Below are 55243 nucleotides of genomic sequence, written 5' to 3' on the forward strand. Positions count from 1 at the left end.
GGACCACGTGCCGGAGACGGGCTGGAAACACGTTCTCGAGGGACGAGATGAGAACGGACGGATGGTCGCCCTCGTTCACGAAGACTCGCCAGCGCTCAGACGCATGGCGGTGTTCGACGTGGTCGTCAACAACGCCGACCGCAAAGGCGACCACATTCTTGCCACGCCGGACGGACACCGGCACGGCGTGGACCATGGGCTCACCTTTCACCGTGACCACAAGCTGCGCACGGTGCTGTGGGGATGGCTGGGAGACGCTCTGACCACAGAGGAACGCGACAGCATCGATCGTGTCAGCGAAGGACTGCACGGTGGGCTGGGCCGAAACCTGGCGGACTTGCTCAGCGCCGAAGAAATCGCATCGCTCGCCGAGCGCTGCGCCCGGTTGCGCTTGGCAGGGCGATTTCCGGCTCCGAGCGGTGAGATGTCGGCGGTGCCCTGGCCGCTGTTCTAAGGGAATTACGGCTACGGGCTTCGCAGGCTGTGTCACGTTGATGGCATGGATCTTAGGTAGCGACGGAGCTAATCAGAGCGCGAGCTCGGCTGGCGATTTTCCTAGGAGCCAGGCCCCGGCGGGCAACCCTCTGTTCCGAAGGTTTGGGCGATGGGAGAGACATCAACTGTCACCGGGAATTCGCTGCCCAAACGCCGATAACAGCGCATACGTAAGCACGCCAGCGGATTGCATTTTCTGAACATATTCAGAATAATGGACTCATGAGTACCGTCATGATCAGCCGCACCGCCAGCTCCTCGGACCTGTCCAGGAATCCCGCACAGGTCTTCCGCGCTGCAGACGAGGGTCCTGTAACCATCACCCGTCGTGACGGTGAGCCCCTTATGCTCCTTCGGTCCAAGACAGTTGAGCGGGAACACGAGGCACTCCAGCTGGCCGCGAGCCTGGTCGCCGCATCGCTCGCCCCGGGAGAATCGAGCTTCGCCGACAGGCTCCTGATCCCATTCCCCTGGCTTGGCTTTCTGCCGGCACAGCAGCGCGAGCAGTTCGCATCCGAAATAGTCGACGTCTCCCGGGCCTGTGCGTCCATTTCAAGTTTCGACAGGTTGTTCGTCGTTCTATCCGAGTGGAAGGCAACCGCGGAGGCCGTCGCCTCCGGCTACACCCCGGACACCGAGCTCGACTGGCTGGACGAGTCCGAGGCCGTTGACGACCCCCGAGCAGAGAAGTGAGCCCTAAGAAGGAGACGGTTCCCCGGCCTCTGCGCCGCAGCGAGTACGAAATCGTTTTTGGAACGTCCAATGCCCGCAAAGGGTGGATCGATGTCCTCGCCGTACAGCGCAACACGGTGGTCGCGGCATGGGAACGCCTCACCACCAGCCCTCTCGCGGACGACACCACCTGCCATGGCATGAAGGGTGACCTCGAATTCGTCACCCACAAAGGAATGATCCACCGCCGGCGACAGTACGAGCTCACCAACGGCGCCAGGATCTGGTTTTACGTCGAAGAGCAATCGGTGATCCTGATCGACGTACATACCCACCATCCGAACGCCACCAAGTAAAACCGCTTGAACCTGCCGCCATATGTGCCCACCGAGATCTCCGCCGGCGTTCACGGTCGCATCCCAGCGGAAGATGGCAGCATGAGGACATGACTCCTGCCCACGGCTTTGCCGGTTTCCTCCGGCGACCCCAGCCCATCAAACCCCAGGCCGGTCAAGAATCGGTATGGGACTACCCGCGGCCGCCAAAGGTCGAGCCTCGATCCGAACGGGTCATCGTGCGGCTGGGCGGGCAGGTGATTGCCGACACCACCGATGCAGTGCGCGTCCAGGAGACGAGTCATCCGCCCGTCTACTACCTGCCCTTGGACGCATTCCCTGCCGGTATACTCGTCCCGGTCGAGGGCACCAGCTTCTGCGAGTTCAAGGGAGAAGCGCACTACTTCGACGTCGTTGCCGGCCGAGCCGTCGTTCCCCGCGCCGGGTGGACCTACCCGGAACCCACCCGGGGTTTCGAGGCGCTCAGTACCCGGGTGGCCCTCTACCCGGATCACATGGACTCCTGCGAGGTCAACGGCGAACAGGTGACCTTCCAGGATGGTGACTTCTACGGCGGGTGGATCACCACGCAGATCGTTGGTCCCTTCAAGGGTGGCCCGGGCACGGCCCGGTGGTGAGCACACCGCTCTTGCGCGCCGGCAAGACTTGCCCCTGACTTTGCGTCCGGCGGCTCCGTAAATGGTTCCCCTTCAGGGGCGGCGGCCGCCGGCCAGTCTGCGGGCTCTCTGCCGAGGAGCAAAGTTCACGAGCTCGTAGTGTCCGACTGTGAATCGCGGAGGTATTTGGCGTTGTTCTGCCAGCGCTATGTGGCGCGTCCAGCTCAGTGCTCAGTGCTTTTCCATGGCGGTGGCCACCGCCATCGCGGGTGTCCGGCAAGAGTGCCCCACAGAAACGTGCATCGCGGGCCAGCCGCCCATTCCAGCAGTCCCTGGCGTCGCCTTCGGTCCATTCAGACCGGTTCGCTGCTTGCCATGCTCAGGTAGCGATACACGGTGGCGCGGCTAGCCCCGATGATCTTCCCAATGTCGGTCGGCGTGAGCCTCTGTGCCTTCAGGTCGCGGGCTCGCTTGACCTTCGCATGGCCAGCGGTGACTTCCCGCCGTCCGGCCTTCCGCCCGTGTTCGGCAGCCGCGGCCATGCCGGCCTTGGTCCGCTCGGCCAGCTGGTCACGCTCGAGCTGGGCGAACGCGGACATGACGGTGAGCATGGCCCGGCCCATCGACCCTGCTGTGCTGATGCCTTCCGTGACACTGCGGAAGTGCACGCCCCGGTGTTCCAGGTCATCGATGAGAGCCAGCAGATTGCGGGTGTTGCGCCCCAGCCGGTCCAGCTTCCAGACCACTACCTCATCACCGTCCCGCAGGTGATCAAGCATCTTCTCCAGCTCGGGCCGACTGGCCCGCGTTCCACTCACACCGTGGTCGGTGAAGATCCGGTTGCAGCCCGCGGCACTCAACGCCGCATGCTGCAGGTCCGCGTTCTGGTCCACGGTGCTGACCCTGGCATATCCGATACTCCCCACGCCGACTCCCCCTAGGCTCATCAAAGGCTGAGCTCCCTTTTGTTGAGAATAGCCCATGTGCGACACATTGGTGAGACAAGGCAGGTTCCCGGAGTGGCCGCGAAAGCCGGGCTCTGAGCAACCTCCGACGAACCGGCCCTCCGGTCCCAGCAAGGGATCCTTTACCAAGACAAGACGGCCGGCCCGTCGGTCGGTGGCTGGATCCCAGCAATTGTCATTTTCAGCGGTCCAGGGGCGCTGCCGCGCCGTGGGGGCCGAAATACGGGGCGGCCGGCTTACCGGCTGTAGCTTGACGGCGGGGGCCGGCTGCATGATGTTAACGTCTGCTGCGGTGAACACCCTGACTTCTTGGTGCCATAGTTGAGCCCGTTTTTCAGCGTGGTGTGGAGGGCTTCCACGGGAACCGTGGATTGTTGCTTCGAGGCAGGGCGAATCGGCCCATTGGTACCGAAGCTTCGTCTCTGGCGCGTTCTTCTTCGTTCGCGAACTCGGCCACAAGCATAGGAGTATCTGTCGTGCCCGGCGATAGCGCATTGACCCGGACGCCGGCAGGTGCAAGTTCGGCGGCCAAGGACCGCATCATGGACAGAACGCCGCCCTTGGTCGCAGTGTATGCGGTGTGGCCCGCCTGGCCGACGAGTGATAGCTCGATGGCAGTGCAGACGAGCGATCCACCGCCGTTGGATGAGAGTGTTCGCGCCGCTGCCCGGGCGAAGTGGAAAGTGCCGGACAAGTTCACCCGGATCAGTTTCTGCCACAGCTCGTCGGACGTTTCGGCGATGGGCGCAACACTGGAGATTCCTGCGGCGTTGAAAGCTCCACTCAGGGGCCCGAGTTCTGCTTCCGCCTGGGCGAAGGCGCTATCGACCATCACGGACTTAGATACGTCGGCTTCGAGGAAGGTCGGAGCGCCCGACAGTTGGCTTTTTGCGTCATCGAGCAACCGGTCCGGGAGCCCGACCGCTGCAACCGTTGCCCCTTGCGCCAGAAGGGCTCGAGTGGTCGCGAGACCGATGCCGGAGCTGGCTCCCGTGACAAGGTAGGCCTTGTCCTGAAAATGGGTCATGTCTTCTCCTCCCGCATCGAATTGGTAGTTTGAGGTGGACTACTTCGGGTGCTGCAAGGTGTGCTTGGCTGCGTGGTACGCGGGGCCCGCGCCTCGTGCGGCCCAGGGCAGCTGGGGCCAGAAGTCGGAGGGCGGAAAGTATGCCCCCGAGCCCGGCCCGGGGGCATACGCCGTGATTGCTGCTTTAGCCTAAGAGGGCACGAGTGTGGTCGTTGAGGAATATTCCGCGGGGGTCGAATTCGCGGCGGACCTGGATGAAGGTGTCGAGCTCCGGGTAGAGACGCTCCAGGCGGTTCCTCGTCATGAAATGGATCTTGCCCCAGTGTGCACGTGGCTCGAATTCCTGCAGCACCGCATCTGCATCCCGGAAGAAGGGCCAGTAGTCGGTTCCAGGTTCGGTGGTCAGGGTAATGACGGTGGTGTCGCGCCCTTGGAACTGGGACATGTACCCTTCGTCGGCTTTCACCCAGCGGACCTCAACGGGGTACTTCTGGTCGGAATGCTTGGTACGGATCAGGTCTTGGACAGCCTCGACGGCCTCCAGGCCGTGCTCGCTGGGAACGAAGTACTCGAGTTCATGGAACGGTGTGGTGAATCCGCCCGGGTAGATGCGGTATGACCGGTCCAGCCGGGCACCCTCTGTGCCGGAAATTTCACGCTCGTCCTGGACCTGGGCGATGTTGTACCGCTTGGTGTAGCTGCGGTTTGCCATCCTCTGGCCGGGCGCTCCGGGCAGATCCAGGAGTTCGCAGGAACCGTCGTCCGGGCACCAGAGGAACGAGTAGTGCCTGTTCGCGTCGATGTCGGTCTGCCAGGTTGCCGCGGTCCCTGACCAGGTGGGATACGTGATCTCCTCCCGCAGGTAATAGCGGTCCTCGACGGCCAGTTCAACCTCCAGGAAAATTCCGAGCGTCCCCAAAGCGACCTGGGCGGCCTTGAGTTCGCGGAGCTGCCCCTCCCCGATTTCGACGATTTCGCCGTAGCCGTTGATCAGCTTGACCCAGCGAAGGCTTGACGAAAAGCTGCCCAGGTTCTTTCCGGAGCCGTGGGTGCTGGTTGAGAGCGCTCCGGCGATCTGCTGCTTGTCGATGTCGCCTTGGTTGGCCAGTGCCAGCCCCTGCTCCCACAACGGATCGCCGAAGGCGCTGATGGTGGTGCCGGCCAACGCCCTTGCGCGACACCGCGCAGGGTCGGTTCCCGTGATGGCCGAGAGTGCGGACATGTCCATCAGGACACCGCCCGTCTGAACAAGCGGGGAGGACGAATGCCCTGAGCCGACTGCGCGTACCGGCAGGCCTTCGCGGATGGCGAACCGGACGGCGTCGAGCGCTTCCTGTTCAGTCCGCGGCCGGACGGTGAAAGCTGGCGTGGCGCTCTGGTTTCCGCCCCAGTTGGTCCACGTTACGTCTGTCCCGAAGGGAGCGGACGGGGTTGCGCCGCGTGCCGACGGTGCGGTGTGGGGATGATTCGTGGTGGTCATTGCTGAGCTCCGATGCTGGTCTTGACGCTCATGCGCTGTGGTTGATCATGACGTGCTTGGTCCGGGAGTAATCGTCCAAGGCATAGAGCGAGAGGTCGCGGCCGTAGCCGGATCCCTTGAATCCGCCCCACGGAACCTCGCAAGCCAACACCAGGTGTGAATTGACCCAGACGGTGCCGAAGTCGAGTTGCTTGGGAACCCTGAGCGAGAGGCTTGAGTCCCGGGTCCATACCGAGGCGGAAAGGCCGTAGGGGCTCTCGTTTGCCCGGGTGACGGCCTCTTCAGTGGAACTGAAGGTCTCGACGGTGACCACGGGACCAAAGATTTCGTGGGTGGCAATGTGTGCCCCGGCCGGTACGTTGCTGATCACTGTGGGTTCGATGAAGTAGCCGGGGCCTTCCATGGCCGAGCCACCGATGGCCACTTTCAGGCCCGCAGCCTTGGCCTCGGCAAGCGATTCCTTCACGCGTTCGAAGTGCGGGCTCGAAATCATGGGACCGATTTCCACGTCGTCCCCTGCGCTTGGAGCGCCGACGACGAGCGTGCTGACTTCGCGGACCAGGTGTTCGGTAAACTCCTCAGCCACGGACTCGTGGACGAGAACCCGGCAGGCAGCGCCACAATCCTGGCCGGCATTCCAGAAGCCGGCGTTTCGCACGCCGGCCGCGGCTGCGCGGAGGTCGGCGTCGGGGAAGACAACAACAGGGGCCTTGCCGCCGAGTTCCAGGTGAACGCGCTTGACGGATCTGCCCGCGGTTTCCGCCACGGCCTGTCCGCTGACGACGCTCCCTGTCAATGCAATGAGGGCGACATCAGGGTGTTCGGCGAGACGTTGCCCAACGGTTCGGCCTTGTCCCGTCACGACGTTGAGGATGCCATCGGGGATGCGTCCGGCTACCAGTTCTGCGAGCTTCAGCGTTGACAGCGGAGTCTGTTCCGAGGGCTTGAGGACGATGCTGTTTCCGGCGGCCAGGATGGGTGCGATCTTCCATGCGGCCATCAGCAGCGGGTAGTTCCACGGGGTGATGACGCCGACGACGCCGACGGGTTCCCTGAGGATGACCGAGGTGTGTCCAGTGGCGTAGTCGCCACCGGCCATGGACGTCAGTGTGCGGGAAGCTCCGGCCATGAATCGGAACGTGTCGATGGTGCTGGAGACGTCGTCTTCCGCGACGGTTCGCGGTTTACCGGTGTTGGCGGATTCGATGACTTCGAAGGCGGCCCGGTTGGCCTCGATGATGTTGGCGATCAGGGAGAGTACTTCGGACCGCTCCTTAGGCGTGGTGGCGCCCCAGGTCTTCTGGGCTGCCATGGCGGCTTTAACAGCAACATCTACATCTGCGGCGGTGCCGGCCTGTACGGACGCGATGACCTGCTCAGTGGTGGGGTCAACGACGTCGATGAGCTGGGCGGAGGAACCGGGAACGAACGATCCTCCAATGAAGTGTCCGGTAGGTGGCAGGACGCTGACGGGGGTGCTATCCGCAGGGGAGCGCCGGACGGTGAACTGTTCGGTGTCAGTAAGTGTCATGATGTTCGCTTTCAGATGAGGTCAGTCGCGAGGACAGGGGTTTGAAAGGGGGCGTCATCCGGCTTCTTCCGGAACACGCGTGCCGCGAAGTAGTACAGCGGAGCAACAACCAGCAGCCCGACGATCCAGGAGAGGTCCACTCCGCCCATTGCGGCGGCCAGCGGGCCCGTGTAGATCGCGGTTGCCGAGAAGGGAACCTGGATCAGGGCGCCGGCCACGTAGCAACCGATCGCTATCCAGTTGAAGCGTCCGTACACGCCTCCGTCGCGCTTGAAGAAGTCTTCAACCCGGTAGTCGCCGTGCCGGAGAAGGTAGTAGTCGACCAGGTTGATGGCCGTCCAGGGGACCAGGACGTACATCAGGAAGGAGAGGAAGTTCGTGTAGAAGAGAATGAAATTGTCGCGGGCGAACAGCGCGATCAGGAGGGCGACGGTGAAGAGGAGAACCGCCGCAATGCTCCGGGTCTTGGCGTGGGGCAACCAGGTCGGCCTGAACGTCTGCCCAATGGTGAGGGTGCACAGAACCCCGCAGTAGAGGTTCATGGCGTTCGACGCTGCAACGCCAAGGCAGAAGATTCCGATGACTGCCATGGTCCATGGCTGGAGCAGGGCTCCCAGGCTCCCGACTATTTCGACGTTGCTGCCATCGTTGGTCAGTGTCAGGGCGAGCGTGCCCACCAAGGCACCCAAGATCATCGGGAAGAGCGTTCCCAGCACGCAGCCTGAGTAGGACGCCCAGAACGCCGGGGTCGAGCCGGTGCCCTGGGGCATGTAGCGGGAGTAGTCCGAGACGTAGGGAGCGTAGGCGAGTTGCCAGAGGGCGGAGACGGAGATGGTGGCCATGAAGCCCACCCAGTTGAAGTTTCCCTGGTCCAGGAAGCTGGCCGGCAGTCCTTGGACGAACAGGATCCAGACGAAGGCCAGAACCAACGCCAGACCCGCCACGATGCTCAAGACTCGTGCATAGGCGTGGATGAGGCGGTAGCCGAAGATGGTGGCAATGACGCTCACGACGCCAATGACGATGATGCCTGCGTCAACACTGATGCCCGGGTTGACTGCGGCCATTGCTTCCCCGCCGAAGACGAGGTTTGCCGCAAAAAACCCGACGTACATGATCACCACGATGACAACGATCAGCAGCGCCCCGTACGACCCGAATTGGCCGCGGGTCTGAATCATCTGCGCCACGCCCAGCTGCGGGCCTTGGGCCGAATGCAGGGCCATGAATATGCCACCGACCACGTTCCCAATGATGATTCCGACGATGGCGGGCACAAAGCTGAGCCCGAACACAGTGGTCGCGAGTCCCCCGGTCACGATGGTCATGATCATGATGTTGGAACCGAACCAGATGGTGAAAAGGTCCCGCGCTTTGCCGTGGCGTTCGTCGGCGGGGATGGGTTGAATGGTCTTGTCCTCGAGCCGGGGCACCTCGGCCGCGGCGACGGGAGTGGGTTGAGCGCTCATGATGCGTTCCGGGAGTTCATGGGAACCTCTTTGTTCTGTCCCGGCGCTTCGTCGAGCACGGGATCTGATGGACCAATCATTCGTGACTTTCGTCGCAGAGGAAATCCGGCGATTGAATGGTCGCCGTAAACCTGTTCATACATATGTATAACTCAGGCGCGATTGCACAGCAGTTATGGCTCAAACGGTGGCCGATTGCAGTTCCTGGGCGAGGTTGGCGGTGGCCTTTCTGCGGTTCACCATCAGGGCGAGGAGGTCGAAGACGAGAGTCGCCGCGGCAACGGTGGTGATGTCTGCATGGTCGTAGGCCGGAGCGACCTCGACGACGTCGGCGCCCACGATGTTGATGCCGTTGAGTCCGCGGAGCAGGGCCAGCAGTTCGCGGGAGTGCAGGCCGCCCATTTCGGGCGTACCGGTGCCCGGAGCGTAGGACGGGTCCAGGACATCGATATCGATGGAGACATAGACGGGGCTGTCGCCCAGACGGTCCTTGACCCTCTGGATTGCGGCCGGGACGCCGATGACGTCCAGATCCGAGCACCGGATGATCTGGAACCCGAACTCGTGGTCGCGCAGGAAGTCGTCACGGTCATAGACCGGCCCGCGGATACCCACGTGCATGGACTTGTCCTCAACCAGCAGGCCCTCTTCGAAGGCCCGGCGGAAGATGGTTCCGTGGGTGATCGGCTGATCGAAGTAGCTGTCCCAGGTATCCAAGTGCGCGTCGAAGTGGAGCAGGGCAACAGGGCCGTGGACCTTGTTCAGTGCCCGCAGCATCGGCAGGGCGATGGTGTGGTCGCCACCGATGGAGATGAGGCGCTTGCCTTCACCATCGCCATCCGCAGGGCCTTGGAGCAGCGGAAGTGCCTGCTCTTCGATTTCGCGGACTGCCCGGGTGATGTCGTAGGGGGTGCAGACGATATCGCCGGCATCCACCACCTGGGCTTCGTACACGGGCTCAACGTCCAATTCGGGGTGGTAGCCGGGACGCAGCAGGCGGGAGGCTTCACGGACGGCGGCAGGACCGAAACGGGCGCCCGGGCGGTAGGAGGTTCCGCCGTCGAACGGGACACCCACAATGGCAATGTCGTAGTCCGGGACCCGGTCGATCTGGGGAAGCCGGGCGAAAGTGCCCAGGCCCGCGAAGCGGGGGACTTTTGTTGCATCGACGGGGCCGATTGGCTTGTGCGTGGTCATGAGAAGGATCCTTCAGTTGTTTTGCTGTTAGCCGGCGATGCCGGCGTCGTTTCTGTGGTGAGTTCAGAGAGGGACAAGGTCAGCTTCTCGTGGGACTTGGTCAGCGGGGCGCCATCAATGAGATAGCTCGTTGTGCTCATCGCAAACTCTCGTGAAGCTCATCATTGAGCGGGGAAGTTTCAGTGACCTAATTCTTCGTGAGCGGCGTCACGGCGTAAATCCACAGATTGACTACAAATAACGGGAGAGCTTATACATGTGTATAAGCGGCTTGGGGGGCGGCGTCCGGACTCATGAACAGGAAGTGCTCCGCATGGCGATCACCGTGGCCGAATTGCTGGCCGAACCGCAGCTCGGGCTGACTCTTTTGGCGGGTGCGGACGGCACGGCCAACCGGATCACGTGGGCCCATACCTCCGATTTGCCGAGGCTGTGGGAATGGGTCACTGGTGGCGAGCTGATGATGACCAACGGCCTGTCCATTCCTGCCGACGCCCAGGGCCAGGTGGAGCTCGCCGAGGCGCTCGTCAAGGCGGGTGCCAGCGCGCTGGCCATCGGCGAGAAGATGCACGCCCCCGCGCTTCTGCCGGCGTTTCTGGCGGCCTGCGACCGGCTGCCGCTGCCTGTGATCAATGTCCCTTATCCGCTGCCATTCATTGCGATTGCCCGCTCTGTCGCTGAGGCGTCGCTGCTCGAGGAGTCCCGCCGGTTACGCCAGACGGCCCGGATCTACGATTTGCTTCGCACTGCGGGCACGTCGGAAGACCATTGGCAGAGCCTCCTTCAGGGACTTGCAAGCGAGCTTGACTCCCAACTCTTCGTCATGGACCGGCGGTGCCTCCATCCGTGGTATCCAGGGGGCCAACTGTTGCCCGAATCCCTTGACAAGGACCTGGTACAGCTGACCGGCCAGACGCCCACCATGAGCAGAAAGTTCCAATGGCATTACCTGCGGGACAGGCATGTCCTGTTGATGGACGTTCCGACACACCCCAACGCCCTGTTGGTCGTACTGCCGAACTCCGTACCCCACCCGGACTCCGTTGTCCTGCTGCATACGGCCACGGTCCTGGGACTGGAACTGTCCCGCACCGTTCTGTCATTGGAAAACCAGCGGCGGCTGGGGGCAGAGTTCCTCCTGCAGGCGATCGACGGACGCCTCGGAATCGCGGACATCGAAAGCCGCCTCGCCGATTTTGAGGTTCCATTCCGTGAATTTCTTCTTGTTTCTATTTCGGCTGACGACGGCGAAAGGCTGGCAAATATCCATGTCGAACTGTGGCGTCACGGCTCTCCCACCGCGTGCTTCCGCCGTTTCAACACCCTTCATCTGGCTGTCTCTGCCGACCTGACCGATGATCTGTTGATGCACTGCGTAGGGTCGGATGTCAGAATCGGGATCAGCACACCGTCAAATGCCGCCGGAATCCAGCGTGCACTGCAGGAATCACTGTGGGCCCTCGGGACAGCAGCCAGCACCGGCGAAGGACTGGTCCGTTATGCCGACGGCCCCTCGTGGATGGGGCTCACCAGCTTCGAGGAAGGCAACGCGCTCGTCCAGAGGCTCCTGGGCCCGATTTTCGAGTACGAACAGGGACAGCACGGGGACCTAATCGTCACCCTGAAGACCTTCCTAGACACCCAGCGGTCGTGGCAGAAGACCGCCGCGGCCCTCTTCGCCCACCGGCAGACGATCATCTACAGGATGCGGAAGATCAGCGAGCTGACCGGCCTGGACATGACCGAAACATCCACGTTGGCTCAGCTGTGGTTCGCCCTGCAAATCCACGAGGCAATGCAAACGCAAGCCCCTTCGCCGGCCGGACACGGACGGTCGTCGGGCTAGGCTGCGGGAAGAGCGGCTACTCAGCCCATGTCTCCAGCCGAAGTCGGATCTGCCGCTGCCGGGCGGCACGTTTGTTGCGCAGCGCTGCGACTGTTAGCCGAGAATGGCGGTTTTCTGGCATCTTGGTTTGGCGGTTTAGGATCGCTGGCGGTGGTTGCGGCTGTTGACCGGCGCAGCACAGCTCATGGGGCGCCGCCCTTCTGCAGAACGACGTACGTGTACTGGAAATCGTGGCCGATAGCTGAGTGCTCCGCGGGTGCGGGGCCGGCCCTTCTCATCAGAATCTTCCGCTTGGACACAATGACTTCCGTAGGCTTGTTCCTGTTGCCGGCTGGGCCCAGTTGTCGACTCGCGTTCGAGACGACTATGCAAACCTGGCGGTGATTTCCACTTCTACGGATGTACCCAGGGGAAGTGCTGCAACGCCGACAGCCGAGCGGGCATGGGTGCCGATGGAGTCTTCGAAGATTTCCGAGAGAAGTTCTGATGCGCCGTTGATGACTGCGGGGGCCGCCACTTCTGGGAGGCGCAGCCCAAGGTGGTGGAGGCGGGTCTCGGCTTTGGATGTGGTGATTGGGGCCTGTGTCATGGAATGCCTTTCTTGTTGCTGTTATCTGTTTCTTCCGCGTGCGGCTACGCGCCAGCGGTCCACGATTTCGCCGCCGCTGATCACAGTGACTTCATCGACGAGGTTGATTGCCACGCACACGTGATTGGGGACCACACGCAGTCGATCCCCGAGTGCTGGCAGCGTGGCCTCAGCAGGCCATACGACGGTGGCGTGGTGTTCTGACAGTCCGGTGATTCGCGCTTCCGGGTGGTCAAGCAGTCGCCCAAAACCTGTCGTCCAGCTGGGCCGGTCCCCACCAAGGATCTTGCTGCCTGAGTCCAGGATGACCCTTCGCGGTATGACGTCGTTGCCCTCATGACGGCTGACGACTGTTGCCGCGATGGTCAAAGCGATGTCTTCGGCCGTGCATCGTTCCAATTCCAGTTGCTGGGCATCTCCGAATACGTACACGCCGGGACGGATTTCTGTGGCTACTGACTGGCCGGTGAGGGCGGCGGTAGGTGTGGACCCTCCGCTGCGATGGGCGAGGTGGAATCCTGCTGCACTGAGCAGGTCGGAAGCCTGGCTGAGGGCCAGCCGTTCATCGTCCGCAGCCTTTAGGGGCATGCCGGGGGCGTAACTGTGTCCTGGGAATGTGAAGACGCCCGTCACGCGCAGACCTGCCCGTGACACGGCACGGGCCACGTCGACAGTGGCGTCCGGTGCTATTCCGCTGCGGTGATGACCGCTATCGATCTCCAGCAGAACTTCAACCTCACCGACTGCATCGCCTAGGGATGCGGCCATGGTTTCGGCTGCTTCCCGGGAGTCCACACCCACGGCGATCCGGGTTGTCTCCGCAAGCCGGCGCAGCCGTTCAGCCTGCCGAGGACCGACCCAGAGGGGATAAGCGATGAAGATGTCTTTGGCTCCGTGCTCTGCAAAGATTTCGGCCTCTCCCAGGGTTGCCACAGTCAAACCGACGGCTCCGGCAGCCAGTTGCAGTTCAGCTATTTCGGGCACTTTGTGTGTCTTGACGTGAGGCCGAAGTTGCAGGCCTTTGGCCCGTACGGCACTAGCCATACGATCGATATTCCGCTTGAGCACGTCCCGGTCGATCATGATCTCCGGTGTGTCGATTTCCTCTGGGATGGTCATTTCCGGCGTTCTCATATCTGTAGGTGGCATTGCATCGAATCTGACATTTTGCCTGAAAGCGGTCCATTCCTAGACATCCCCGATCAGGACAGGCATGTCTTAACTCGAAGAGGGTCCGTCTAGAAGATGTGCAGTGGTGGGCCGGCCGTGACGGGGCCCCGACTGCGGCGATGCTCTCCGCAGTCAGCGGTTTGACTTGAAAAATTCCTCAGAATATGATTTCGATTCGCGCCCCGATGCATCCCGCAATAGCATCGGGGCGCTCTTGTTCCTGCTCACAGATAGGCCCCTCTGGGAAGGGCCAGCTCAGCGGATACCTAAGCCCGGCTCGGCATGGGATCTGAGGCTGGCCCGGGTATCTTGCTAGGCGTGGGCGGCGGCGTAAGCCTGTTGAATGTCCTGGCGGATTCGTCCCCGAGTGCTGGGGTTGTATCCATTTCTGGTGGCCCAGTCCCGGATCCTCCGGGTCTCTTCCCGACTCATCGGAGCAGTCGTGCCGGCCCGGCTCGCGGAGGGGCCGCGGAGACGACGGCCGTTGGCGATGTATTTCGCTAGTGCTGCACGAAGCTCGGCGGCGTTATCCGCGGTGAGATCAATTTCGTAGTCGGCGCCGTCGACGGAAAATCGGACAGTTTCTTCGGCGTTTTCGCCCGAAAGATCATCGATCAGCTGGACACGGATTTTGCGGGCCAAGGGGGTCCTTTGGTTGTGGTTCATGCTGCCGCCTTCCCCAAACAACTTCAGCCATTACCCTCCACCCTATTTCACACTCCGTCTCCTTCATGAGCGGCAAGCCACAGGGCCTCAACGCATGTCAGGTTGAGTTGTGCGTATTTTTTTCCGTATGTCTCCAGGTCGAGAGACACACCGGGCGCTTTGAGTTCGAGGTGGCCGGAGAGCGCACCTTTGACGGAGTTGGCGAAGTCCGCCCTCAGGGCGCCCATGGGTCTCAACCTGACGGGAACACCGTGGAAGAAGTTCAGTAAATGCTTGTTCAGTTTGCCAGGGTCAACTCAGCCAAAGTTTTGAACTCGGCAATCAGCCCCCGGACGTAGGTAATCTGGTTGCTCGCCCAACGGTGTTCCTCAGCCATCATTCGCTCCTCAAGAGTCCAAGCGCATGCCTCAAACTCGCGAATTCGATGCAAGCCAGCTACGACAAGGATGTGGCGCGCGGGAAGGCCGACTCCTTTGAGGGCTGGACCACGACGAGTGCCTGATATTACCCCTGCCAGACGCCGACCTCGACGGATCTCGGGCTCTCCCAGCCCAAGATCCCGCGCGGCCTTGGGTTGAGTCAACAGGCAGCCGAGGCGAGGTGGTCGGCGATATGGACGCCGATCAACGCCCACCGCCGCTCCTGCCGAATAATCTTGCGCATTTCCGGACCCACTGATCAGCGGAGGCGCGCTCCGGGAGGCGTCCAGTGGAAAGGGATCGGTTCAGATTAGTCACGGTGAACGACCCTTCGGGTTTCTTCCCTTCTTTGGTTTGCTGCCGGCTCCTATCCGCTGCACAGGGTGATGAACGCGCCGAGTTCCTCCAGCTGTTCGGGCCTGGCCGGCATGTAGTTGGTCAGTTCGGCCGAACGGATGAGCACGGCCCGGTACTGGCCGCGGGATACGGACACGTTCACCCGGTTGCGCTGCAGCACGAAGTCCATGCCGCGGGGCACGTCGGCCGGGGATGAGACGGTCATGGAAACGATGACAACCGGGGCTTCGCGTCCCTGGAAGTTATCCACCGTGCCGACCCTCACCTGCTCGAGCCCGGCCGCGGCCAGGGTCGATTGGATGAGCTGGACCTGCGCGTTGTAGGGGGCGACGACGAGGAGGTCGTTCTGGCCCAGCTTGCGGTCACCGGTTCCGTCCTGCCAATCCAGGCCCAGGTGGAACCTGACCTGGCGGAGCACTTCCGCGGCTTCCTCCGGGGATTCGACCGAATTGCCGGCGTGCTCCACGGTAATGGTCTCCAGGCCCGCCGCGACACCGGGGATTTCGCGTGCATCCGCTTCCGGCGCCGAGTGCAGCCTGCCGTCGTAGGCCAGGGTGGAGACGGGTTCGCACAGGGCCTTGTGCAGGCGCCGGGACATGTTCAGGAAGTAGCCCAGTTCCGCCGGCAGCACCGCCGCCCCGCTGCTGAGCCAGCCGAGCGCGGAGGTGTCCACCGGTTGGGGGTGGGTGCCCTGGGTGACCTGGGGCAGCTGCTGCGGGTCACCGAGCAGCAGGATGCGTTGGGCCGCTCCGGCCGCGACCAGGGTGTTGGCCAGGGAGAACTGTCCGGCCTCCTCCACGACGATCAGATCCAGCTCGTGCGGCCCGAAGTTCTTCGGGTCGGCGAACTTCCAGACGGTTCCGCCGATGACCGCTCCGCCGGCAGCGGCCATCATCTCCCGGTGAAGCTTCGGGGTTTTCAGCTCGCGCCAGGGGAAAACTTTTTCCGAGCCGTTTTTCCTGGCCTTGCCGATGATCGCGGCCGGCACGCCGGCGGCAAGGACTTCCTCCAGCACTCCTTCGACGGCGGCGTGGGAATGGGCAACGACCCCGATCTTCCAGCCGTACTCCTGGGCGAGCCGGGCGATGACGCGGGATCCGTTGTAGGTCTTGCCGGTGCCCGGGGGTCCCTGCACGGCCAGGTATGAGCAGTCCAGGTCCAGCAGGGCACCGGTGATGGGTCCGATGAAGTCCTCTCCGGCCGGCGGCAGGGCGGCCAGGGTTTTCAGCCGCGGCGGCCGCCTGCGCAGGATTTCCACGCCCGGATGGGCCGGCAGCCTGGGCAGCATGGCCTCAGTGTTCCGGGCCAGGGCGAGCGGTGATCTGCTCAGGCTGTCGCTGTTGATATTGTCCTCGACCACGAGCGCCATGGGCAGTTCATGGAACGGGGCATCGTCCGGGTGCAGCACTTCCCGGATCCGGACGACGGTCCCGCTGCCGGAGCTCTGCACATCGGTGATTTCTGTCGTGCCGCGGCGGACCACCCGGGAGATGCCCTTGGGGATGAACGCCCACGCGGGGAACGGGGCCCCGTATAGTTCAGTGACCTTGGCACCGAGCACCTTCCCGGTGCCCGGCGCCAGGGTGCCGGTCAGCTGCACACGGCGCTCCAGCTTGCCCTTGGGCGTGGTGGACCAGTCCTCGTCCACGGATGCCCGGTCGACGGTGAAGACGCCCCGGGAGTCCTTCCATTCCGCGACCGGGGCTGCCAGGCGGCGGAAGTGCTCCCAGGCGCCTGCCTTCTTTTCGCGGCGGTGGAAGTCCACGCCGGCGGCGATCATGGCCACCGCCACGGCGTCCTCATCCAGGTCCCCGGCCGTCCGGGCCGCTTCGAGCCAGGCGGTGATTCCAGCCGGCACGCTGTCCGGAACGGTTATGGCATCCCGGTCATCCTCGCTGTTGGGGACGGGGCGGCCGCAGGCGGAGAACCTCTCCCCCAGTTCCAGCAGCCAGTCGCGCAGCCGCAGCGTGGACACACAGTCATCGGTGTTGTAATCTAGGATGTCCTGGCGCCTGGCGGCGGCCTCGGTTGTTGCTTGTCGAGTATGCAACCCTGATAACCCACTGGCTAAGCTTTTCGCTTGCCACTGCTAGGTGGTACGCGGCGCAGGGTAGCTCGCCTGCCGAGGTCCTCCGTACGGATGATTGTCCGGAATGTATGAACCCGACAAAGGTCGCGCCGCCCTTCCACATTGGATGCAGGTGCATATTGACTTCCGCATTCGACGACAGCTTCACGAACCTCGGCACTTAGCCCGAATTACAACAGGTTGAGAAGATGAAGGCCCCGTCAGCTTCGGCTGGCGGGGTTTCTCTGTGGCGCCACTGTAAAGGCGCTGGAGTTCATCCTCTGGGTTGCACCGATACTGCTCCTTGTGGCGATCGTCGTCTTCGTCTTCCGCATGATCAGCGGGCGCCGGGGGTCTAGTCCCTGAGGTCTAGCCTCGGCTCCACGGGATGTCCTTTGCAAAACAAAGGAGCGGCTGTGCCCTGAAAAGGCATGGCCGCTTCTGGTTTCGGAGGATATTTTCAAGGGACCGCAGAGTCTATGTTCATGAATTTTTGGGAGGCCTTTTGGGCTTGGCCCAACCGTGTGCATTCTCTTGCCCCTGGCTGCGCTGGATGGTGCTCCTGGCGGCCCTCGCTGCCGGTACCCTGGTGCTGGCCGCCGCCGTCGTCCCCCGGCTCACCGCGCCCGGAATCCTGACCCGGACGACGGCGGCAGTCGCCGTCGCCGCCGCCCTGGGCGGGCAGGGCAATGTCAACGGCACCGCCACGGGCGTTGCCCGTGGCCCGGGTGCGGGCGGGGCAGGTAACCAGCCGGCCATTGGCGGACTGCTCGGCGCCAGCACGCCGTCGGCGGCCCTGGTGACCGCACTGAAAAACGGTGCGGGGAACTTCACCTGGGCGGCCGCCGTCGTCGGATCCAACAACGCGGCCGGGTACCAGCTGGCGACGGAACTCCCGGTCATGGCCGTGGGCGGGTTCAACGGCACGGATCCGTCACCGACGCTGGCGCAGTTCCAGCAGCTCGTCGCCGAGGGGAAGATCCACTACTTCATCGCAGGGCGCACCATGCTGGGCGAAAGCGGCTCCGATGATGCCGCGCGCATTGCCGCCTGGGTTCAGGCCAATTTCGCCGCACAGGCCGTGGGCGGCGCCACCCTGTACCGGCTGGCATCTGCTTGAATCGGGATGCCCGCCGGTCCGCGATCGCCAGGCCGAAGAGCGGACGCTAGAAGCTGAACGAAAGCGTTCTCCGGCCGGCGCCGTCAACGTCCGTGGTCACCGAAATCCCGGAGTAGTCCGGGATGCGGAGGACACCATCCGGCAGTTCGCCGGTGTTGGGCCCGACGGCGACCGTGCGAATACCGGCGGCGAGTCCTGCGGCGATGCCTGCCGGGGCGTCCTCGAAGACCACCGCGTCAGCCGGGGCAACACCCAGCAGCGCAGCCGCCCGGAGGTACCCCTCCGGGTGTGGTTTGCCCCAGGTTACGTCCTCGGACGTGACCGAGGCTGCTGGGACGGCGATGCCCGCGGCTGCCATCCGGACCTCGGCCAGGTCGCGGGAAGCGGACGTCACAAGCGCAACGGCGTCCGCCGGGAGGCTGGCCAGCAGTTCCACTGCGCCCGCCACGGGAATAATGCCCCGGGTCTCGGCCAGTTCCATCCGTCCGAGTTCGGCCGTGAGGGCTTGGATGTCGGAACCGGCCGGGGCGAAACGGCGGGCAGTGTCGATTGCCTGGACCCCATGGGAGGATCGCAGAATCTCTTCGATATCCAGGCCATAGCGCCCGGCAAACATGGTCCATACCTGCTCCACGATGCGTGTGGAATCCACCAGCGTGCCGTCCATGTCGAACAGGACCGCGCGGGCAGTCAAGGTTGTGGCGCTTCGATCGGCAGGAGGGCTCATCACTCCATCCTGCCTCACGCTGTTGGGCGAAGGTGCAACTCTTGTGGCACGCGACCTAGCCGTTGGGTCCGTTGGGGATGTACTGCACAGCCCACTTGTTGCCGTCAGGATCGGCAAAATAGACGAAGTGGCCCCACTCCTGGACGTCGACGTCGCTGACGTCCACCCCGTTCTCCTTCAGCTGCGCGTGCGCGGCCTGGATGTCGCTTACCACCAATTGGAGGCTGGGTGCGGTGCCTGGAGGGGCATCGTTGAGACCCTCGCCGAAGGCGATCGAGCAGCCCGAGCCCGGCGGGGTCAGCTGGACGAAGCGGATGGACTCGCTGGGCCGCTCGTCGTAGTCGGCGTTGAAGCCGACCTTGTTGACGTAGAAGTCTTTGGCGCGGTCCACATCGGACACAGGGACAAACACAAGTTCAAGTTTCCAGTCCATGGGGCACAGGCTAGCCGGGGTCGGGAAAATCCGGAAGGGGTACCCGCTAGGTGCCGGTCGGCTCCGGGCGCGCGCAGCCGGCCCGGCGTGCGTTCTAGCCGGCCACGCCGTAGAGGCGGTCCCCGGCGTCGCCCAGACCGGGCACGATGTAGGACTTCTCGTTCAGTTTCTCGTCAATGGAGGCCAGGACGATGGTTACGTTGGCGTCCGCAAGCTCCTCTTCCAGCCTGGCCAGGCCCTCGGGGGCGGCCAGCAGGCAGATGCAGGTGACGTCGGAGGCGCCGCGCTTGAAGAGGAACTTGATAGCTTCGCGCAGCGTGCCGCCGGTGGCCAGCATGGGGTCCAGGACAAAGATCTGGCGGTCAGTAAGGTTCTCGGGGAGGCGCTCGGCGTAGGTGATGATGTCCAGGGTCTCTTCGTCACGGGCCATGCCCAGGAACCCGACCTCGGCAGTGGGGACCAGCTTGGTCATGCCCTCGAGCATGCCGAGCCCGGCCCGGAGGATCGGAACCACCAAGGGGGTGGGCTTGGTGAAGGCGGTGCCGATGGTGGTGCTGACCGGCGTCTCGATGGTCACGGGCTCGGTGCGGACTTCGCGGGTTGCCTCATACGCCAGGAGCGTCACGAGCTCCTCGGTGAGCTGGCGGAAGACCGGGGACGGGGTGTTTTTGTCCCGCAGAACGGTGAGCTTATGGGCGACCAGCGGGTGGTCCACAACGAGAGTGCGCATGGGTCAAAACTACCACTCGGACGTTGAGGACCCTCCCGGGCGGCAAGGTTCGCGGTGGGAGGCAGCGGCGTCGAACGCCTGCTCGTCCGCCTACTCGTCCGCTGCGCCCGGGGAGCTCCGCAGGGGGTGGTCGAACGTGGGCGCGGGGCCCGCATGTTCGCGGTGCCGCAGCACGTGGAAGAGCCTGTGGGCAAGGATCACGATCCCCAGCCACGCAAGGCCCAGTAGCCAGGCGGCAATGACGTCGGTCATCCAGTGATGGCCCAGGTAGACCCGGCTCAGGCCCATGGCGACGACGAAGATCACACCCGCGGTGATCAGGCCCACGCGGACAATCGCCCGTTTCACCTGCAGGCACGCGAGATACACCACCACGCCGATAACCACGGTGGAGTTGAGAGTGTGCCCGCTGGGGAAGGACTGCGAGTTCTCATAGGGCGGGACGGCATCCGCATGGTCCGGGCGGGTGCGGCCGACAAGGTGCTTGCCCACGGCGGTGGCCGTCACGGAGACAGCGGCGGCGCCGCCGACCAGCATCAGGGGCCGCCAGGTGCGGGTGATAAAGGTCAGCCACGCAGTCAGGATGGCGGCCAGTATAGGCATGCCGATTCCGCCGCCGATGTTGGTGAACGCTGTCACGGCGGAATCCAGGGCCGGGCTCCGCAGCTGCTCGGCGAAGGCCAGGGTGGGCTTGTCAAGGCTCGCCAGTCCGATGTCGTCCACCACGTTGTCATACACTTCAGCGCCCAGCAGGGCCAGCGCCACGACAATCATGCCGCCGACCAGCAGCGTGATCCACAGTGCCGCGTAGGGAACCACCCAACGGCCCCACCTGTCAGTCAAGTGGTCAGTCCAGGTCTTCACGGCTGTCTCCCGGCTCCTCTGTGCTGCACAGCTTGCGTACCGTCGAAACTATCATTGACCCATGACTGCCCCGGAGCCCCGCCATGCCCATTGGATGGGACTTGCCATCGAAGAGGCCCGCCGGGCGCTGGCCACGGCGGACGTGCCGATCGGCGCCGTCGTGATCGGGCCCGACGGCAAGGTGCTCGGCGCCGGACGCAATGAACGCGAGGCGCTCGGGGATCCCACGGCGCATGCCGAGATGGTGGCCATCCGCGAAGCCGCCGCACGGCTGCAGGAGCTGCGGGTGCAGGACGGCGAACCCGGCGACGGCTGGCGACTGGAGGACTGCACCCTGGTGGTGACGCTCGAGCCGTGTGCCATGTGCGCCGGCGCAATTGTGCTGGCCAGGATTCCGCGGGTGGTGTTCGGCGCCTGGGACGAGAAGGCGGGCGCCGCCGGCTCCGTGTTCGACATCCTCCGGGAGCGCCGGCTCAACCACTGGGTGGAAGTGTATGCGGGGGTCCGGGAGCAGGAGTGCGCCGCGTTGCTGCGCGACTTTTTCGCCGGACACCGCGGCTGAGCTGTTTCGGTCCCGCCGAGGTGAGACTTCGCGCCCGTGTTCCGTCCGACGATCGGCCCAAAGTCTCACTTCGGCACCCTAGTTTGCCGCGGTCGCGGCGGCGGACGCGGCCAGGGCGTCGATCCGCTTCTGCCGGGTGGCCGGTGAATCAAGGCTGAAGGCACGGAAGTCGCCGAGGTCCTCCCGGATCCAGGCCTCCACCTCGGCGATCCGCCGGGTCACCGCGGGTGTGGGGCCTTGGAAAACCCACGGCACGATCCGCTCCTTGCCGGGATCGTACTGCCAGAGTCCGATGATCCGGCCCCGGTCCAGGATGGGATGGTCCGGGAGGTCGGCCTGCAGCGCCAGCGGGGCCAGCACGGTTTTGGCGATGTCAGGGCTGTCCCCGGCCAGGAGTTCCGCGGCATTGCGGCGCAGGAGCGCCAGTGAATCCGTTCCGGCAAGCAGCTGGATCTGCTCCGCTGCGGGTTCCTCGAAGGCGGCGAGACGTTCGACGTCGTCGGGCAGCATCCACAGCATGTCACCGGCGGCGGTGGTCACCTCGACGGCGTCGACGGCGGCCAGCGCCGCCTTGCTCGGCGCCACGGTGAACCCTGTGAACCACTGGGACTGCTTGAGGGTGGCGCCGCCGGTCCAGCCCAGGTAGCGGCGGATCAGTTCGGTGCGGGCGGCGTCGTCGTCCAGCGTGCTGGGCGGGAGATCCCAGAGCTCGTAGGCGTAGCGCTGCTGATCAAGGCGTCCGTGGACCGGGACGCGCCGGATCCTGCCCTGCGACTGCAGTATTCCGAGGGCGGTGGGCAGCGTGGTGGTGGCTCCCTTTTTCTTGCCTTCTTCGCCGAGGTTGCGCACGGAATCGCCCAACTCCTCCTTGAGCTGCCGCGGATCCATCGGCCCGGACGCCTCGGCGAGCGTGTGCAGCACCTGCTCTTCAAGGAGGGTGATTTCGCCGCGGTCCACCCCGAGCCTGCCGAGCACTCGAAAAGCCTCGGCGGCATCCTTGCCCAGCTGGAGCGCCCAGGCGAAGTCGTCGCGGCCCAGGACGTAGGTGCAACCACGGGCCGTGGGGAGTTCGAGGATCCGGTGGGCGACGACGTCGGCGTCCACCTGTTCGCGGCGGATGCCGGCGCGGGCAAAGAGCGTGAGGTAGGGGTTGGCGCCGCCCACCGACCGCGCCCAGCCGGCCCGGGCGAAAACCTGCTCCGCGGTGCAGCCGGCCAGCGAGCCGTCCAGGCCCTGTTTGTGCCAGGCCCAGGCGCGGAGCCGCTCCGGAGTGAGGGTCTGCGCGGCCGGCGCTTCAGTCGTCATGGGCTCGGTAGTCATGGGCTCATTCTCCAACAGCTTGTCCGGCAGCGGAATCAACCCGCGTATGCCTGTTGTCCAGAGTGTCCGCCGCCACGATCCCCAGCACAGTCCGGGCCGTGGCGTCCCAGCCGGGCAGGCGCCCCCGCGCAGCCGCGGCCGCGTCCCGCCAGCGCGCCCGGAGCCCGGGCTCGGTGAGCCAGCGGCGCAGCACGTCCGCCAGCGGCTCAGGGTCTGCGGCGAGAGCGACGGCGGCGCCCGGCAGCGCGGCTTCCGCGCCGGCGATTCGTGGCCCCGTGCCGGCCGCGAGCGCTTCCACGGCACCCGTCCCTTCGCGCACCACCACGGGAATCCCGCGGGCGAGCGATTCGGTGACCACCAGTCCGTAGGTTTCGGCCCGGGAAATGAGCAGGCTGAGGTCAGCCGCAGCCCATGCGGCCTCCAGTGCGGCTCCCCGAAGCTCCCCCGGAATGTCGACGCGGCCCTGCAGCCCCAGTCGTTTCACCATGTCCCGGAGCCGCGCGGCGTAGGCGGGGTCGGCGGAGTCCGAGCCGATGAGGGCGGCCGTCCAGGGCAGCTCCGTGAGCCGGGAGAGCGCCGCGAGCAGCAGCGACTGGTCCTTGTTCGGCAGCAGGGCGGCCACGGCGATGAGGTGCGCCGGCCCCGAACCGGCGGCCAAAGGGCCGGCCGCCAGCGCCGCGGCGTCGGATCCCGGCAGCGCCACGCGGATGCCGTCCAGGCCGTGCCTGGCCCGGATGCCCGCTGCGGCCGAGGTGCTGGTGCAGATGACGCCGGCCGCGGCCTTCAGGGCCCGGCGTTCCAGTTCCGGGTGGTCCGGCAGCGGTATGTGCAGCAGGATCCAGACGGGACGGCCGGCGGCGGCCGACTCCAGTTCCTCCGGCGCCCCGCTTGCGAGGAGCCCGTCCACGAGGACTATCCGGTCCTCCGCGCCGGCGGGGGCGCGCAGCAAGGCGCCCAGCCGCCGTCGGTCTTCCGCGCTGCCGACGGGCCAGCCGCCGTCGAGCGGGCAGGTCTCCACCCCGGCGCCCAAGGCGGTCAGTTCCCGGGCCAGCGCGGCGTTGTAGACGTTACCGCCAGAGTTGTGGCGCACGTTGCCGGGCACCACAAGGCGGATGCGAAGGCTCGGGGGCTGCACTCTGTGGCTCCTAGCTGGCGGCGAAGTCGAGCGAGTATCCGGCCCAGGCGTCCGGGTGTTCCCTCAGGGTGACGTCCAGGCCTGCCAGCTCACGGCCGTCAGCGCCGTCGCGGATCTGTGCCGCCACGGCGTCGGCGATGTACCGGGCCAGGGCTTCGGTGGTGCTGAGCTTTCCGGCGAAATCGGGGTGTTCGTCGAGGTTCTTGTAGTTCAGCCCGTCGAGGACGGAATCCAGCACTTTCCCGGCCGCGCCGATGTCCAGGACGATCTCGTCCTCGTTCAGGGCGCGACGGCGGAAGGTCACCTCGGCCACGAAGGTCGCCCCGTGCAGGCCTTGCGCCGGGCCGAATGCCTCGCGCGGGAGGCTGTGGGCGATCATGAAGTGGCTGCGGACAGTCAGGCTGAACACGGGTTACCTCGTGCCTTCGGTTGATGGGGATTCGCTGACGGGATCCTCAATGACGGGGTATTCGATGACGTGGCACAGCGCATCCAGGGTGCCGTCGGAGAGCCGCTGCACGGCGTCGGGCAGCTCCGCGAACGTGGAGCTGCCCGTGAGGAAGACGTCGAAGCCCGGGTCGCGCAGCAGGGAGACCGCGAGCTCCAGCCGGTCGGCGTTCGTGCGGCGGTGGCGGCGGGCGCGGGCCACGACGCCCACCTGGCTGGCCCGGATGGACAGCCTCCGGGCGTGGAAGTCCTCCCCGAGCGGCAGCGTGACGTTGCGGTCGGCGTACCAGGACATTTCGATGACGTCTCCCTCGTCACCTGCCAGTTGCAGGCTCCGTTTGAGGCCTTCCTGCGAGGCGGAGCAGTGGATCACGATGTCGCAGTCCGGCAGGGCGTCGTCGGGGTGGCTGAAGTCGACGCCGAGGGTCTCGGCGAACGCGCGTTTGGCAGAGTCGACGTCGATCAGCTGCAGCCGTCCGAGCGGGAAGGCGCTCAGCAGCTTGGCGACCATGCCGCCCACGAGTCCGGCGCCAATCACGGCGACGCGGTCACCCAGGCGGGGGCCGGCTTCCCAGAGTCCGTTGACCGCGGTCTCGACGGTGCCGGTGAGCACGGCGCGGCGGGCGGGAACGCCGGCGGGGACCACGGTCAGCGACTCCACCGGGACGATGAAGCGGTCCTGGTGCGGGTACAGGCAGAAGACGGTCTTGCCCGTCCAGTTCTCCGGGCCTGCCTCGACGATCCCCACCGTGAGGTAGCCGAACTTCACGGGATACGGGAATGCTCCATCTTGGTTGGGGGCGGCCATGGCCTCGGCGACGCACTCGGGGACGCGGTCGTTATGCACCACGAGTTCCGTGCCCTTGCTGATCCCCGAGTACAGGGTGCGGACGAGGGCCTCGCCGGGACCGGGGGCCGGCAGATCCTCGCGCCGTAGCTCGCCCTTTCCCGGGCCGACGGTCCAATATGCGGTGGCCGTGCGCTGCTGTTCAGAAGTGATCATCGTGCTTACGAATCTAGTGCCCCGCCTGGGCACGGGGAAGGGTACCGTGTCCCGGGCGAGCCGCCGCTGTAGCTCGTTTTGTGGATGGGCACCCCGCTCCGGTAGCCTATACAGGTTGGTGACGTGTCCGAGCGGCCGAAGGTGCAACACTCGAAATGTTGTTTGGTGTCAAAGCCAACGTGGGTTCAAATCCCACCGTCACCGCCAAGCGGCAAGGCCCCTGCCTCCCTTTGTTTACAAGGGAAGCAGGGGCCTTTGCTTTGCCTGACGAGCCTTGCCTCGGACCGCTTCGTCGGTGCGTCACGGGCTGGTTCGAATTCCCGCGCACGGTGTTACCTCCGAGGGGACCTCCGTTCCTATAATTAAGTGTGGCCTCCGCGGCACTTGTGCCGCTTGGGCCGCCTGACAAGGGAGGACCACGATGGGCATAGGTGACAAGATCCACAACGCCGCCGAGAAACTCCACGGCAAAGGCAAGGAAACCGCCGGTGAGGCCACCGGCAACGACCGGCTAAAGGCCGAAGGCAAGGGACACCAGATAAAAGCGGACCTCAAACAGGCCGGCGAAAAAGTCAAGGATGCCTTCAAGAAACACTGATCCGGTGTCCTGCACGCGGGAATGCCAGGCATTGATCCGCAGCTGCAAAGAAACCACCGTGGGACCGGTTCCGAAGCTGTCCGTTAAGGCTCCGGTTCCGTCTGCCACGGTGGCACGACGAGAAGGAACATGATCGCCGCAGTCGTGACGCCGGCCGCAAACACGGTGTTGAGGTGGATCGGCAGCGCCGTGCCGTTGTACATCGTCACTCCGACTGCAAGCAACGCAGCGGCCAACAAAGCCAGGGCCACGACGTTTTGTCGCCGAAGCCCGGTCAGAAGCAGAAGTGACGGAACGACGTACCAGATCACGCTGGCCGTGCCCATCGAATTGATCTGGCCGATAACGGGCGCGCTGCCCGGGATTGCAGCAACCAGCGGCTCAAAGAACATCGAAGCGCAATGAAGAATCAGGCCAAAGAGACCCGACGCGGCAAGGGCGAACTCCACGGCAGTCAGCCGGGCTGCCAGCCTTTTCAGGGGCAGCGCGGGAACCAGAAGCCGTGAGAGCAACAACAGCAGAACGACGGCGGCAAGGCTCACCGCAAACTCAGTCGACATTGTCACAGACTACAGAGGCCCAGGCGACAACGAATATGTCCTGCCCAGCACCCGCCACGAACCGACGCTTCAGCGCATCCGCTGAGACCCTGTGACCCATGGCGGGCACCGCGGAGGAGGGCGCGGCCGAAGCTACTCCGCCGTCGGCGTTACTACGTCCTCCAGCAGAGACCTGTCGAAGAACCGGACCTCGCCTGTTGCCAGGAAGAACACCGGAACAACAGAGGTGTTCGGGTCCTTCGACGTTTCGTAGATCTCGGGCCCGCTCCCGTGTTTGCGGGCAATGGTTCCAACCAGGTCAGTACCGCGAACCCTGACGGTTCGATATTTGTAGCTCATTCGGCCCCCTTTGTGAGTTGAGATACACGCTACTCCAGGCAAGCAATAGCACGTTGCCCGCTTCATTTATCGAGCCCCCGGCCCAACATTCCGTGCTCGTTTGGCGCTGGTGGAGAATGCGTACATGACCAATGAAGATCCCCGCCCGGTCTACTTCCTCTCGGACAGTACGGGCATCACTGCAGAAACGCTGGGCAATACCTTGCTTACGCAGTTCCCGGCGAGCAATTTTGACCGCACGACGATCCCCTTCATCATGACCGTCGAACAGGCGCAGGCTGTCGTCGACACCATCGATGATCTGGCCGCCCGCGGCCCGGCGCCGATCGTGTTTTCCACCGCTGTTGGCGGCGACATCCGCCGGACCCTGGCCACCTGCAAGGGAACCATGGTGGATCTTATCGGGACGCACGTCGGACAGCTGGAGAGTGCACTTGGCGCCCTGGCCAGCGGAGAACCGGGCCGTGCCCATGGCCTGGGCAACGCCGCCCGCTATCAATCCCGGATGACCGCCGTCGAATACGCCATGGAACATGATGACGGCCAGAGCCTGCGTGCGCTGGAAAAGGCCCAGGTCATTCTGGTGGCCCCTTCCCGCTGCGGCAAGACACCCACCACCATGTATCTGGCGCTGCAGCATGGCATCTTCGCCGCGAACTTCCCGCTCGTGGACGAGGATTTCGATAGGGAGGGGCTCCCCAAGCCGCTAAGGCCGTTCGTTGAGAAGTGCTTTGGCCTCACATCCAATCCCCTGCGCCTGAGTCAGGTCCGCACTGAACGCCGTCGCGGCTCGCCGTACGCCTCGCTGCGGCAGTGCGGTTTTGAGCTGCGCAGCGCTGAGCGTTTATACCTGTCCCATGGGATTCCCTACCTTAATTCGGCAAGTGTGTCCGTGGAGGAAATGGCTGCCACGATCCTGCAGCGGATGAAGCTCAAGCATTAGGGAAAAATTTCACAAATACCGTGTGGCGCACGTCATGTGGAAAGACTGGCGGAGACCTGTCACTGTGGACAGGGCCTCCGCCCAAGCGGTGATCGCCGCACGCGGGGGCAGCGCCCCGCATGCCACCATTTGCAAAGGAGCAGTGACTATGACGACAGACATCCTGTGGTTCTCAGAACTCGGACTCAAGGACCTGGATCGGGTGGGGGGCAAGAACGCCTCTCTCGGCGAGATGGTGCAGAACCTGACCTCGGCCGGAGTCCAGGTACCGGACGGTTTCGCCACGACAGCAGACGCCTACCGCAGGTTCCTGGCCGACTCGGGCCTGGATCAGAAGATTGCCGACAGGCTGGTCGGCCTGGATACCGATGATGTGACCGCCCTGGCCGCGGCGGGCCAGGAGATCCGTACCCTGATGCGCGAGACGCCCTTCCTGCCGGACTTTGAAGCTCAGGTCCGTACCTCCTACCAGAAGCTGGTGGACAAGCACGGGGGCTCGGCGGACCTTTCCTGGGCTGTCCGTTCCAGCGCGACGGCGGAAGACCTTCCTGATGCGTCCTTCGCCGGGCAGCAGGAAACCTTCCTGAACGTCCGGGGCATCGAGAACATCCTGCTGGCCATCAAGGATGTGTTCGCGTCGCTCTACAATGACCGCGCCATCGCCTACCGGGTACACCACAAATTCGAGCACGCTGAGGTGGCACTCTCGGCGGGGATCCAGCGGATGGTGCGTTCCGACGTCGGGGCTTCCGGCGTCATGTTCACCATGGACACCGAATCCGGGTTCCAGGACGCTGTCTTCGTCACCTCCTCCTATGGTCTCGGCGAGGCCGTAGTCCAGGGTGCGGTCAACCCGGACGAGTTCTACGTGTACAAGCCCGCACTGCAGGCGGGCCGCCCCGCCATCCTCAAGCGCGGGCTGGGCGAGAAGGCGCTCCAGATGACGTACACGGCCAGCCGTGAAATCGGCCGCACGATTGATTTTGTGCCGGTTGAGGCTTCACTGCGGAACCGCTTCAGCATCACCGATGACGACGTCGAGCAGCTCGCCCGCCATGCCCTCGCAATCGAGACCCATTACGGGCGCCCCATGGACATCGAATGGGGCAAAGACGGGATCGACGGCGGCCTCTACATTCTGCAGGCCCGCCCGGAAACCGTGCAGTCCCGCAGGCCCGCCGGCCAGCTGAGCCGCTTCCGCCTGAACGAGACCGGCCGCGTGCTGTCCGAGGGACGCGCCATCGGCCAGCGCATCGGCGCCGGCCGCGTCCGTATCCTCACCGCCATCGACCAGATGGCCGCCTTCGAAACCGGCGACGTCCTTGTCGCCGACATGACCGACCCGGACTGGGAACCGATCATGAAGCGTGCGTCCGCCATCGTCACCAACCGGGGCGGACGCACCTGCCACGCCGCGATCATCGCCCGCGAACTGGGCATCCCCGCCGTCGTCGGCACCGGGGACGTCACGGACAGGCTGTCCGACGGCGTCGAGGTGACGGTCTCCTGCGCCGAAGGCGAGACCGGTCTGATCTACGAAGGACTCCTGGACTTCAGCGTCGAGGAAACCGAGGTCACCCAATTGCCCGAGGCTCCGGTCAAGGTCATGATGAATGTCGGTACCCCGGAGCAGGCGTTCACCTTCGCGCAGCTGCCGAACCACGGTGTGGGCCTGGCCCGGCTGGAGTTCATCATCAACCGCCAGATCGGCATCCACCCCAAGGCGCTGCTGAATCTGGACGACCAGCCGGCGGACGTCGCCGCGGAAATCCGGCAGCGGATTGCCGCCTACGATAACCCGCGCGACTACTACATCAAGCGCCTGGCCGAAGGGGTGGCGACCATCGCCGCCGCGTTCGCGCCGGAGCCGGTGATTGTGCGCATGTCCGACTTCAAGTCCAACGAGTACGCAAACCTGCTCGGCGGACCCGCCTACGAGCCGCATGAAGAGAACCCGATGCTCGGCTTCCGCGGCGCCTCCCGTTACCTGGAGCCGTCCTTCCGGGACTGCTTCGACCTCGAGTGCGAGGCCCTGTCCTTTGTCCGCAATGAGATGGGGCTGACCAACGTCAAGCTGATGATCCCCTTCGTGCGCACCCTCGACGAGGGCCGCGGCGTCATCGATCTGCTCGCGGAGAACGGACTGCGCCGCGGTGAAAACGGCCTCGAGGTCATCATGATGTGTGAACTGCCCGCCAACGCGCTGCTGGCCGACGAATTCCTGGACCACTTCGACGGCTTCTCCATCGGTTCCAATGACATGACCCAGCTGACCCTCGGCCTGGACCGGGATTCCGCCATCGTCGCGGGCAGCTTCGACGAACGCAACCCCGCCGTCAAGAAGCTCCTGAGCATGGCCATCAAGGCCTGCAAGGCCCGCGGCAAGTACGTGGGGATCTGCGGCCAGGGACCCAGCGACCATGCGGACTTCGCCGAGTGGCTGGTCGGCGAAGGCATCGATTCCGTGTCACTGAACCCGGACACCGTGGTGGACACCTGGCTGCGCCTCGCCGGTGCGGCAGCCGGCACCGAGGCGGCCGGCGCTCGGGACAGCTAGTCACTCCGTAAAATTGCAAGGCCCCTGCCTCCCTCTGTTCAAAGTGGGGAAGCAGGGGCCTTGCTTTGCCCGGCCGGTGGCGTGCGCCGGTGGAAGGCGGCCCCAAAGTCCGCTGAACGCGACGGCACATAGCTCGCCGGTTGTTGGGAGGCACGCGCGACGGTGCGCAGTTCCGGCAGCCCGCCGTTGAGCATGCCGGCGGCGCGGGCCTGGACGAGGACGTTTCCCAGGGCCGTTGCCTCCACCGGTCCGGCAATGACGCGTTTGCCGGTGGCGTCGGCGGTGAGCTGGCAGAGGAGCCGGTTCTGGGACCCGCCGCCCACAATATGCACCACGTCCACGGTCACGTCCGCGAGCCGTTCGGCGTCGGCGATGGTCCGGGCATAGCCGGCAGCGAGGCTGTCCAGGATGCACCGCACGATGGCCGCGGGATCGTCCGGCGGGACAGCCCCGGTGTTGCGGACGGCGGCGCGGATCCTCCCGGGCATGTTGTCAGGGGCGATGAAATAGGGGTCATCGGCGTTGATCACGGGCCCGCCGCCGGGGAGCGCCGCGGCGGCGTCTAGCAGGTCATCGAGCCCGGGCCGGTACCCCTCACCGGCCCAGGTGCGCTGACATTCGCTGAGCAGCCAGAGCCCGCCCACATTGCGCAGGTAGCGGATGGTGCCGTCCACGCCGCGTTCGTTGGTGAAATTCGCCAGCCGGCTGGCCTCGGTCAGGACGGGGTGTTTGAGTTCGACGCCGACCAGGGACCAGGTGCCCGAGGAAACGTAGGCGAAGTCCTCCTGATCCGCGGGCACGGCGGCGACGGCCGAGGCGGTGTCATGCGAGCCCACAGCGACCACCGTCGTGCCCGCGGGCAGCCCGGCCCGGTTGGCTATGGCCGGCAGCAGGGTGCCGATGGTCTCCCCGGGCTGGACCAGCGGCGGGAACAGGTCCGCGGGCAGGCCCAGCGCGACGAGGAACTCGGTGGCCCACTCCCCCGCGGCAGCGTCGAAGAGCCCCGTGGTGGAGGCGTTGGTGGCCTCGGTGCGGCGCTGCCCCGTAAGCAGGAACGCGATCAGGTCCGGGATGAGCAGCGCCTGCAGCCCGTCCAGGGTGGGCTCCGTGGCGAGCTGGTAGATCGTGTTGAACGGCAGGAACTGCAGTCCCGTGGTGGCGTAGAGACGCGACGGCTCCAGGACCTGGTGCACCCGGGAAACCGCGTCACGGCTGCGGTCATCGCGGTAACTGAAAGGCGCCGTAAGAAGGTCACCGGCAGCGTTGGCCAGGCCGTAGTCCACGGCCCAGGTGTCGATCCCGATGCTCCCGATCCGCTCGCCGCGGGCCGCGGCCACTGTTGCGGCAGCCGCGAGTCCGGTAAGTACCTCGGCGAAGAGGGTGTCGAAGTCCCAGCGGAGGCCGCCGTCGAGCTCCTTGACGCCGTTGGGGAAGCGGTGCACCGTTTCCAGCTCCGCCCGCCCGGCAGTGACCCGGCCCAGGATGACCCGGCCTGAGGAGGCTCCGATGTCGACGGCGGCGAACACCGCCCCGGCGGACTCAACCGCGGCGAACACCGCCCCGGCGGGTGCCGGGGCGGTGCTGGCCGGGGGTGTCGTCCGGTTCATCGCAGGAACGCGGCGGCCACACCGGCGTCCACGGGAATGTGGAGGCCGGTGGTGTGGGACAGTTCGCTGCCGGTGAGGACGGCGGCAGCGTTGGCCACATTTTCGGGGAGGACCTCGCGCTTGAGCAGGGTGCGCTGGGCGTAGTACTTGCCCAGTTCCTCTTCCGGCACCCCGTAGACGGCGGCGCGTTTGGCGCCCCAGCCGCCGGCGAAGATCCCGGAGCCGCGGACGACGCCGTCGGGGTTGATGCCGTTGACCCGGATGCCGTGCTCCCCGAGTTCCGCGGCGAGCAGCCGGACCTGGTGGGCCTGGTCGGCCTTGGTGGCGGAGTAGGCGATGTTGTTCGGCCCGGCGAACACGGAGTTCTTGGAGGAGATGTAGATGATGTCTCCGCCCATGTCCTGGCCGATCATGACCTGCGCGGCGGCCTTGGACACGAGGAAGGAGCCCTTGGCCATGACGTTGTGTTGCAGGTCCCAGTCCTTTTCCGTGGTTTCCAGCAGCGGCTTGGAGATGGAGAGCCCGGCGTTGTTGACCACCAGGTCCAGTCCGCCGAAGGCCAGCACGGCTTCCTGGATGGCCGCGGCGATCTGCGCCTCGTCCGTGACGTCGGCCTGGACGCCGATCGCCACATCCGGGCCGCCAAGTTCCGCGGCCACGGCCCGGGCGTTGTCCAGGTTCAGGTCCGCGATGACCACGCACGCGCCGTCGGCGGCGAAGCGGGTGGCGATCGCCTTGCCGATGCCCGACGCCGCCCCGGTCACCAAGGCGATCCGGGTGGCGTGGGACTTGGGCCTGGGCAGCCGGGCGAGCTTGGCTTCCTCCAGAGCCCAGTATTCGATCCGGAACTTCTCGGATTCCTCGATCGGGGCGTAGCTGGAGATCGCCTCGGCGCCGCGCATCACGTTGACGGCGTTGAGGTAGAACTCCCCTGCCACCCGGGCGGTCTGCTTGTTCGCCCCGTAGGAGAACATGCCCACCCCCGGGACCAAGACGATGGCCGGGTCCGCGCCGCGCAGGGCCGGGGATTCCGGCGTCTTGTGGCGGTCGTAGTAGGCCTGGTAGTCCTCACGGTAGGCGGCGTGGAGTTCCTTCAGCCGGGCCACGGAGTCCTCGATGGAGGTGTCCGCGGGCAGGTCCAGGACCAGCGGCTTGACCTTGGTGCGCAGGAAGTGGTCCGGGCAGGACGTGCCCAGCGCGCCCAGCCGGGGGTGTTCGGCGCTTTCCAGGAAGTCCAGGACGGCGGCGTCGTCGCTGAAGTGCCCGAGCTGCGGTTTGTCCATGGACGCCAGCCCGCGGATCACCGGAGCCAGGGCGGCGGCCTTCGCGCGCCGTTCGGCTTCCGGGAGGGCGGCGTAGCCGGGCAGCTTCGCGCCGAAGGGTTCGTTCCTGCCGTGGTCCTTGATGTACTGCTCGGCCTGCTCGATGATCCACAGCGAGTTGGCTTCGGCTTCCTCGCTGGTGGCACCCCAGGCAGTGATGCCGTGGCCGCCGAGGATTGTGCCGACGGCCTGCGGGTTCGCTTCCTTGATCGCGGCGATGTCCAGGCCAAGCTGGAAGCCGGGACGCCGCCAGGGCACCCATGCCACCTTGTCGCCGAAGATCCTGGCCGTCAGGGCCTCCCCGTCCGCGGCCGTGGCAATCGCGATGCCCGAGTCCGGGTGCAGGTGGTCCACATGGGCGGCGTCCACGAGGCCGTGCAGAGCGGTGTCGATCGACGGCGCCGCGCCGCCCTTGCCAAACAGGCAGTAATCGAACGCGGCCACCATTTCGTCTTCCCGGTCGACGCCGGGGTACACGTTTTTGAGCGCCTGCAGCCGGTCCAGGCGCAGCACGGCGAGTCCGGATCCGGTCAGCGTGCCCAGGTCACCGCCGGAGCCCTTCACCCACAGCAATTCGACGTCCTCCCCGGTGACGGGGTCCTTTTCGGTGCCCTTGGCGGAGGTGTTGCCGCCGGCGAAGTTCGTGTTCCGTTTGTCCGCGCCGAGGCGGTTGGAACGGGAGATCAGTTGTTCAACTGCTGCATTGGTCATGGTCTTAGGCTCCCCATCCGGCCTGGTGGCCGCCTTGGCGATCGGCATTGATTTTTTCCTGGTATCCGCTGGCGGCGAAGGCGGCCATCGGGTCGGCGGGCAGGCCCCGTGATTCACGCCACTGGGCAAGGTCGGGGCGGACGTCGGTGTAGAAGGCGTCCATCAGCACGGCATTCGCGGCCAGCACATCGCCCGCATTCTGCGCTGCTTCCAAGGCCGCGGTGTCCACGAGTAGCGCCCGTGCCGTCATTTCCTGGACGTTGAGGACGGAGCGGATCTGGCCCGGGATTTTCCCTTCGACGTTGTGGCACTGGTCCAGCATGAAGACCACCCCGGCGGCGGGCTCCAGCCCGCCTCCGCGGACCACCTCATGCATGATACGGAACAACTGGAACGGATCCGCGGCTCCCACAATCAGGTCATCATCGGCGTAGAAGCGCGAGTTGAAGTCGAAGGAACCCAGCTTTCCCAGGCGCAGCAGCTGCGCGACGATGAACTCGATGTTGGTGCCCGGCGCGTGGTGGCCGGTGTCCAGGCAGACCTTCGCCTTCTCGCCCAGCTCAAGGCAGTGCACGTAGGAGGTACCCCAGTCCGGAACATCGGTGTGATAGAACGCCGGCTCGAAGAACTTGTACTCCAGCACCAGGCGCTGGTCCTCGCCGAGCCGGTCATAGACCTTGCGCAGCGACTCAGCCAGCCAGTCCTGGCGGGAGCGCATGTTGCCTTGTCCCGGGTAGTTGGTGCCGTCCGCCAGCCAGACCTTCAGGTCCTGCGAGCCGGTCTGGTTCATCACCTCGAGGCATTCGTACATGTGGTCCACGGCCTTCTGACGCACGGCGGGGTCGCTGTGCGTGAGGCTGCCGAATTTGTAGTCGTCGTCCTGGAAGGTGTTGCTGTTGACCGTTCCCAGCTTCACTTCGAGACCCGCCGCATAGTCAGACAGCGCGGCGTAGTCGTCCGTCTTGTCCCAGGGAATGTGCAGCGCAACCGACGGGGCCAGCCCCGTGAGCGCGTTGACCTGGGCGGCGTCGGCGAGTTTCTCCTCGATGGTGCGCGGGGTTCCGGGCGTGGCGAAAACCTTGAAGCGGGTGCCGGAGTTGCCGAACGCCCAGGAGGGCAGTTCGATGCTCTGGTGTTCGAGCGTGGTCAGAACGTCCGTGGGGATGGACACGTCAGTCTCCTTCGGGTGTAGTGGGGGCGAGGACTGGCGCGGCGGCGGACAGTTGGTCCTCGAGGTTGAATACTTCGGTGAGTTGGAGGAAGCCCTCGTCGGGGGCTCCGGCTAGGTCTTCGAAGAAGCCGGACATTTCGGCCTGCCACCGGGCGTTGACGCCCGTGGCTGCCATCCGGGCTTGGGCTTCGGAAAGGCTCTCCGTTTCGAAGTAGCCGATCAGGAGCCCGTCAGCCCGGAGGAAGAGTGAGTAGTTGTTCCAGCCGGAGGCCTTGAGTGCCTGGAGCATCTCCGGCCATACGGCGGCGTGGCGGCGGGTGTATTCCGGGATGAGGCCGGGTTTCAGCTGGAGCTGGAAGCAGACGCGCTGGGTGCTCATGAGAGCACCACGTGGCGGTGTTCAATGCCCAAAAGGGACGCCGCAGCCTTGATGTCGGCCGCACGGTGACCGAGGCAGAGGGCCCAGTGGTGGCCAATGCCGGTCTGGCTCCACTGGTCCACCCAGAGTCCGGGGTCCCCGCCGAAGTCCACGCGCGAGGTGGTGTTGCCGATTGCCAGCAGCGGGCCCGGAACCACTTCGCCTTCGGAGGTGATGAAGACATAGCTGCCGTCCGGGTCCTGGCCGAGGCCGAAGGTGGTGACCGGTCCGTGCCGTACATCGAATTCAACCGAGACCCCCCAGCCGCGCTTGCCGTGGTAGGCGCCCAGTCCACGCAACAGCGGATCCTGCGCCGACACCGCCAGGTGCGCCGGTCCGTCGTGGCCCATTTCCACCACATTGTCGAAGAAGTTCAAGGCCTGGATTTCGGTGAACGATCCCCCGGCGCCCATGGCCTGCGCGGCGAGCATGGCGATGGAGGTCCGCAGCTCGTATTCGCCGGCCATCGGGATTCCCCGGGCCGTGAGGATGGAGGAGCCCAGGATCATCCCGGCGCCCAGCCGTTCGTGCTGTTCTCCGGCCAGTCCCCGGTGGTAGTAGGCCACGGAGTCAAGATCGAAGTCCTCCACCAGGCGGTCCAGCCCCACCGAGACCTTCGCGCCCCAGGCAAAGTCGTCGTCGTTCACGGATTCATCCAGCACGAAAAGGTCACGGGCCAGGTCGAGCCGTTCGGCTACCTGCGCCTCGGGCACAGCGTTGACGCGTTCGCGGAGGTCGTCGAATTCCAGCACCTCCACGTGGGAGCCGAAGGTGGTGGAGACGGTGGTCAGGTCGGTGGCGACATCCAGCATGCCCGGATAGAGGTGGCCCATGAGTCCGTGCCGGGCATTTCGGAGCCGGGCCCGGACACCGGCAGCGTGGACCCATTTGTTGATCCGTTCCCAGGCGGATTCCTGCTTGAGGTGTCCGGAGACGGAGCGGAAGTCGATCCCGGCGCGGCGGAAGACGTTGGCGATCTCCGGCACCGGACATTGCCCGCAGTAGGCCAGCCACTTGCCGGTGTCGAAGTTGGCGTGGTCCATCGCTTCGGTGGGCTGCAGGTCGATCACCAGGACGGGGGTCTTGGCCCGCTGGGCGATGGGCAGCACCATGGACGAGGTCAGGTAGGTGGTCAGGAAGATGACGATGAGGTCGCAGTCGGCGACGCGTAGCTTTTCGCCGGCTGCGGCGGCCTCCTGCGCGTCGGAAATGAAGCCCGTGTCGATGACTTCGGCGTCGAGTCCCTGGAAGCGGCCAGTGACGTAACGGACTGAGTCCTGCAGCTGCGGAAGCAGCTCCGGAAACTGGGGCCAGTAGGCGCCCAGCCCGCCGGAGACCAATCCGATGCGGGTGGGGCGACGCCGGTGCGGCTGCAGCAGCCGGGCGGCCGCTTGTTTCTGGTTCATTTGAGGGGGCCTTCCGGCATGAAAAAGGGAACCTGGGGCTCAGGGAACGGAGGCTCTGGGAGCGGGCCCTGGAAACGGGGGAGGTGCCGGGCGGGCTGTCAGCGGCCCGCCCGGCACTCGGCCACTCGGGATGGTTCAGGCAGGGATCAGAAGTTGTACTTGTCGATATTTCCGGTGTTGAAGACGGTCGGTGGCCCGACGATCACCAGTCCGCCCTTGCCGACTTTGCGTTCACCGAGTTCCCCGGCGGTGAAGGTGTCTCCTTCGGCGCCGGTCATCTTGCCGTCCTTGAGGGCCTTGCCGGCGAATGCTGCAATGTAGCCAAGCTGTGCCGGATCCCAGAGGGCGAACTCCTTGACGGTTCCGTCCTTGATGAAGGGGCGCATTTCATTGGGCAGGCCCAGTCCGGTGAGGGCAACTTTGCCCTTGTAGGCGGACGTTGAGAGGTACCGGGCGGTGGCTGCGATGCCGACGGTGGTCGGGGAGATGATGCCCTTCAGGTTCGGGTGGGCCTGCAGGAGGCCCTGCGCTTCCTGGAAGGACTTGGTGTCGTTGTCATCGCCATAGACCTTGGCCACGAGCTTGATGTCCTTGTACGCAGGGTTGGAGGCGAGCTCCTCCTCCATGTACTTGATCCACTCATTCTGGTTCGTGGCGTTGGCGGTGGCCGACAGGATGGCAATTTCGCCGCTGCCGCCGATCTGCTCGGAAATCAGTTTGGTCTGGATCAGGGCCACGTCCTTGGCCACCACCTGGCTGATGAACACGTCGCGGCACTCGGGCTTGGTGTCCGAGTCGAACGCGACGATCTTGGCACCGGCGGAACGAGCTTCGCCCAGGGCCGTGCAGACGGCGTCGGGATCATTTGCCGCGATCACAATGACGTTCGTGCCGGCCTGTGTCTCGGCGTTGATGAAGGAAACCTGACTGGAGGCGGAGGCCTCCAGCGGGCCGACTACCTGGGAGGAGGCGAAGCCTGCCTCTGCGGCACCCTTCTTGCCGCCGCCCAGGACAACGTCCGTGTAGGGGTTGTTCAGCTGCTTGGGGATGAAGGTGATCTTCTGGTCCCCTCCTGCTGAGGGGCTGGCGCCACCGGCAGATCCCGAGCCGCTATTGCAGGCGGTCAGGGCCAGCGCGGCCACGGCGGTGATGGCCACCATGGTCGCCAAACGACCGGTCCGGCCCGTATTCGTGCGGTTCAACATCATTGTTCTTCCCTTTTCCTTCGTGCGGTAGGTACATCCGATCCCAGGCGGGCACGGTTGCTGTAGTGCTGGTGTGAGGTTTTCAGCTTGGTTTCTGGCTGAAGCTTCGGCGGACGCGCCGGGTGTGCCGCCATTGTTTGATGGCGGAGCCGATGCTCGGCGCCACCACGGAGAGGATCAGCAGCAGGCCGGTCACCGTGATGAGGACGACGTCGGAAACCCGGGCCAGGCGGAGGGCGTAGTTGAGCGTCCCGATCAGCAGGACCCCGGCGATAACGCCGGGGATGGACCCCTTGCCGCCGAAGATCGACACCCCGCCCAGCAAGACGGCGGCGATGACCGCCAGTTCCAGGCCGGAGGCGTTGTCACTTCGGGCACTCGTGTAGCGCAGCGTCCAGTAGATGCCGGCCAGCGCTGACACGGCGCCGGATCCCACGTAGAGCCAGAACTTGCTGCGGGCCACCTTGATGCCGACAAAGCTGGCGGCTTCCTTGCTGTAGCCCATCGCGAAGAGCCCGCGTCCGAAGGGCGTGAAGTGCAGCAGCACCCCGAAGAAGATCATCACCAGGACGACGCCGATCATGACTGTCGGGATTCCGGTGCCGCCGAGTTTGGAGGTGAAGAACGCTGTCAGCGCCTTCGGGAAGTTGGCCACGGCGTTGTCGCCGATGATCACGAGGGCCAGGCCGCGGAACAATGCCAGGGTGCCGATCGTGACCGCCAGTGACGGCAGTCCGAGGACGGCGATCAGGAACCCGTTGAACATTCCGGCGGCTATTCCGGCCAGCAGGCTGATCGCCAGGACCAGCCAGATGTCCATGCCGCCGGCCCACAGGACGCCCATCAGGGCGCTGGTCAGTCCGGCGGTGCTGGCGACGGAAAGATCGATTTCGCCCGTGACGATGATCAGCGTCATCGGCATGGCGATCAGCAGGACCGGGATCACGTCCAGGAGCAGGAATCCGGTGGTGACCGGTGAGGCGAAGCGCGGAATCGCGATGGCCGCGTAGATCAGGAAGCCGGCCAGGGCGTAGATCGTGATGGCGTCACGGCCTGTCAGGATCCGCGCGGCGCCGGTCCGGCCCTTCGGCTCGCTGGCCAGCGGCTTGGTGCTGTCAACTTCAGGGGCTGACGCAGTGCTGGTGGTCGACGTGGTTTCAGACATTCCGAGCCTCGCTTATCCGCAGTTTCTTGGCTGTGCGCAGGCTTGCCACGCGGTCGATGATAATGGCGGTGAGGATCAGCACGCCGACGATGGCCTGCTGCCAGAACTTGTCGACCCGCAGGGCGGTCAGGGAGCTGGTGATGGTTGTCAGGAGCACGGCGCCGAGGGCCGCCCCCGCCACGGATCCGCTGCCGCCGAAGATGGCCACGCCCCCGACGACGGCGGCCGCCACCACAGTCAGTTCCATGCCGGTGCCGGTGGTGGCGCCGACGGAGTTGAAGCGGCTGGCGTAGAGCACGCCGGCCAGGCCGGCGAGGGCCCCGTTGGCCAGGAAGGCCAGGAACACGCGCTTGGACACCTTGATGCCGAAGGCCGTGGCCGCATCCGGGTCCGAGCCGATGGCGTACAGGTCACGGCCCGGACGGGTGCCGGACATGTAGACGGCCACTGCGATGACGACGACGACGGCCAGCAACGTGATGATGGGGAACCCCAGCACGGTGTTCACCGAGAGGGCGCCGAAGGCGTCCGGCCGGTCACCGGCAAAGAACTGCTTGCCGCCTGCCCAGGCGTTGTTCAGGCCGCGGAACACGTAAAGCGTCCCGAGGGTGATGACCAGGGCAGGCACTTTGGCCACAGTCACCAGGATGCCGTTGAAAGTGCCCAGCAACGCCCCGAAGGCCATTCCGATCGCGAAGACCGCGATGATCGGCAGACCGGGCATCGCCGAGAAGATGGAACCGGTGCCGAAGGCAACCAGTCCCAGCATGGAACCGACAGAGAGGTCGATGTTCCGGGTGATGATCAGCAGGGTCTGTCCCGCCGCCAGGATCATGATGATGGTGGCGTTCAGCAGCAGGTCCTTCACGCCCTGGGCGGTGAGGAACAGCGGGTTGATCACGTAGGTGACGAGCACCAGCAGTGCCAGCGCGATCAGCACGGGCAACTCGCGCAGCCGCAACACCGAGGCGACGGCGGCCCGGGTGCCGGCGGCGGGCGCCGTCGTCGTTGCTTTCTTGTGGTCCAGAGCTGAGCTCACGGGGTTCCTCCTGCGGAAGACGTTGCTGCGTGCATGACGGATTCGGGATTCGCATCGGCGCGGTTAAGTTCGGCGGTGATCCGGCCCTCGCGCATGACCAGGACCCGGTCCGCCATGCCGAGCACCTCGGGCAGTTCGGACGAGATCATCAGAATGGCGATCCCCCGCCCCGCGAGGTCGGAAATGAGCCGGTGGACCTCGCTCTTGGTTCCGACATCGATGCCTCGGGTCGGCTCATCAATGATCAGCAGCCGCGGGTCGGTGGCCAGCCATTTGGCGAGCACCACCTTTTGCTGGTTTCCGCCGGAGAGTGTGGAGACGGCGTGCTCCTGCGAGCCGGTCTTGACCTGGAGCCGCTTGCTCCAGTCCTGGGCTGCGCGGCGTTCCGCTGCGCCGTTGATCAGACCCGCAGTCGCAAACTTGTTGCGCAGCGTGAGTGTGACATTCCGGGCCACCGACAGGTTCATGACCAGGCCCTGCTTGCGGCGGTCCTCAGGGACGAAGCCCATTCCCGCGGTAATCGCCGCCTGGGGATCCCGGGGCTTGAGTTTGCGTCCCTCGAAGGTGATCTCACCGGCGTCGTAGGGGTCGATCCCGAACACGGCACGGGCAACCTCGGTTCGGCCGGCGCCCACGAGGCCGGCGAGTGCGACGATCTCCCCAGCGCGGACCTCGAAGCTGATATCGCGGAAGACTCCGGCGCGGCTGAGCCCTTCCACTTCCAGGACCACCTCCCCGATCTCCGCAACTGTCTTGGGGAACAGGGCTCCGATGTCCCGGCCGACCATCTCGCGGACGATCTGCTCGACGGTCACGTCGGCGGTCCGGTGGGTGGAGATATACCGGCCGTCCCGCATCACGGTGATCCGGTCGCACAGATCAAAGACCTCGTCGAAGCGGTGTGAAATGAAGAGGAGGCCGGTCCCCTTGTCCCGGAGGCTTCGCGCCACGGCGAACAGCCGGTCCACCTCCACGCCGCTGAGGGCGGCGGTGGGCTCGTCCATCACCAGGACTTTGGCGTCCAGCGAAATGGCCTTGGCGATTTCGATGATCTGCTGGTCCGCGATGGACAGGCCCTCTGCGATACGGGTCGGATCGATGGGGACGCCGAGCCGCTCGAACAGCTTGTGTGCCTCCCGGACCATGGCCGCCTTGCTGATCAGCCCGAAGCGCCCCTTGGGCTGGCGGCCGATGAAGATGTTCTCCGCGACACTCAGGTCCGGAAAGAGCGTGGGTTCCTGGTAGATGACGGAGATTCCGGCGTCCTTGCTCTCGGCAACGTTGCGGAACTGGACGCTCTCGCCGCCCACCCTGAAATCCCCTGAATCCGGGTGGTGCAGGCCTGCGAGGATCTTGACCAGCGTGGACTTGCCGGCGCCGTTCTCCCCGACCAGTGCGTGGATTTCGCCGGCTTGAATGTGGATGGTTCCGTCGGCGAGGGCGACCACCGGACCAAAGGTCTTGGCGGCGTGCGAGAGGGAGAGCACCGGAACGGTCTCTCCCCCTGAGGGGCCGGACCGGGAACTATATGTCTGCTGCATAAAATTGACCGCACCTTTGGGGCTTAGTGAACACTGCAATGAATCGTTTCATAACGCGCTGTGATTTGAATCATAGGGGCTTGGGCTGTCGCCGTCAACAGGGAATAGGTATCTATGACTCGCCCATTTTGATTCGTTTCATTGAAAGGGTTCAAAGTGGGCTCGGGGCGGGTATCCTGAGGAGAGCAGTTTGCGTTCGCCCCGCTCGCCTTCCACGGCGGCGACGTCCACCTTCAGGAGCACAGGTAATGTTTTCAGCCAGCGTCAAGGACGTCGCGGCATTGGCCGGCGTCTCAGTCGGGACGGTCTCCAACGTGCTGAACCGGCCGGAAAAAGTGTCCGCGGAGGTCATGGCCCGGGTCCAGTCCGCCATCGACAAACTCGGCTTTGTCCGGAACGACGCCGCACGGCAGCTGCGCGCAGGCATGAGCCGCAGCATCGGCCTGGTGGTCCTGGACGCCGCGAACCCCTTCTTCACGGATCTGGCCCGGGGCGCCGAAGACCGCGCCGCCGCCGAGAATTTCATCGTCCTGGTGGGCAACAGCAATGAGGATCCGGGGCGGGAATCCGCCTATCTGGACCTCTTCGAGCAGCAGCGCGTGAGGGGCGTCCTGCTGTCCCCGGTCGGGAACGTAGTCCCAAGGCTGGAGCAGCTCCGGCGCAGGGGAATCCCCACGGTGCTCGTGGATCGGCAGACCGACAACCTGAGCTTCTCCTCAGTAGCCGTGGATGACCTGGCGGGCGGCGAAATGGCTGTCGCCCATCTGTTGTCGCTGGGCCGGCGGCGGATCGCGTTCGTGGGCGGTCCGGCAAGCATCCGTCAGGTGGCAGACCGCTTGTCCGGGGCGCGGAAGGCGATCCAGGCCGCGGGAGATGCAACCCTCGAGGTCATCGAAGCGGAATCCTTGACCGTGCTCTCGGGCAGGGCCGCAGGGGAGGCCATCCGGTTCCGGCCCGCAGCCGAACGCCCGGATGCCATCTTCGCGGCCAACGACCTGCTCGCCGTGGGTGTACTGCAGGGGCTGATGCTGATGGGTGGCGTGAAGGTTCCGCAGGAGATCGCCCTGATCGGCTACGACGACATCGAGTTCGCAGCCGCCGCCGTCGTGCCGCTGTCATCCATCCGGCAGCCGAGCGCCCTCATCGGCTCCACCGCGCTGGAGCTGCTGCTGCGCGAGGCGAGCTCGGAGGACGGGTTTGAACCCAGCCAAGTGGTATTTCCGCCGGAACTGATAGTCAGGGCCTCGACGCAGGGCTGACGGGCACCGCCCCGGCGGCCCCTGCCCGGCTCGCCCCCCATTGACCGGCTGCACCCTTCTGAGTACGGTCTGGTGCATCGATCCGCGCCAGCCGGGGATTCGCCGCAGGCAAGTCATCATTTCCGGGAGGCCCCGATGGGCAGCGCAGACTACGAATTCCAGACCGTGTGGCGCGTGGCGGGCACCGCAGAGGAGGTCGCGGCCATCCTCGGCGACACCACCACGCTTCCGCTCTGGTGGCCGTCCGTCTACCTCGGCGTCGAGCCGGCACCAGACGCCGGGAACCGCCAGTCCGGCATCCCCCGGCCCGTGCGCCTTCACACGAAAGGCTGGCTGCCCTACACGCTTCGATGGACGCTGACCGTCACCGAGCCGGTCACAAGCCGCGGTTTCGCGATCACGGCGGCCGGAGACCTGAACGGAACGGGCCGCTGGACCTTCGAGCAGGACGGGCCGGAAACCGTCGTCACGTACGACTGGCGCGTCAGTGCCGCAAAACCGCTGCTGCGGCGGCTGAGCTGGCTGCTTAAACCGGCCTTCGCCGCCAACCACCGCTGGGCAATGGCCCGTGGCCAAGAGAGCCTCGCCCTGGAGCTGGCCCGGCGTCGGCACGGCAATGACGGCGGGACCACCGGTGCGCGGGCAGTTCCGCCGCCCACGTTCCGGTGGCTGGGCCGCAAACCCTAGCGGCTGGACGCCTGCACAACGCGGAGGCGTTGTCTCAGTCATTTGGCCCATTGAGCGGAGGCACCTTCCCGCGGTTAGCTAAGTCACATCAACGTTCCCCCATCAGTGACCTCCAGGAATCATCGTGACTTTGCAGAAAAACCGGGCAGTCAGCAGCCCCGCCCACTGGGATGACGTCGAGATCGGCGACGCCGTCCAGCTCCTCAAGAATGGCCGCGTCGAGCACACGGGCCGCGTGGACAACCGGACCGCCGACGGCGCCGTCGTGTGGGTCATGTCGGCACCGGGCCGCCGGCAGCTGTTCCATGTTGGCGATGGCTACCAGCTGACCGTCGCCGATCCCGAAGGAGCAGACCATGCGGGTCACTGACGCGCCGGCAGCCATAGCGCAGAAGTCCAGCGCCCCGCGTGGCACACTCGCCGGCATGGACGCATGGCCCGCGGTCAACGCATCCTGCCCGGATGACTGCCACTACTGCTCGGGCCCCGAAACGGACTAGCGGCAGGCCGTCCCCGGGCTCCCCGACGCGACGCCCGGGGAATAGCTGACCTCGGTTGATGCCCGGAAATCACAATCCGGGCATCAAATCAGGCGCCGCCGTCGTGGCGTCGTTGACTAAGGCAACGGGGGGCGCAAGAGTGGTGCCATGACGACTCAGCGAATCAAAAACGGACTGGCACTCACGACGGCGGCTGCCGCGGCAGTGCTCCTGCTTAGCGGCTGCGGGGCCAGCAAGCCGCAGGCCCAGGCTGCCAGCGAAACGGTGGCTCCCACGGCAAGCTCCTCGAGCACGCCCAGCACTGCCGGCACTGACACAGCCCAGCCGACGTCGACTCCCCCCTCGCCGGCGTCCACTCAGTCCGGCACCGCGCTGTGCACGGCCGCCAGCCTGACTGCCACCACCGATTCCACCGGCGGCGGCGCCGCCGGCAGCGTCTACCTGCAGCTGATCCTGACGAACTCCGGAGCCGAGCCCTGTCTGCTCAAGGGCTACGCCGGGATCTCCCTGACCGCTGACGCCAACGGCGATCCCATCGGTGCCGCCGCGACCCGTGACGACTCCACCCCCGTCACCGATGTACTGCTAGCGCCGGGTCAGGCGGGCACCGCTACCCTGCGCTATACGCAGGCCGGCAACTACCCGGACTGCACCCGGACCCCGGCGGCCGGCTTCCGGATCTACCCGCCGGACGACACCGTGTCCCTGTTCGTCGCCGATCCCCGGGACGCCTGCAGCAACACAGGCATCGATCTGCTGACTATTGGGGCTTTCCAGGCCAAGTAGCATCCGGCGTCCGGTCCCACCGGATACCCAGGCTGGGCCCGGAATGCTGCCCGCCGAATAGTGTCGGTGCCGTAGGGCATGATGGAGGAATGAAGGGGCAGGAGCCCGCCGGCGGCCCACTAGCGGCCGACGCCATGGACCGGTTCAGTCGGCCGACCCGGGACTGGTTCCTGGGCGCTTTTTCCGCGCCCACCCCCGCCCAGAACGGCGCCTGGAACGCGATCTCCTCCGGTTCACACGCCCTCGTGGTGGCGCCCACGGGCTCCGGCAAGACGCTAGCGGCCTTCCTCTGGGCGTTGGACAGGCTGCAGGTCTCGGCCCCGGCCGAACCCGAGGAGGAGCTGCCCGGCCTCGACGCCGTGAAGGGCACCCGGCGGAAGGCGCCGAAGCGGAAAACCCGCGTGCTGTACATCTCACCGCTCAAGGCGCTGGGCGTCGACGTCGAACGGAACCTCCGCGCCCCGCTGATCGGCATCACCCAGACCGCCAAACGCCTGGGACTGCCCGCACCGCTGATCTCCGCGGGCGTCCGGTCCGGGGATACACCGGCGTCGGACCGCCGCTCGCTGCTCAGCCACCCGCCGGACATCCTCATCACCACGCCCGAATCGCTGTTCCTCATGCTCACGTCCAAAGCGCGGGAGACGCTGAGCGAGGTGGACACGATCATCGTGGACGAGGTCCACGCCGTGGCGGGCACCAAGCGCGGCGCGCATCTGGCGGTGTCGCTGGAGCGCCTAGATGCGCTGTTGCCGAAACCCGCGCAGCGGATCGGGCTCTCGGCCACGGTCGAGCCCAAGGAGCTCGTCGCGCAGTTCCTGGCCGGCTCGGCACCGGTGGAAATCGTGGCCCCGCCGTCGAAGAAGAATTGGGACCTGACCGTCTCCGTCCCTGTGGAAGACATGTCCGATCTCCCGGGCGCCGCCGGGGCGTTCGATTCCGGTCCGGCGTCCGGGCTCCAGCCGCAGGCATCGATCTGGCCTCATGTGGAGGAGAAGATCGTGGACCTGGTGCTGGCCAACCAGTCCACCATCGTGTTCGCCAACTCCCGCCGGCTTGCCGAACGGCTGACCGCCCGGCTGAACGAGATCTACGCCGAGCGCCAGCTGATGGCTGCGGGCGGCGGCTGGGATGAGTTTGGCGCCGGGGCCGCGGACTTCGAGACGCCGCCCGGCGGCGGCGCAGCACTAACGGCGTCGACCACGACGGCGACTTCAACCGCGACGCCGGCGCACATGATGGCCCAGGCCGGCAGCACCGCCGGCGCCGACCCCGTGCTGGCCAGGGCGCACCACGGTTCCGTGTCCAAGGACCAGCGCGCCCTGATTGAGGACGACCTCAAGTCCGGGCGGCTGCGCTGCGTCGTGGCCACGTCCTCGCTGGAACTCGGCATCGACATGGGCGCCGTGGACCTCGTGGTGCAGGTGGAGTCCCCGCCGTCGGTGGCCAGCGGGCTGCAGCGTGTGGGCCGCGCCGGACACCAGGTCGGCGAGATCTCCCAGGGCGTGTTGTTCCCCAAGCACCGGGCGGACCTCGTGCACACGGCCATCACGGTGGAACGGATGCTCGGCGGCAAGATCGAACGCCTCAGTGTTCCGGCCAACCCGCTGGACATCCTGGCCCAGCAGACCGTCGCGGCCACCGCCCTGGGCGCTATTGATGTGGAGGAATGGTTCTCCACGGTCCGGCGGTCCGCGCCCTTCGCCTCGCTCCCCCGCTCCGCCTTCGAAGCCACCCTGGACCTGCTAGCCGGTCGCTACCCTTCGGACGAATTCGCCGAACTACGGCCCCGGATCATCTGGGACCGCAACGCCGGGACCATCGAGGGCCGCCCCGGTGCCCAGCGGCTGGCCGTCACCTCCGGAGGCACCATTCCGGACCGCGGGCTGTTCGGCGTCTACATCATCGGCACCGACGTGGAAGGCACCGGTGCGGCCGGCGGGGCGGGAGCGGACGGCCGGGCTGCCAGTCCGGCCGCCGCCGCGGCCAAGGGCGGCCGCCGCGTCGGCGAACTCGACGAGGAAATGGTCTATGAATCCCGGGTCGGCGATATCTTCGCCCTCGGCGCCACGAGCTGGAAGATCGAGGACATCACCCACGACCGGGTCCTGGTGTCCCCCGCCTTCGGCCAGCCCGGCAAGCTCCCCTTCTGGAAGGGCGACTCCCTGGGCCGGCCCGTGGACCTGGGCCGCGCTCTGGGGGCGTTCATGCGCGAGCTTTCAGCGTCCGACGTCGGGCCGGCGATGGAACGCTGCAAGGCCAGCGGCCTGGACGACTTCGCCGCCAACAACCTCATCCAGTACCTCGCCGAACAAAAGCTGGCCACCGAGGTGGTCCCCAGCGACACCACCCTCGTGGTGGAGCGCTTCCACGATGAGCTCGGCGACTGGCGGGTGGTGCTGCACAGCCCCTTCGGCATGCCGGTGCACGCGCCGTGGGCGCTGGCCGTGGGCCAGCGCCTGCACCAGCGCTACGGGATGGACGGCTCCGCCATGGCCGCCGACGACGGCATCGTGCTGCGCGTGCCGATGATGGAGGACGAGCCCCCCGGGGCCGAGCTGTTCCTCTTCGACCCCGAGGAACTGGAGCAGATCGTGACGGCGGAGGTCGGCGGGAGCGCCCTCTTCGCCTCCCGGTTCCGCGAGTGCGCCGCCCGGGCCCTGCTCCTGCCCAGGCAGAACCCGGGCAAGCGGCAGCCCTTGTGGCAGCAGCGGCAGCGCTCCGCCCAGCTGCTGGACGTCGCCCGGAAGTACCCGGCGTTCCCGATTGTGCTCGAGACCGTGCGCGAATGCCTGCAGGATGTCTACGATCTTCCGGCCCTGAAAGACATCGCCGCGTCCGTCGAGCGCCACGAGCTGCGGATCGTGCAGACCACGACGCAGCAGCCTTCCCCCTTCGCCAAGTCCCTGCTGTTCGGCTACGTCGCGCAGTTCCTCTACGAAGGCGACTCCCCGCTCGCAGAGCGCCGGGCCGCCGCGCTGGCGCTGGATTCGACCCTGCTCAACGAGCTCCTCGGGCGTGTGGAGCTACGTGAACTGCTCGACGCAAGGGTCATTGAGGCCACCGAACGGGAGCTGCAGCGGCTGGCACGGGACCGGAAGGTGCGCGGTCTGGAAGGGGTTGCTGACCTGCTCCGCCTCCTGGGCCCGCTCACGCCGGAGGAGGTCGCAGCCCGGCTCGAGCCGGTGGTTGAGCCCGTCGAAACGCCGGCGGCTGGGCCCGGCCCGGTGGTTGAGCTTGTCGAAACCCCGGCGGCTGACGCGCGCGGGCACCTCGTTGCTCTGCAGCGGGCCAACCGCGCCATCAAGGTGAACGTCGGCGGCGTCGAGCGTTTCGCCGCCGTGGAGGACGCCGCCCGGCTGCGCGACGCCCTCGGCGTCCCGCTGCCCATGGGTGTGCCCCTGGCCTTCATCGAACCCGTCGCGGACCCCTTGGGTGACCTCGTCTCGCGCTACGCCCGCACGCACGGTCCCTTCACGTCCACCGAAGCCGCGGCCCGGCTGGGACTCGGCGTCGCCGTCGTCGGCACTGCGCTGAAACGGCTCGCCGCGGACGGCCGCGTGGTGGAGGGAGAGTTCCGTCCCCATGCCTCACCGCCGGAAGAGACGTCGGCAGCGGCGGACGCCGGCGCTGGTGCAGGCTCGGATGCCGCCCAGACACCAGCCGTTCCGACCGCCCCGGCGCTGGCCGGGGTCAGCGAATGGTGCGACGCCGAGGTGCTGCGCAAGCTCCGCCGCCGGTCGCTCGCCGCGCTGCGCGCCGAAGTCGAGCCCGTCGACGCCGCCGCATACGGCCGCTTCCTCCCTGCCTGGCAGAACGTCCGCACGCCCGGCAGCCGCCGCAGCCAGTCGGCGCTCCGCGGGCTGGACGGGATCATCACGGCCGTCGACCAGCTCTCCGGCGTGCCCATTCCGGCCTCCGCGTGGGAGCCCCTGATCCTGGCCACCCGGGTGGCCGACTACCAGCCCGCCATGCTGGACGAACTCATGGCGGCCGGTGAGGTCCTCTGGTCCGGCGCCGGCTCCCTGCCGGGAAATGACGGCTGGGTGAGCCTGCATCTTGCCGACTCGGCAGAACTGACCCTGAACCCGGCGGTGGACTTTGAGCCCGGCGACGCGCAGCAGCGGCTGCTGGACCATCTGCGGAACAACGGCGGAGGCTACTTCTTCCGGCAACTGACGGAGATCGCCGGCGGCATGGACTCCGTACTCAGTGACCAGCAGGTGGTCTCGGCGCTCTGGGACCTAGCCTGGGCGGGCCGGATCACCGGCGATACCTTCGCCCCGGTCCGCGCGATGATTGCCGGCGGCCACACGGCCCACCGGCAGGTATCGCGCGCGCCGCGGGCGCGCGCCCCCGGCTGAGCCGGCTGGGGCGCGCCCACGGCACCGGCCTGCTCGGGTCACCGGGGCTCACCGGCGGCCGCTACGGCTCCGTCAGCGGCACCACGCCCGCTGCCCCCCTGGCCGCCGGACGCTGGTCCGCCCTGCCCGCCCCCGAGCTGGATCCCACCATCCATGCCCGGGCCACCGCGGAACTCCTGCTGGACCGGTACGGTGTGGTCACCCGCGGCTCGGTCATGGCGGAGAACATCCTGGGCGGCTTCGGCCTGATGTACAAGGTGCTCGCCCGGCTGGAAGAAGCCGGACGGTGCCGGCGCGGCTACTTCATCGAGCATCTCGGCGCGGCCCAGTTTGCCGTCCCCGCCACCGTGGACCGGCTGCGGTCCTTTGCCGAGGACACGCAGCTGTCCAAGCCCGAGCCCGCCGCGCTGGCCCTCGCTGCGACGGACCCCGCGAACCCCTACGGCGCCGCCCTGCCCTGGCCTGCCCTCAACGCCGAAGCCGGCACCGGCCACCGTCCGGGCCGGAAGGCCGGGGCCCTCGTGGTGCTCGTCGACGGCGCCCTCGTCCTCTACGTGGAACGCGGCGGCAAGACCCTGCTGGCGTTCAGCGACGACGCCGGGATCCTGGCCGCGGCCGGCGCCGCGCTGGTGGGGGTCGTGACCCGCGGGGCGGTGGACAAGCTGATCATGGAAAAGGTCAACGGCCACGGCATCCTGGACACGCCCATCGCCGCCGCCCTCGCCCGCGCCGGCGCCTACTCCACCCCGAAGGGACTGAGAATCCGTGCCTGAGGGCGACTCGGTGTTCCGCGCCGCCGCGCAGCTGCACGCCGCTCTCGCGGGCCAGCAGCTCATCTCCTCCGACTTCCGGGTGCCGCGCTTCGCCACACTCAAGCTCGACGGCTGGATTGTGCAGGAGGTGGTGCCCCGCGGCAAGCACCTGCTCATGCGGCTCCAGGGTCCGGGAGGGCACGGCTCAGCAGAACAGGGTCGGGCTGAACAGGGATCAGCAGGACAGGGGCCAGCAGTCCGCAGTCCGGAGGAACGGGACCGGCTGACCATCCACTCGCATCTGAAAATGGAAGGTGCGTGGCAGGTCTACCCGCCCGGCGGCCGCTGGCGGAAGCCCGGCTTCACCGTCCGCTGCGTGCTGCGGACCGCGGCGGCCGACGCCGTCGGGTTTTCGCTCGGCATCCTGGAAGTCGTCCGCACCTCGGAGGAGGACTCGGTTGTGGGGCACCTCGGGCCCGATCTCCTGGGCCCGGACTGGGACATGGCCGAGGCCGAACGCCGGATTCGAGCTGCCCCGGACGTCCCGATCGGCGTCGCCCTGCTGAATCAGAGGAACCTCGCGGGCATCGGAAACATTTACCGCTGCGAGGCCTGTTTCCTCTCGGGGGTCCATCCGGCCTCACTGGTTTCGGCGGTGCGTGACCTGCCGGCCGTGATCATGCACGCCAAGGTCCTGCTGGAAGCCAATCTTGGGCCCGGCCGGCGCACCACCGTGCTCAATCCGCGCGGCCAGCCCGCCGGCCGGACGTCCGGGCTGCCCGGCTACTGGGTCTACCGCCGGGAGCACCAGCCCTGCCTCAAGTGCGGAACCCCGGTGCGCCGCGGTGCCCTGGCCAAGGCGGCCGCAACCGGAACCGGAACCGAAGAACGGGACATCTACTACTGCCCCACCTGCCAACCCTATCCGGCCCTGCACGCCTAGCGGCAACAGAGCCGGCAGGCAGCCTACGCCGTCGCCGGCAGAGCGTCAGGATCCTCGGAGGCTCCCCCGGGCATCTGTTCGGACGTGGTCTGCAGCTTGGGCGCTTTCGGCTCAGGCACGGTGAACCGCGGCAACAGCAACTGCACCAGCGGGCCGATGGCCAGGGCGTAGACCGCTGTCCCCACCCCGACGGAACCGCCCAGCAGCCAGCCGGCACCCAGTACCACCAATTCGATACCCGTCCGGGACGTCCGCACCGACCATCCCGTGCGCCGGGCCAGTCCCGTCATGAGACCGTCCCGGGCGCCGGGGCCGAGGCGGGCGCCGATGTAGCAGGCCGACGCGATGCCGTTGAGCAGCACCGCTCCCGCGAGCATGCCGATCTGTCCACCAAGATGCGAGAACTCCGGGATCAGGGCCAGGCCGACATCCGCGAAGACTCCCACCAGTACGGCGTTGGACAGCGTGCCGAAGCCTGGCCACTGCCGGAGCGGTATCCAGAGGAGCAGCACCAGGAAGCTGACAATGACCACCACCGTGCCGATGCTCAGGCCGGACTTGCTGGCGAGGCCCTGGTGGAAGACATCCCAGGGATCCAATCCGAGTCCCGCCCGGATGAACATCGCCAGGGATACGCCGTACATGGCGAGGCCGATAAGAAGCTGGAGGAGTCTGCGGGTCATCATGGACTCCATCCTCCGGCAAAACTGGCCTTGTAATCCATATCCAGTTTGAGATACTGGCTTCATGTCCGGTTCCCTTAATCCCAGTTCCCTCGCCCGCCTCCTGGGCAAGTGGAACCTCGGCGCCACCCCCGCCTACCGCGAGCTGGCCGACGTCGTACGACTGCTGGTCCTGGACGGCCGCGTCCCGCTGGACGTCGCGCTGCCGAGCGAACGCTCACTGGCGGAAACGCTTGGCGTCAGCCGCACCACGGTGACCGCCGCGTACTCCTCGCTGCGGGAGCAGGGCTTCCTCAGCAGCGGCCAGGGCAGCCGGGGCCGGACCTGCATCCCGCATCGCGGGCCCGGGGGCGCCAGCCGCGACGGCGCTGGCCCGAACGGAGGATCCGACCTCAGCGGCGCCCCGGGCCTGGCCGTCCCGGACGGGCTGCTGGATCTTGCCTATGCGTCCCTGCCCGCCAGCGGCGAGGTGGTGCACCGGGCCTTTGCCTCCGCGCTGACGGAGCTGCCGGCGCTGCTGCCGGGCTTCGGCTACGACGCCCTCGGAGTGGGAGCGCTCCGGGCGGCGATCGCGGCGCAGTATTCGGCCGCCGGGGTGCCCACCACCGCCGGGCAGATCCTGGTGACCTCCGGCGCGCAGCATGCCCTGAACATCGTGCTGCGCACGCTCGCGGGCCGGTCGGACAAAGTGCTGGTTGAACACCCCAGCTACCCGAACGCCCTCGACGCCATCCGTGCCGCAGGCTGCCTGCCCGTTCCGGTGGCCCTGCCACCGGCCAACAGCGACGGGTACACCGGCTGGGATCTTGACGCGATGGAGGCCGCCCTGCAGCAACAGCGGCCGGCGATGGCCTACGTGGTGCCGGACTTCCACAACCCCACCGGGCGGCTGATGTCCGATCCGCAGCGGCGCCGGCTGGTCCGGGCGGCGGCCGCGTCCGGCACCGTCCTGGTGGTCGACGAGACGCTGCGGGAGCTGAACCTCGACGCCGCCCCCTCCACGCCGCTGGCCGCATTCAGCCCGGCAGTGGTGTCAATCGGTTCGCTCAGCAAGTCCCACTGGGCCGGACTGCGGACCGGCTGGATCCGTGCCGGCGAGCCCCTCATCCAGCGCTTCGCCGCGTCCCGCACCACCATGGACCTCGGCGGTCCGGTGGTCGAACAACTGGCGGCAGCCCATCTGGTCAATGCGCTCTCGGAGCCCCTCCCGGCGCGGCTCGCGGCGCTCCGCGACAACCGGGACATCCTCCTCGCACTTATCGCCGAGCATCTGCCGACCTGGCAGACCGAAAGGCCCGACGGCGGCCTGTCCGTCTGGTGCCGCCTGCCCGTTCCCATCAGCACGGCGCTGGCGGTGATCGCGCCGGACTTCGGCATCCGACTCGCCGCCGGACCCAGGTTTGGCGTGGGCGGCGCCTTTGAGCACTACCTCCGGGTGCCGTTCACCCTGCCGCCGGAGCAGCTCGAGACCGCGGTCGTGGCCCTGCGTTCGGCCCAGAACCGACTGGAGGTTGCGCCGCAGCTGCGGCGGAACCTCGCAGCTGCGCCCGCCGCTGCCATCGCCTGACCTGCTGCCGGCGGCGGGGCCGCCAGCCTAGGCGAAGACCTTCCCGAGGAAGCCGCCCCAGTCCTTGGCCGTGGCCTCTGAGTCCCCGCGGCCGCTGAAGTCATGGACGGTCATGCCCACCGGGGCCCCGAACGCGTTGCGGCCGAAGAACCGGTACATCGCATCGGCCGTCCGCAGGCCCAGGAAGTTCTCGTTGGAGAAGTCCACTTCGCCGGAGAGCCGCCCGACGCCGTCGAGCTTCAGCTCCACGGTGTCGCCCGTCGCAGAGCCGTCCACGCCCATTGCCTTCTTGAGCCGCGCGAACCCGTCCGGCGCCTGCGACGCCGCAGGGGCCTGGATGTCCGTGAACACCACGGGCCTGGCGTCGAAGTACTTCAGGTACTGGCCCAGGGTGTGCAGATAGAACTCGGTGTGCTTGCTGGCGCCGTCGTACTGTTCGTCCCAGTTGTCGGCGAAGATGCCGCTGTGGACGTAGTGCAGGCGGGCACGGCCGCCGTCGAGCGGTTCCAGCACGTGCTCCAACTGGTTGAACCAGCCGTCCGGACCCTCCATCCGGGACACCAGATGCGCGGGGTACTCATCCACCGTCCGGACGGCCGGCCACTCGTCCGTGGGGAACATCCAGGCCGGGGTGTCCTTGGTGACCGCTTCCCAGACCCGTTCCGGGGTGCCGGGCAGTTCGGTGTCGTAAACAATCTCGAAATTCCGCTTGTCAGTCATTGTCCTGCTCCTTTGCTGATGTGGTTGTGGGTGATGCCTTGAGTGCTGGATGAAGCGCGACGACGAGCCGGTGCTTGCGCCCGCCACCCGCCGGAGTGCCCGCCGGGCTGCCCGCCGGAGTACCGGTCCCGCCGTCGTGGTACTTGTCCACGAGCCGGGTCACGGCGACGCCGAGCTCCTCGGCGAAGGCGGCCCGGTCCGCGGAGGAGCGGAAGGTGATCTCGCCGTCGATGGCGAACGTGGCAAGTTTCTGTTTGGCCGCCGCGGCTCCGGCGATCAGCTGGCCCATTTCCTGGACCAGGCGGCCGGCGAGCGCCAACAGCCAGAAGGCGGAGAAGCGGTCCGAGAACCGGTTCGGGTCCGGCGCCACGGAGGCCAGCGCGGCGGGCGAAATCAGGTAGGAGGCCGCCGTCGCCCGCAGGATGCGCTCCGTGACGTTGCCTTTCCGGCGCTCCTCCACGAGCTCCACGAGCCCATGCCGCTCGAGAGCCTTCAGGTGGTAGTTCACCTTCTGCCGCGGCAGCCCCACCCGCGCGGCGAGCTGCGTGGCGGACCCGGGCTCGGAGAGTTCCCGCAGGATCCGTGTCCGGATGGGGTCCAGCGAGGCCTCCGCCGCGGCCGGGTCCTCGATCACTTCGATGTCCAACATGCTCCAAGTGTGCCTACCGACAGTTTTATTTGTCAAGAACTTTTTTCTCGTCGGCTGTCCGATTCGATGGTCCCCTGCGGGCTCGATGCTTCGCAGCGTCTTTCCGGCGGGGAACCATCGAAACGGCGGCCAGGCAGCCCAGTAGAATGGACCGGTGATGCAATCCCCCCTCCCCGTGCGCGACGGCGTCAACGCGACCCGCCTGCGTCTCCCGGACGAGGGGCCCTGGGACACCGCGATGGAATACATGATGCACCGCTGGGGGCACATCGATCCCCAGGGCATCGAGGACCGGTTCGACGCCGGGGAGATCGTCGGCGAGGCCGGCACCGCGCTGGACCGCGCCACCGCGCTGCGGGACCACACCTTCATCTGGTACTACCGCACACTCCCGCCGGAGACCCGGATTCCGGTGGAGCTCAACATCCTGCACCAGGACGATCACCTCCTGGTGGTGGACAAGCCGCACTTCCTGCCCACCACGCCCGGCGGCACCTACATCCAGGA

The 55243-nt window shown here is 66.3% G+C and carries 51 protein-coding genes, 1 tRNA gene and 1 pseudogene (2 of these 53 running past the window's edge); 21 read left to right on the forward strand and 32 right to left on the reverse strand.

Going from position 1 to position 55243, the window contains the following annotated elements:
* From ACQCSY_RS06095 to ACQCSY_RS06110, 4 genes are all read left to right on the forward strand, one after another.
* On the forward strand, positions 1-454 hold the 3' portion of the coding sequence (locus tag ACQCSY_RS06095) for an SCO1664 family protein (protein WP_427134040.1). The gene continues 314 nt to the left of window position 1, outside the view; 454 of the gene's 768 nt are visible here — the last part of the coding sequence; the start codon falls outside the window, past its left edge; the stop codon is at positions 452-454.
* 263 nt (positions 455-717) lie between these two features.
* Complete coding sequence (locus ACQCSY_RS06100) at positions 718-1188, forward strand: type II toxin-antitoxin system Phd/YefM family antitoxin (protein ID WP_427129132.1); 471 nt, start codon at positions 718-720, stop codon at positions 1186-1188.
* Complete coding sequence (locus ACQCSY_RS06105; protein ID WP_427134042.1) at positions 1185-1523, forward strand: hypothetical protein; 339 nt, start codon at positions 1185-1187, stop codon at positions 1521-1523. Before ACQCSY_RS06100 ends, ACQCSY_RS06105 begins: the two co-directional genes overlap by 4 nt.
* Before the next feature lie 89 nt (positions 1524-1612).
* Positions 1613-2140: a DUF427 domain-containing protein gene (locus ACQCSY_RS06110; RefSeq protein ID WP_427134044.1), complete on the forward strand. Its 528-nt coding sequence runs from the start codon at positions 1613-1615 to the stop codon at positions 2138-2140.
* Positions 2141-2472: 332 nt separating this feature from the next.
* Here ACQCSY_RS06110 and ACQCSY_RS06115 read toward each other — a convergent pair whose 3' ends face one another.
* From ACQCSY_RS06115 to speB, 6 genes are all read right to left on the reverse strand, one after another.
* Positions 2473-3045 carry a recombinase family protein gene (locus ACQCSY_RS06115; protein WP_427134045.1) on the reverse strand — a complete coding sequence of 191 codons (573 nt, stop codon included), beginning with the start codon at positions 3043-3045 and terminating at the stop codon, positions 2473-2475.
* Between the two features lie 373 nt (positions 3046-3418).
* Entirely contained in the window at positions 3419-4111 is a 693-nt protein-coding gene (locus ACQCSY_RS06120) for an SDR family NAD(P)-dependent oxidoreductase (RefSeq protein ID WP_427134047.1), read from the reverse strand.
* 184 nt (positions 4112-4295) lie between these two features.
* On the reverse strand, positions 4296-5591 hold the full coding sequence (locus ACQCSY_RS06125; protein WP_427134049.1) for a D-arabinono-1,4-lactone oxidase: 1296 nt from the start codon (positions 5589-5591) through the stop codon (positions 4296-4298).
* Between the two features lie 28 nt (positions 5592-5619).
* Positions 5620-7122 (reverse strand): aminobutyraldehyde dehydrogenase, encoded by a 1503-nt coding sequence (locus ACQCSY_RS06130; protein WP_427134050.1) that lies wholly within the window; start codon positions 7120-7122, stop codon positions 5620-5622.
* An 11-nt stretch (positions 7123-7133) separates the two neighbouring features.
* On the reverse strand, positions 7134-8591 hold the full coding sequence (locus ACQCSY_RS06135) for a purine-cytosine permease family protein (protein ID WP_427134052.1): 1458 nt from the start codon (positions 8589-8591) through the stop codon (positions 7134-7136).
* Positions 8592-8771: 180 nt separating this feature from the next.
* Complete coding sequence (gene speB / locus ACQCSY_RS06140; protein WP_427134054.1) at positions 8772-9788, reverse strand: agmatinase; 1017 nt, start codon at positions 9786-9788, stop codon at positions 8772-8774.
* A gap of 313 nt (positions 9789-10101) precedes the next feature.
* Here speB and ACQCSY_RS06145 point away from each other — a divergent pair, with 313 nt between their 5' ends.
* The gene (locus tag ACQCSY_RS06145; protein WP_427134056.1) at positions 10102-11634 is read left to right on the forward strand and encodes a PucR family transcriptional regulator; all 1533 of its coding nucleotides are present in this window, start codon (positions 10102-10104) and stop codon (positions 11632-11634) included.
* 364 nt (positions 11635-11998) lie between these two features.
* Here ACQCSY_RS06145 and ACQCSY_RS06150 read toward each other — a convergent pair.
* From ACQCSY_RS06150 to ACQCSY_RS06165, 4 genes and pseudogenes are all read right to left on the reverse strand, one after another.
* A pseudogene (locus tag ACQCSY_RS06150) lies at positions 11999-12142 on the reverse strand (RidA family protein); the annotation flags it as partial.
* Between the two features lie 102 nt (positions 12143-12244).
* On the reverse strand, positions 12245-13342 hold the full coding sequence (locus ACQCSY_RS06155) for a D-TA family PLP-dependent enzyme (protein ID WP_427134058.1): 1098 nt from the start codon (positions 13340-13342) through the stop codon (positions 12245-12247).
* A gap of 363 nt (positions 13343-13705) precedes the next feature.
* Positions 13706-14059 (reverse strand): histone-like nucleoid-structuring protein Lsr2, encoded by a 354-nt coding sequence (locus tag ACQCSY_RS06160; protein WP_427134060.1) that lies wholly within the window; start codon positions 14057-14059, stop codon positions 13706-13708.
* A gap of 786 nt (positions 14060-14845) precedes the next feature.
* Positions 14846-16885, reverse strand: coding sequence for a DEAD/DEAH box helicase (locus tag ACQCSY_RS06165; protein WP_427134062.1), 2040 nt, complete (start codon positions 16883-16885; stop codon positions 14846-14848).
* A gap of 571 nt (positions 16886-17456) precedes the next feature.
* Between ACQCSY_RS06165 and ACQCSY_RS06170 the strand changes: the two genes are divergently transcribed.
* Positions 17457-18023 (forward strand): hypothetical protein, encoded by a 567-nt coding sequence (locus ACQCSY_RS06170; protein WP_427134064.1) that lies wholly within the window; start codon positions 17457-17459, stop codon positions 18021-18023.
* A 46-nt stretch (positions 18024-18069) separates the two neighbouring features.
* Here ACQCSY_RS06170 and ACQCSY_RS06175 read toward each other — a convergent pair whose 3' ends face one another.
* The 4 genes from ACQCSY_RS06175 to ACQCSY_RS06190 form a co-directional block, all read right to left on the reverse strand.
* Positions 18070-18750, reverse strand: coding sequence for an HAD-IA family hydrolase (locus tag ACQCSY_RS06175; RefSeq protein WP_427134066.1), 681 nt, complete (start codon positions 18748-18750; stop codon positions 18070-18072).
* Between the two features lie 55 nt (positions 18751-18805).
* Positions 18806-19183 carry a glyoxalase superfamily protein gene (locus ACQCSY_RS06180; protein ID WP_427134068.1) on the reverse strand — a complete coding sequence of 126 codons (378 nt, stop codon included), beginning with the start codon at positions 19181-19183 and terminating at the stop codon, positions 18806-18808.
* 94 nt (positions 19184-19277) lie between these two features.
* The gene (gene upp / locus ACQCSY_RS06185; protein WP_427134070.1) at positions 19278-19913 is read right to left on the reverse strand and encodes a uracil phosphoribosyltransferase; all 636 of its coding nucleotides are present in this window, start codon (positions 19911-19913) and stop codon (positions 19278-19280) included.
* 90 nt (positions 19914-20003) lie between these two features.
* Positions 20004-20687 carry a phosphatase PAP2 family protein gene (locus ACQCSY_RS06190; RefSeq protein ID WP_427135705.1) on the reverse strand — a complete coding sequence of 228 codons (684 nt, stop codon included), beginning with the start codon at positions 20685-20687 and terminating at the stop codon, positions 20004-20006.
* Between the two features lie 151 nt (positions 20688-20838).
* On the opposite strand from ACQCSY_RS06190, the gene ACQCSY_RS06195 reads away from it, so the two are divergent.
* Positions 20839-21339, forward strand: a complete 501-nt coding sequence (locus ACQCSY_RS06195; RefSeq protein ID WP_427134072.1) for a nucleoside deaminase — start codon at positions 20839-20841, stop codon at positions 21337-21339.
* A 78-nt stretch (positions 21340-21417) separates the two neighbouring features.
* Here ACQCSY_RS06195 and ACQCSY_RS06200 read toward each other — a convergent pair whose 3' ends face one another.
* Genes ACQCSY_RS06200 through ACQCSY_RS06215 form a run of 4 tightly spaced genes read right to left on the reverse strand, consistent with a single transcriptional unit; the run spans position 21418 to position 25244 of the window.
* Complete coding sequence (locus ACQCSY_RS06200) at positions 21418-22659, reverse strand: DNA glycosylase AlkZ-like family protein (protein ID WP_427134074.1); 1242 nt, start codon at positions 22657-22659, stop codon at positions 21418-21420.
* A gap of 4 nt (positions 22660-22663) precedes the next feature.
* Complete coding sequence (locus ACQCSY_RS06205; RefSeq protein ID WP_427134076.1) at positions 22664-23794, reverse strand: glycosyltransferase; 1131 nt, start codon at positions 23792-23794, stop codon at positions 22664-22666.
* A 10-nt stretch (positions 23795-23804) separates the two neighbouring features.
* Positions 23805-24203, reverse strand: a complete 399-nt coding sequence (locus tag ACQCSY_RS06210; RefSeq protein ID WP_427134078.1) for a 6-pyruvoyl trahydropterin synthase family protein — start codon at positions 24201-24203, stop codon at positions 23805-23807.
* Positions 24204-24206: 3 nt separating this feature from the next.
* Entirely contained in the window at positions 24207-25244 is a 1038-nt protein-coding gene (locus ACQCSY_RS06215; protein ID WP_427134080.1) for a dehydrogenase, read from the reverse strand.
* Between the two features lie 117 nt (positions 25245-25361).
* On the opposite strand from ACQCSY_RS06215, the gene ACQCSY_RS06220 reads away from it, so the two are divergent.
* Positions 25362-25451: transfer RNA gene (locus ACQCSY_RS06220), tRNA-Ser, on the forward strand.
* A 214-nt stretch (positions 25452-25665) separates the two neighbouring features.
* The gene (locus ACQCSY_RS06225) at positions 25666-25842 is read left to right on the forward strand and encodes a CsbD family protein (protein ID WP_427134082.1); all 177 of its coding nucleotides are present in this window, start codon (positions 25666-25668) and stop codon (positions 25840-25842) included.
* A gap of 83 nt (positions 25843-25925) precedes the next feature.
* Here the strand turns inward: ACQCSY_RS06225 and ACQCSY_RS06230 are convergent, their stop codons facing one another.
* Positions 25926-26384 (reverse strand): hypothetical protein, encoded by a 459-nt coding sequence (locus ACQCSY_RS06230; protein WP_427134084.1) that lies wholly within the window; start codon positions 26382-26384, stop codon positions 25926-25928.
* A 150-nt stretch (positions 26385-26534) separates the two neighbouring features.
* Entirely contained in the window at positions 26535-26741 is a 207-nt protein-coding gene (locus tag ACQCSY_RS06235) for a hypothetical protein (RefSeq protein ID WP_427134086.1), read from the reverse strand.
* A 124-nt stretch (positions 26742-26865) separates the two neighbouring features.
* Between ACQCSY_RS06235 and ACQCSY_RS06240 the strand changes: the two genes are divergently transcribed.
* Positions 26866-27684: a pyruvate, water dikinase regulatory protein gene (locus tag ACQCSY_RS06240; RefSeq protein ID WP_427135707.1), complete on the forward strand. Its 819-nt coding sequence runs from the start codon at positions 26866-26868 to the stop codon at positions 27682-27684.
* A gap of 148 nt (positions 27685-27832) precedes the next feature.
* Positions 27833-30241 carry a phosphoenolpyruvate synthase gene (gene ppsA, locus ACQCSY_RS06245; protein WP_427134088.1) on the forward strand — a complete coding sequence of 803 codons (2409 nt, stop codon included), beginning with the start codon at positions 27833-27835 and terminating at the stop codon, positions 30239-30241.
* 38 nt (positions 30242-30279) lie between these two features.
* Here the strand turns inward: ppsA and ACQCSY_RS06250 are convergent, their stop codons facing one another.
* The 9 genes from ACQCSY_RS06250 to ACQCSY_RS06290 form a co-directional block, all read right to left on the reverse strand.
* Positions 30280-31848, reverse strand: a complete 1569-nt coding sequence (locus ACQCSY_RS06250; RefSeq protein ID WP_427134090.1) for a rhamnulokinase — start codon at positions 31846-31848, stop codon at positions 30280-30282.
* A complete protein-coding gene (locus tag ACQCSY_RS06255; protein WP_427134092.1) occupies positions 31845-33881 on the reverse strand; it encodes a bifunctional aldolase/short-chain dehydrogenase in 2037 nt (678 codons plus the stop codon). The genes ACQCSY_RS06250 and ACQCSY_RS06255 overlap by 4 nt, the downstream gene beginning before the upstream one ends.
* A 4-nt stretch (positions 33882-33885) precedes the next feature.
* Positions 33886-35052 (reverse strand): L-rhamnose isomerase, encoded by a 1167-nt coding sequence (gene rhaI / locus ACQCSY_RS06260; RefSeq protein ID WP_427134094.1) that lies wholly within the window; start codon positions 35050-35052, stop codon positions 33886-33888.
* A gap of 1 nt (position 35053) precedes the next feature.
* Positions 35054-35431 carry an L-rhamnose mutarotase gene (locus ACQCSY_RS06265; RefSeq protein WP_427134096.1) on the reverse strand — a complete coding sequence of 126 codons (378 nt, stop codon included), beginning with the start codon at positions 35429-35431 and terminating at the stop codon, positions 35054-35056.
* A complete protein-coding gene (locus ACQCSY_RS06270; RefSeq protein ID WP_427134098.1) occupies positions 35428-36876 on the reverse strand; it encodes an arabinose isomerase in 1449 nt (482 codons plus the stop codon). The genes ACQCSY_RS06265 and ACQCSY_RS06270 overlap by 4 nt, the downstream gene beginning before the upstream one ends.
* Positions 36877-37022: 146 nt before the next feature.
* Entirely contained in the window at positions 37023-38084 is a 1062-nt protein-coding gene (gene rhaS, locus ACQCSY_RS06275; protein WP_427134100.1) for a rhamnose ABC transporter substrate-binding protein, read from the reverse strand.
* A 79-nt stretch (positions 38085-38163) separates the two neighbouring features.
* Entirely contained in the window at positions 38164-39246 is a 1083-nt protein-coding gene (locus ACQCSY_RS06280; protein ID WP_427134102.1) for an ABC transporter permease, read from the reverse strand.
* The gene (locus ACQCSY_RS06285) at positions 39239-40285 is read right to left on the reverse strand and encodes an ABC transporter permease (RefSeq protein ID WP_427134104.1); all 1047 of its coding nucleotides are present in this window, start codon (positions 40283-40285) and stop codon (positions 39239-39241) included. The genes ACQCSY_RS06280 and ACQCSY_RS06285 overlap by 8 nt, the downstream gene beginning before the upstream one ends.
* Positions 40282-41826, reverse strand: coding sequence for a sugar ABC transporter ATP-binding protein (locus tag ACQCSY_RS06290; RefSeq protein WP_427134106.1), 1545 nt, complete (start codon positions 41824-41826; stop codon positions 40282-40284). The genes ACQCSY_RS06285 and ACQCSY_RS06290 overlap by 4 nt, the downstream gene beginning before the upstream one ends.
* Positions 41827-42074: 248 nt before the next feature.
* On the opposite strand from ACQCSY_RS06290, the gene ACQCSY_RS06295 reads away from it, so the two are divergent.
* The 8 genes from ACQCSY_RS06295 (at position 42075) to ACQCSY_RS06330 (ending at position 51117) form a co-directional block, all read left to right on the forward strand.
* Positions 42075-43085: a LacI family DNA-binding transcriptional regulator gene (locus tag ACQCSY_RS06295; RefSeq protein ID WP_427134108.1), complete on the forward strand. Its 1011-nt coding sequence runs from the start codon at positions 42075-42077 to the stop codon at positions 43083-43085.
* Positions 43086-43220: 135 nt separating this feature from the next.
* Entirely contained in the window at positions 43221-43772 is a 552-nt protein-coding gene (locus ACQCSY_RS06300) for an SRPBCC family protein (RefSeq protein WP_427134109.1), read from the forward strand.
* A 124-nt stretch (positions 43773-43896) separates the two neighbouring features.
* On the forward strand, positions 43897-44142 hold the full coding sequence (locus ACQCSY_RS06305) for a hypothetical protein (RefSeq protein ID WP_427134111.1): 246 nt from the start codon (positions 43897-43899) through the stop codon (positions 44140-44142).
* The gene (locus tag ACQCSY_RS06310; RefSeq protein ID WP_427134112.1) at positions 44129-44272 is read left to right on the forward strand and encodes a hypothetical protein; all 144 of its coding nucleotides are present in this window, start codon (positions 44129-44131) and stop codon (positions 44270-44272) included. The genes ACQCSY_RS06305 and ACQCSY_RS06310 overlap by 14 nt, the downstream gene beginning before the upstream one ends.
* A 147-nt stretch (positions 44273-44419) precedes the next feature.
* Positions 44420-45058, forward strand: coding sequence for a DUF4232 domain-containing protein (locus ACQCSY_RS06315; RefSeq protein WP_427134113.1), 639 nt, complete (start codon positions 44420-44422; stop codon positions 45056-45058).
* An 89-nt stretch (positions 45059-45147) separates the two neighbouring features.
* Entirely contained in the window at positions 45148-49422 is a 4275-nt protein-coding gene (locus ACQCSY_RS06320) for an ATP-dependent helicase (RefSeq protein WP_427134115.1), read from the forward strand.
* Between the two features lie 194 nt (positions 49423-49616).
* Entirely contained in the window at positions 49617-50195 is a 579-nt protein-coding gene (locus ACQCSY_RS06325) for an Lhr family helicase (RefSeq protein WP_427134117.1), read from the forward strand.
* Positions 50188-51117 (forward strand): Fpg/Nei family DNA glycosylase, encoded by a 930-nt coding sequence (locus ACQCSY_RS06330; protein ID WP_427134119.1) that lies wholly within the window; start codon positions 50188-50190, stop codon positions 51115-51117. The genes ACQCSY_RS06325 and ACQCSY_RS06330 overlap by 8 nt, the downstream gene beginning before the upstream one ends.
* Positions 51118-51140: 23 nt before the next feature.
* On the opposite strand, the gene ACQCSY_RS06335 is transcribed toward ACQCSY_RS06330, so the two are convergent.
* Positions 51141-51803, reverse strand: coding sequence for a YczE/YyaS/YitT family protein (locus ACQCSY_RS06335; RefSeq protein ID WP_427134121.1), 663 nt, complete (start codon positions 51801-51803; stop codon positions 51141-51143).
* Positions 51804-51864: 61 nt separating this feature from the next.
* On the opposite strand from ACQCSY_RS06335, the gene ACQCSY_RS06340 reads away from it, so the two are divergent.
* On the forward strand, positions 51865-53367 hold the full coding sequence (locus ACQCSY_RS06340; protein ID WP_427134123.1) for a PLP-dependent aminotransferase family protein: 1503 nt from the start codon (positions 51865-51867) through the stop codon (positions 53365-53367).
* Positions 53368-53394: 27 nt separating this feature from the next.
* Here the strand turns inward: ACQCSY_RS06340 and ACQCSY_RS06345 are convergent, their stop codons facing one another.
* Complete coding sequence (locus ACQCSY_RS06345; RefSeq protein ID WP_427134124.1) at positions 53395-54087, reverse strand: SRPBCC family protein; 693 nt, start codon at positions 54085-54087, stop codon at positions 53395-53397.
* Complete coding sequence (locus ACQCSY_RS06350) at positions 54080-54736, reverse strand: helix-turn-helix domain-containing protein (RefSeq protein WP_427134126.1); 657 nt, start codon at positions 54734-54736, stop codon at positions 54080-54082. The genes ACQCSY_RS06345 and ACQCSY_RS06350 overlap by 8 nt, the downstream gene beginning before the upstream one ends.
* Positions 54737-54893: 157 nt before the next feature.
* On the opposite strand from ACQCSY_RS06350, the gene ACQCSY_RS06355 reads away from it, so the two are divergent.
* Positions 54894-55243: the 5' end (the start) of an RluA family pseudouridine synthase gene (locus ACQCSY_RS06355; RefSeq protein WP_427135709.1), read on the forward strand. The gene runs 625 nt beyond the window's last position; only the first 350 of its 975 coding nucleotides appear in the window; it begins with the start codon at positions 54894-54896; the stop codon falls past the right edge of the window.

It is taken from the genome of Pseudarthrobacter sp. S9 (assembly GCF_050156545.1).
Classification (GTDB): Bacteria; Actinomycetota; Actinomycetes; order Actinomycetales; family Micrococcaceae; genus Arthrobacter.

What these genes read in the sequence shown, in the direction of transcription:
- ACQCSY_RS06100 (WP_427129132.1), top strand. Translation starts at nt 718, where the DNA reads ATGAGTACCGTCATGATCAGCCGCACCGCCAGCTCCTCGGACCTGTCC.
- ACQCSY_RS06110 (WP_427134044.1), top strand. Translation starts at nt 1,613, where the DNA reads ATGACTCCTGCCCACGGCTTTGCCGGTTTCCTCCGGCGACCCCAGCCC.
- ACQCSY_RS06120 (WP_427134047.1), bottom strand. Translation starts at nt 4,111, where the DNA reads ATGACCCATTTTCAGGACAAGGCCTACCTTGTCACGGGAGCCAGCTCC.
- ACQCSY_RS06125 (WP_427134049.1), bottom strand. Translation starts at nt 5,591, where the DNA reads ATGACCACCACGAATCATCCCCACACCGCACCGTCGGCACGCGGCGCA.
- ACQCSY_RS06130 (WP_427134050.1), bottom strand. Translation starts at nt 7,122, where the DNA reads ATGACACTTACTGACACCGAACAGTTCACCGTCCGGCGCTCCCCTGCG.
- ACQCSY_RS06135 (WP_427134052.1), bottom strand. Translation starts at nt 8,591, where the DNA reads ATGAGCGCTCAACCCACTCCCGTCGCCGCGGCCGAGGTGCCCCGGCTC.
- speB (WP_427134054.1), bottom strand. Translation starts at nt 9,788, where the DNA reads ATGACCACGCACAAGCCAATCGGCCCCGTCGATGCAACAAAAGTCCCC.
- ACQCSY_RS06145 (WP_427134056.1), top strand. Translation starts at nt 10,102, where the DNA reads ATGGCGATCACCGTGGCCGAATTGCTGGCCGAACCGCAGCTCGGGCTG.
- ACQCSY_RS06155 (WP_427134058.1), bottom strand. Translation starts at nt 13,342, where the DNA reads ATGACCATCCCAGAGGAAATCGACACACCGGAGATCATGATCGACCGG.
- ACQCSY_RS06160 (WP_427134060.1), bottom strand. Translation starts at nt 14,059, where the DNA reads ATGAACCACAACCAAAGGACCCCCTTGGCCCGCAAAATCCGTGTCCAG.
- ACQCSY_RS06170 (WP_427134064.1), top strand. Translation starts at nt 17,457, where the DNA reads ATGGTGCTCCTGGCGGCCCTCGCTGCCGGTACCCTGGTGCTGGCCGCC.
- ACQCSY_RS06175 (WP_427134066.1), bottom strand. Translation starts at nt 18,750, where the DNA reads ATGAGCCCTCCTGCCGATCGAAGCGCCACAACCTTGACTGCCCGCGCG.
- ACQCSY_RS06180 (WP_427134068.1), bottom strand. Translation starts at nt 19,183, where the DNA reads ATGGACTGGAAACTTGAACTTGTGTTTGTCCCTGTGTCCGATGTGGAC.
- upp (WP_427134070.1), bottom strand. Translation starts at nt 19,913, where the DNA reads ATGCGCACTCTCGTTGTGGACCACCCGCTGGTCGCCCATAAGCTCACC.
- ACQCSY_RS06190 (WP_427135705.1), bottom strand. Translation starts at nt 20,687, where the DNA reads ATGATTGTCGTGGCGCTGGCCCTGCTGGGCGCTGAAGTGTATGACAAC.
- ACQCSY_RS06195 (WP_427134072.1), top strand. Translation starts at nt 20,839, where the DNA reads ATGACTGCCCCGGAGCCCCGCCATGCCCATTGGATGGGACTTGCCATC.
- ACQCSY_RS06200 (WP_427134074.1), bottom strand. Translation starts at nt 22,659, where the DNA reads ATGACTACCGAGCCCATGACGACTGAAGCGCCGGCCGCGCAGACCCTC.
- ACQCSY_RS06215 (WP_427134080.1), bottom strand. Translation starts at nt 25,244, where the DNA reads ATGATCACTTCTGAACAGCAGCGCACGGCCACCGCATATTGGACCGTC.
- ACQCSY_RS06225 (WP_427134082.1), top strand. Translation starts at nt 25,666, where the DNA reads ATGGGCATAGGTGACAAGATCCACAACGCCGCCGAGAAACTCCACGGC.
- ACQCSY_RS06235 (WP_427134086.1), bottom strand. Translation starts at nt 26,741, where the DNA reads ATGAGCTACAAATATCGAACCGTCAGGGTTCGCGGTACTGACCTGGTT.
- ACQCSY_RS06240 (WP_427135707.1), top strand. Translation starts at nt 26,866, where the DNA reads ATGACCAATGAAGATCCCCGCCCGGTCTACTTCCTCTCGGACAGTACG.
- ppsA (WP_427134088.1), top strand. Translation starts at nt 27,833, where the DNA reads ATGACGACAGACATCCTGTGGTTCTCAGAACTCGGACTCAAGGACCTG.
- ACQCSY_RS06250 (WP_427134090.1), bottom strand. Translation starts at nt 31,848, where the DNA reads ATGAACCGGACGACACCCCCGGCCAGCACCGCCCCGGCACCCGCCGGG.
- ACQCSY_RS06255 (WP_427134092.1), bottom strand. Translation starts at nt 33,881, where the DNA reads ATGACCAATGCAGCAGTTGAACAACTGATCTCCCGTTCCAACCGCCTC.
- ACQCSY_RS06265 (WP_427134096.1), bottom strand. Translation starts at nt 35,431, where the DNA reads ATGAGCACCCAGCGCGTCTGCTTCCAGCTCCAGCTGAAACCCGGCCTC.
- ACQCSY_RS06270 (WP_427134098.1), bottom strand. Translation starts at nt 36,876, where the DNA reads ATGAACCAGAAACAAGCGGCCGCCCGGCTGCTGCAGCCGCACCGGCGT.
- rhaS (WP_427134100.1), bottom strand. Translation starts at nt 38,084, where the DNA reads ATGATGTTGAACCGCACGAATACGGGCCGGACCGGTCGTTTGGCGACC.
- ACQCSY_RS06280 (WP_427134102.1), bottom strand. Translation starts at nt 39,246, where the DNA reads ATGTCTGAAACCACGTCGACCACCAGCACTGCGTCAGCCCCTGAAGTT.
- ACQCSY_RS06290 (WP_427134106.1), bottom strand. Translation starts at nt 41,826, where the DNA reads ATGCAGCAGACATATAGTTCCCGGTCCGGCCCCTCAGGGGGAGAGACC.
- ACQCSY_RS06295 (WP_427134108.1), top strand. Translation starts at nt 42,075, where the DNA reads ATGTTTTCAGCCAGCGTCAAGGACGTCGCGGCATTGGCCGGCGTCTCA.
- ACQCSY_RS06300 (WP_427134109.1), top strand. Translation starts at nt 43,221, where the DNA reads ATGGGCAGCGCAGACTACGAATTCCAGACCGTGTGGCGCGTGGCGGGC.
- ACQCSY_RS06310 (WP_427134112.1), top strand. Translation starts at nt 44,129, where the DNA reads ATGCGGGTCACTGACGCGCCGGCAGCCATAGCGCAGAAGTCCAGCGCC.
- ACQCSY_RS06315 (WP_427134113.1), top strand. Translation starts at nt 44,420, where the DNA reads ATGACGACTCAGCGAATCAAAAACGGACTGGCACTCACGACGGCGGCT.
- ACQCSY_RS06320 (WP_427134115.1), top strand. Translation starts at nt 45,148, where the DNA reads ATGAAGGGGCAGGAGCCCGCCGGCGGCCCACTAGCGGCCGACGCCATG.
- ACQCSY_RS06335 (WP_427134121.1), bottom strand. Translation starts at nt 51,803, where the DNA reads ATGATGACCCGCAGACTCCTCCAGCTTCTTATCGGCCTCGCCATGTAC.
- ACQCSY_RS06340 (WP_427134123.1), top strand. Translation starts at nt 51,865, where the DNA reads ATGTCCGGTTCCCTTAATCCCAGTTCCCTCGCCCGCCTCCTGGGCAAG.
- ACQCSY_RS06345 (WP_427134124.1), bottom strand. Translation starts at nt 54,087, where the DNA reads ATGACTGACAAGCGGAATTTCGAGATTGTTTACGACACCGAACTGCCC.
- ACQCSY_RS06350 (WP_427134126.1), bottom strand. Translation starts at nt 54,736, where the DNA reads ATGTTGGACATCGAAGTGATCGAGGACCCGGCCGCGGCGGAGGCCTCG.